The sequence below is a fragment of the Ilumatobacter sp. genome (assembly GCF_046290335.1).
In the GTDB taxonomy this organism is placed as follows: domain Bacteria; phylum Actinomycetota; class Acidimicrobiia; order Acidimicrobiales; family Ilumatobacteraceae; genus Ilumatobacter_A.
Genome location: NZ_JBKAGH010000004.1, coordinates 1 through 57,671, shown reverse-complemented (window position 1 = coordinate 57,671; position 57,671 = coordinate 1). Strand labels below are relative to the sequence as shown.

The 57,671-nt window shown below is 66.9% G+C and carries 50 protein-coding genes and 2 pseudogenes (1 of these 52 running past the window's edge); 30 read left to right on the top strand and 22 right to left on the bottom strand.

Translation table 11 applies throughout. The annotated features are described in order from the left end of the window. Window positions 1-690, bottom strand: the 5' portion of a protein-coding gene (locus ACE37B_RS16325; RefSeq protein ID WP_409924397.1) for a hypothetical protein. Its footprint begins 444 nt before the window's first position; 690 of the gene's 1,134 nt are visible here — the first part of the coding sequence; its start codon is at window positions 688-690; its stop codon lies off the left edge, out of view. A gap of 364 nt (window positions 691-1,054) precedes the next feature. Further along, window positions 1,055-1,822: an enoyl-CoA hydratase/isomerase family protein gene (locus tag ACE37B_RS16320; protein ID WP_409924690.1), complete on the bottom strand. Its 768-nt coding sequence runs from the start codon at window positions 1,820-1,822 to the stop codon at window positions 1,055-1,057. A 134-nt stretch (window positions 1,823-1,956) separates the two neighbouring features. On the opposite strand from ACE37B_RS16320, the gene ACE37B_RS16315 reads away from it, so the two are divergent. The 4 genes from ACE37B_RS16315 to ACE37B_RS16300 all read left to right on the top strand — a co-directional run bounded on the left by ACE37B_RS16315 (window position 1,957) and on the right by ACE37B_RS16300 (window position 6,075). After that, window positions 1,957-2,982, top strand: coding sequence for an alanine racemase (locus ACE37B_RS16315; RefSeq protein ID WP_409924396.1), 1,026 nt, complete (start codon window positions 1,957-1,959; stop codon window positions 2,980-2,982). A gap of 31 nt (window positions 2,983-3,013) precedes the next feature. After that, window positions 3,014-4,186, top strand: coding sequence for an acetyl-CoA C-acyltransferase (locus ACE37B_RS16310; RefSeq protein ID WP_409924395.1), 1,173 nt, complete (start codon window positions 3,014-3,016; stop codon window positions 4,184-4,186). 2 nt (window positions 4,187-4,188) lie between these two features. Beyond that, window positions 4,189-4,962, top strand: a complete 774-nt coding sequence (locus ACE37B_RS16305) for an SDR family NAD(P)-dependent oxidoreductase (protein WP_409924394.1) — start codon at window positions 4,189-4,191, stop codon at window positions 4,960-4,962. Window positions 4,963-5,055: 93 nt separating this feature from the next. After that, the gene (locus ACE37B_RS16300; RefSeq protein ID WP_409924393.1) at window positions 5,056-6,075 is read left to right on the top strand and encodes a calcium/sodium antiporter; all 1,020 of its coding nucleotides are present in this window, start codon (window positions 5,056-5,058) and stop codon (window positions 6,073-6,075) included. Here the strand turns inward: ACE37B_RS16300 and ACE37B_RS16295 are convergent. The 5 genes from ACE37B_RS16295 to ACE37B_RS16275 are packed head-to-tail and all read right to left on the bottom strand — an operon-like array spanning window position 6,053 to window position 9,747. Further along, window positions 6,053-6,715 carry a class I SAM-dependent methyltransferase gene (locus ACE37B_RS16295; protein WP_409924392.1) on the bottom strand — a complete coding sequence of 221 codons (663 nt, stop codon included), beginning with the start codon at window positions 6,713-6,715 and terminating at the stop codon, window positions 6,053-6,055. The genes ACE37B_RS16300 and ACE37B_RS16295 overlap by 23 nt on opposite strands. 51 nt (window positions 6,716-6,766) lie before the next feature. After that, window positions 6,767-7,267 carry a DoxX family protein gene (locus ACE37B_RS16290; protein WP_409924391.1) on the bottom strand — a complete coding sequence of 167 codons (501 nt, stop codon included), beginning with the start codon at window positions 7,265-7,267 and terminating at the stop codon, window positions 6,767-6,769. A gap of 6 nt (window positions 7,268-7,273) precedes the next feature. After that, window positions 7,274-7,756: an SRPBCC family protein gene (locus tag ACE37B_RS16285; protein WP_409924390.1), complete on the bottom strand. Its 483-nt coding sequence runs from the start codon at window positions 7,754-7,756 to the stop codon at window positions 7,274-7,276. A gap of 3 nt (window positions 7,757-7,759) precedes the next feature. Next, window positions 7,760-9,235 (bottom strand): aromatic ring-hydroxylating oxygenase subunit alpha, encoded by a 1,476-nt coding sequence (locus ACE37B_RS16280; protein WP_409924389.1) that lies wholly within the window; start codon window positions 9,233-9,235, stop codon window positions 7,760-7,762. Next, window positions 9,232-9,747: a VOC family protein gene (locus ACE37B_RS16275; RefSeq protein ID WP_409924388.1), complete on the bottom strand. Its 516-nt coding sequence runs from the start codon at window positions 9,745-9,747 to the stop codon at window positions 9,232-9,234. Before ACE37B_RS16275 ends, ACE37B_RS16280 begins: the two co-directional genes overlap by 4 nt. A gap of 72 nt (window positions 9,748-9,819) precedes the next feature. Here ACE37B_RS16275 and ACE37B_RS16270 point away from each other — a divergent pair, with 72 nt between their 5' ends. The 11 genes from ACE37B_RS16270 (at window position 9,820) to ACE37B_RS16220 (ending at window position 20,849) form a co-directional block, all read left to right on the top strand. Next, the gene (locus ACE37B_RS16270) at window positions 9,820-11,181 is read left to right on the top strand and encodes an aromatic ring-hydroxylating oxygenase subunit alpha (RefSeq protein WP_409924387.1); all 1,362 of its coding nucleotides are present in this window, start codon (window positions 9,820-9,822) and stop codon (window positions 11,179-11,181) included. Continuing rightward, window positions 11,181-11,570, top strand: coding sequence for a Rieske (2Fe-2S) protein (locus ACE37B_RS16265; protein WP_409924386.1), 390 nt, complete (start codon window positions 11,181-11,183; stop codon window positions 11,568-11,570). Before ACE37B_RS16270 ends, ACE37B_RS16265 begins: the two co-directional genes overlap by 1 nt. 55 nt (window positions 11,571-11,625) lie before the next feature. After that, window positions 11,626-12,744, top strand: a complete 1,119-nt coding sequence (locus ACE37B_RS16260) for an aminoglycoside phosphotransferase family protein (RefSeq protein WP_409924385.1) — start codon at window positions 11,626-11,628, stop codon at window positions 12,742-12,744. Beyond that, complete coding sequence (locus ACE37B_RS16255) at window positions 12,744-13,541, top strand: SDR family NAD(P)-dependent oxidoreductase (RefSeq protein ID WP_409924384.1); 798 nt, start codon at window positions 12,744-12,746, stop codon at window positions 13,539-13,541. The genes ACE37B_RS16260 and ACE37B_RS16255 overlap by 1 nt, the downstream gene beginning before the upstream one ends. Before the next feature lie 10 nt (window positions 13,542-13,551). Then, entirely contained in the window at window positions 13,552-14,343 is a 792-nt protein-coding gene (locus ACE37B_RS16250; protein WP_409924383.1) for a sugar phosphate isomerase/epimerase family protein, read from the top strand. Next, on the top strand, window positions 14,340-14,834 hold the full coding sequence (locus ACE37B_RS16245; protein WP_409924382.1) for a nuclear transport factor 2 family protein: 495 nt from the start codon (window positions 14,340-14,342) through the stop codon (window positions 14,832-14,834). The genes ACE37B_RS16250 and ACE37B_RS16245 overlap by 4 nt, the downstream gene beginning before the upstream one ends. Then, window positions 14,831-15,622: an SDR family NAD(P)-dependent oxidoreductase gene (locus tag ACE37B_RS16240; protein WP_409924381.1), complete on the top strand. Its 792-nt coding sequence runs from the start codon at window positions 14,831-14,833 to the stop codon at window positions 15,620-15,622. Before ACE37B_RS16245 ends, ACE37B_RS16240 begins: the two co-directional genes overlap by 4 nt. A gap of 183 nt (window positions 15,623-15,805) precedes the next feature. After that, window positions 15,806-16,315: an RNA polymerase sigma factor gene (locus ACE37B_RS16235; RefSeq protein WP_409924380.1), complete on the top strand. Its 510-nt coding sequence runs from the start codon at window positions 15,806-15,808 to the stop codon at window positions 16,313-16,315. Further along, window positions 16,315-17,694 carry a PASTA domain-containing protein gene (locus ACE37B_RS16230; protein ID WP_409924379.1) on the top strand — a complete coding sequence of 460 codons (1,380 nt, stop codon included), beginning with the start codon at window positions 16,315-16,317 and terminating at the stop codon, window positions 17,692-17,694. The genes ACE37B_RS16235 and ACE37B_RS16230 overlap by 1 nt, the downstream gene beginning before the upstream one ends. Before the next feature lie 291 nt (window positions 17,695-17,985). Next, complete coding sequence (locus ACE37B_RS16225; protein WP_409922866.1) at window positions 17,986-19,080, top strand: IS5 family transposase; 1,095 nt, start codon at window positions 17,986-17,988, stop codon at window positions 19,078-19,080. A 410-nt stretch (window positions 19,081-19,490) separates the two neighbouring features. After that, complete coding sequence (locus tag ACE37B_RS16220) at window positions 19,491-20,849, top strand: DUF222 domain-containing protein (protein ID WP_409924378.1); 1,359 nt, start codon at window positions 19,491-19,493, stop codon at window positions 20,847-20,849. Window positions 20,850-20,886: 37 nt separating this feature from the next. Here the strand turns inward: ACE37B_RS16220 and ACE37B_RS16215 are convergent, their stop codons facing one another. The 8 genes from ACE37B_RS16215 to pgsB all read right to left on the bottom strand — a co-directional run bounded on the left by ACE37B_RS16215 (window position 20,887) and on the right by pgsB (window position 32,347). Then, window positions 20,887-23,451: a xanthine dehydrogenase family protein molybdopterin-binding subunit gene (locus ACE37B_RS16215; RefSeq protein WP_409924377.1), complete on the bottom strand. Its 2,565-nt coding sequence runs from the start codon at window positions 23,449-23,451 to the stop codon at window positions 20,887-20,889. Further along, window positions 23,448-23,966, bottom strand: a complete 519-nt coding sequence (locus ACE37B_RS16210) for a (2Fe-2S)-binding protein (RefSeq protein ID WP_409924376.1) — start codon at window positions 23,964-23,966, stop codon at window positions 23,448-23,450. The genes ACE37B_RS16215 and ACE37B_RS16210 overlap by 4 nt, the downstream gene beginning before the upstream one ends. Further along, window positions 23,963-24,838, bottom strand: coding sequence for an FAD binding domain-containing protein (locus ACE37B_RS16205; protein WP_409924375.1), 876 nt, complete (start codon window positions 24,836-24,838; stop codon window positions 23,963-23,965). The genes ACE37B_RS16210 and ACE37B_RS16205 overlap by 4 nt, the downstream gene beginning before the upstream one ends. Window positions 24,839-24,842: 4 nt before the next feature. Beyond that, window positions 24,843-25,751, bottom strand: a complete 909-nt coding sequence (locus tag ACE37B_RS16200) for an SCO6745 family protein (protein WP_409924374.1) — start codon at window positions 25,749-25,751, stop codon at window positions 24,843-24,845. Window positions 25,752-25,775: 24 nt separating this feature from the next. Further along, window positions 25,776-26,969, bottom strand: a complete 1,194-nt coding sequence (locus ACE37B_RS16195; RefSeq protein ID WP_409924373.1) for a LysM peptidoglycan-binding domain-containing protein — start codon at window positions 26,967-26,969, stop codon at window positions 25,776-25,778. Between the two features lie 86 nt (window positions 26,970-27,055). Then, a complete protein-coding gene (locus ACE37B_RS16190; RefSeq protein WP_409924372.1) occupies window positions 27,056-29,509 on the bottom strand; it encodes a CapA family protein in 2,454 nt (817 codons plus the stop codon). A 52-nt stretch (window positions 29,510-29,561) separates the two neighbouring features. Continuing rightward, on the bottom strand, window positions 29,562-31,064 hold the full coding sequence (locus ACE37B_RS16185) for a poly-gamma-glutamate biosynthesis protein PgsC/CapC (RefSeq protein WP_409924371.1): 1,503 nt from the start codon (window positions 31,062-31,064) through the stop codon (window positions 29,562-29,564). Further along, window positions 31,064-32,347: a poly-gamma-glutamate synthase PgsB gene (gene pgsB, locus ACE37B_RS16180; protein ID WP_409924370.1), complete on the bottom strand. Its 1,284-nt coding sequence runs from the start codon at window positions 32,345-32,347 to the stop codon at window positions 31,064-31,066. The genes ACE37B_RS16185 and pgsB overlap by 1 nt, the downstream gene beginning before the upstream one ends. Window positions 32,348-32,504: 157 nt before the next feature. On the opposite strand from pgsB, the gene ACE37B_RS16175 reads away from it, so the two are divergent. The 3 genes from ACE37B_RS16175 to ACE37B_RS16165 are packed head-to-tail and all read left to right on the top strand — an operon-like array spanning window position 32,505 to window position 38,792. After that, complete coding sequence (locus ACE37B_RS16175) at window positions 32,505-36,083, top strand: lamin tail domain-containing protein (RefSeq protein WP_409924369.1); 3,579 nt, start codon at window positions 32,505-32,507, stop codon at window positions 36,081-36,083. 23 nt (window positions 36,084-36,106) lie between these two features. Continuing rightward, the gene (locus tag ACE37B_RS16170; protein ID WP_409924368.1) at window positions 36,107-37,813 is read left to right on the top strand and encodes a glutamine--tRNA ligase/YqeY domain fusion protein; all 1,707 of its coding nucleotides are present in this window, start codon (window positions 36,107-36,109) and stop codon (window positions 37,811-37,813) included. Window positions 37,814-37,817: 4 nt separating this feature from the next. Continuing rightward, window positions 37,818-38,792, top strand: a complete 975-nt coding sequence (locus ACE37B_RS16165; RefSeq protein WP_409924367.1) for a GDSL-type esterase/lipase family protein — start codon at window positions 37,818-37,820, stop codon at window positions 38,790-38,792. 141 nt (window positions 38,793-38,933) lie between these two features. Here the strand turns inward: ACE37B_RS16165 and ACE37B_RS16160 are convergent, their stop codons facing one another. The 4 genes from ACE37B_RS16160 to ACE37B_RS16145 form a co-directional block, all read right to left on the bottom strand. Next, the gene (locus ACE37B_RS16160; protein ID WP_409924366.1) at window positions 38,934-39,797 is read right to left on the bottom strand and encodes a thioesterase family protein; all 864 of its coding nucleotides are present in this window, start codon (window positions 39,795-39,797) and stop codon (window positions 38,934-38,936) included. Beyond that, window positions 39,794-40,696 (bottom strand): LLM class flavin-dependent oxidoreductase, encoded by a 903-nt coding sequence (locus tag ACE37B_RS16155; protein WP_409924365.1) that lies wholly within the window; start codon window positions 40,694-40,696, stop codon window positions 39,794-39,796. Before ACE37B_RS16155 ends, ACE37B_RS16160 begins: the two co-directional genes overlap by 4 nt. After that, complete coding sequence (locus tag ACE37B_RS16150) at window positions 40,693-41,472, bottom strand: alpha/beta fold hydrolase (RefSeq protein WP_409924364.1); 780 nt, start codon at window positions 41,470-41,472, stop codon at window positions 40,693-40,695. The genes ACE37B_RS16155 and ACE37B_RS16150 overlap by 4 nt, the downstream gene beginning before the upstream one ends. 80 nt (window positions 41,473-41,552) lie before the next feature. Beyond that, window positions 41,553-41,774 (bottom strand): hypothetical protein, encoded by a 222-nt coding sequence (locus tag ACE37B_RS16145; RefSeq protein WP_409924363.1) that lies wholly within the window; start codon window positions 41,772-41,774, stop codon window positions 41,553-41,555. Window positions 41,775-41,926: 152 nt separating this feature from the next. Between ACE37B_RS16145 and ACE37B_RS16140 the strand changes: the two genes are divergently transcribed. Further along, window positions 41,927-42,703, top strand: coding sequence for an SDR family NAD(P)-dependent oxidoreductase (locus ACE37B_RS16140; protein WP_409924362.1), 777 nt, complete (start codon window positions 41,927-41,929; stop codon window positions 42,701-42,703). 27 nt (window positions 42,704-42,730) lie between these two features. Here ACE37B_RS16140 and ppk2 read toward each other — a convergent pair whose 3' ends face one another. Continuing rightward, window positions 42,731-43,744 carry a polyphosphate kinase 2 gene (gene ppk2, locus ACE37B_RS16135; RefSeq protein ID WP_409924361.1) on the bottom strand — a complete coding sequence of 338 codons (1,014 nt, stop codon included), beginning with the start codon at window positions 43,742-43,744 and terminating at the stop codon, window positions 42,731-42,733. Between the two features lie 158 nt (window positions 43,745-43,902). Between ppk2 and mscL the strand changes: the two genes are divergently transcribed. The 6 genes from mscL (at window position 43,903) to ACE37B_RS16105 (ending at window position 51,062) form a co-directional block, all read left to right on the top strand. After that, window positions 43,903-44,301 (top strand): large conductance mechanosensitive channel protein MscL, encoded by a 399-nt coding sequence (gene mscL / locus ACE37B_RS16130; RefSeq protein WP_409924360.1) that lies wholly within the window; start codon window positions 43,903-43,905, stop codon window positions 44,299-44,301. A 79-nt stretch (window positions 44,302-44,380) separates the two neighbouring features. Further along, entirely contained in the window at window positions 44,381-45,874 is a 1,494-nt protein-coding gene (locus ACE37B_RS16125; protein ID WP_409924359.1) for an SGNH/GDSL hydrolase family protein, read from the top strand. A 59-nt stretch (window positions 45,875-45,933) separates the two neighbouring features. Beyond that, the gene (locus ACE37B_RS16120; protein WP_409924358.1) at window positions 45,934-47,550 is read left to right on the top strand and encodes an ABC-F family ATP-binding cassette domain-containing protein; all 1,617 of its coding nucleotides are present in this window, start codon (window positions 45,934-45,936) and stop codon (window positions 47,548-47,550) included. Window positions 47,551-47,611: 61 nt separating this feature from the next. After that, window positions 47,612-48,517, top strand: coding sequence for a TIGR03564 family F420-dependent LLM class oxidoreductase (locus ACE37B_RS16115; protein ID WP_409924357.1), 906 nt, complete (start codon window positions 47,612-47,614; stop codon window positions 48,515-48,517). Continuing rightward, on the top strand, window positions 48,514-49,356 hold the full coding sequence (locus tag ACE37B_RS16110) for an enoyl-CoA hydratase/isomerase family protein (RefSeq protein WP_409924356.1): 843 nt from the start codon (window positions 48,514-48,516) through the stop codon (window positions 49,354-49,356). Before ACE37B_RS16115 ends, ACE37B_RS16110 begins: the two co-directional genes overlap by 4 nt. Beyond that, on the top strand, window positions 49,353-51,062 hold the full coding sequence (locus ACE37B_RS16105) for an alpha/beta fold hydrolase (RefSeq protein WP_409924355.1): 1,710 nt from the start codon (window positions 49,353-49,355) through the stop codon (window positions 51,060-51,062). Before ACE37B_RS16110 ends, ACE37B_RS16105 begins: the two co-directional genes overlap by 4 nt. Here ACE37B_RS16105 and ACE37B_RS16100 read toward each other — a convergent pair whose 3' ends face one another. Further along, complete coding sequence (locus tag ACE37B_RS16100; protein WP_409924354.1) at window positions 51,063-52,739, bottom strand: fumarate hydratase; 1,677 nt, start codon at window positions 52,737-52,739, stop codon at window positions 51,063-51,065. Between the two features lie 45 nt (window positions 52,740-52,784). Here ACE37B_RS16100 and trhA point away from each other — a divergent pair, with 45 nt between their 5' ends. The 4 genes from trhA (at window position 52,785) to ACE37B_RS16080 (ending at window position 56,911) form a co-directional block, all read left to right on the top strand. Then, window positions 52,785-53,432, top strand: coding sequence for a PAQR family membrane homeostasis protein TrhA (gene trhA, locus ACE37B_RS16095; protein WP_409924353.1), 648 nt, complete (start codon window positions 52,785-52,787; stop codon window positions 53,430-53,432). After that, window positions 53,429-54,805: a TrkH family potassium uptake protein gene (locus tag ACE37B_RS16090; RefSeq protein WP_409924352.1), complete on the top strand. Its 1,377-nt coding sequence runs from the start codon at window positions 53,429-53,431 to the stop codon at window positions 54,803-54,805. Before trhA ends, ACE37B_RS16090 begins: the two co-directional genes overlap by 4 nt. Then, on the top strand, window positions 54,798-55,502 hold the full coding sequence (locus tag ACE37B_RS16085; protein WP_409924351.1) for a potassium channel family protein: 705 nt from the start codon (window positions 54,798-54,800) through the stop codon (window positions 55,500-55,502). The genes ACE37B_RS16090 and ACE37B_RS16085 overlap by 8 nt, the downstream gene beginning before the upstream one ends. 125 nt (window positions 55,503-55,627) lie before the next feature. Further along, window positions 55,628-56,911 carry a phosphotransferase gene (locus ACE37B_RS16080; RefSeq protein WP_409924350.1) on the top strand — a complete coding sequence of 428 codons (1,284 nt, stop codon included), beginning with the start codon at window positions 55,628-55,630 and terminating at the stop codon, window positions 56,909-56,911. Window positions 56,912-57,024: 113 nt separating this feature from the next. On the opposite strand, the pseudogene ACE37B_RS16075 reads toward ACE37B_RS16080, so the two are convergent. Next, window positions 57,025-57,339: pseudogene (locus tag ACE37B_RS16075) on the bottom strand (pentapeptide repeat-containing protein); the annotation flags it as partial. On the opposite strand from ACE37B_RS16075, the pseudogene ACE37B_RS16070 reads away from it, so the two are divergent. Further along, window positions 57,255-57,671 (top strand): annotated as a pseudogene (locus ACE37B_RS16070) (pentapeptide repeat-containing protein); the annotation flags it as partial. The pseudogenes ACE37B_RS16075 and ACE37B_RS16070 sit on opposite strands and share 85 nt — an antisense overlap.

Here is a 57,671-nt window from a genome sequence, read left to right as displayed (position 1 = left end):
TACGTGCCGCACTCCGTCTTGCGAACCTGGTCCGTAGAAGAAGTGATTCAAGCCGTTGTAGAAGATCCAGGCGGGGTCGGTCCCGGTCTCGAAGCCAGAGTCCGCCATCATCTGGCGGTTGCTCGGGTTGCCATGAAGCCAGTTGAGGTACGCAATATCGTCAAACGCGAGCGCCGCCGAGTTGTAGTTGAGCGAAGGTTCGGTGCAGGTCGACATTCGCGTCGGGGTCTGCCATTGCGCGCTCAAGCCGTACCACGAGTCGTAGCGGCCACCATGCTCTGCTCCGCCGAGATGGAACATTTCGTGTGCACCGGTCTTCCAGAGAAACTTGTTATCCCAGGCCCAGTTCTCGTTTACCCACATCCTGGCCTGCGCCAAAGGTGAGCAACTCGAACTACCATACGTACTCGAAGGCGTGTCCAGAAGGTGGACCTTGACGTCTGCGGACTTGTGCTTGCCCTTGTTCGTCAGCGAAAGGAGGAAAGTCCCGTCCTGAGCTTTGTGCTTTCCAAGCTCGCCGAACGTTTCGCACATGCGAGACGCTTCCCACGCGTCCCATGCTGTGGAGTATTCGATCCCGTAGTCCCACAGCGAATACGTCATACTGCTGTCGTTGCAGTTATTCGGATCTTGGGCGTACGCCTGTGCGGTGGGTTGATCCGGACCGATCATGAGCAGAGCAGTCGTCACTGACAAGACGAGAGCGGCAGTAGCGCAGAGTCCTGAACGGTGGGGGCACGAAAGAGGAATCTACTCCGGTGACGAGTGAGAGTCAATATGTTGTTGGATATTCATGGCGCTCTCATCTGGATGCAGAGCGATCTTCCTGCCCGCGTCGGTCCTGAATCCTATTGGAGAATGTGGACTGGTCGATATCGAAGAATAGGAATGCGAAGTCGCTCGTTGAAATTGGAGATGACGAACGTGGTCGTTTCGGCGAGAGGGCTCGGGTGCGTGGTCCGCGTGAGATCTGCTCTCGTCAGAGCTCTCGCAGCGCCGGCCCGCCGGGGATGATCTTGATTCGAGACGAGTCGCGCCACGAGTCGCAGTCTGCTCAGTCGTCTCGCCAGCTCGGGGGGCGCTTCTCGACGAAGGCTCGGCGGGCTTCGTCGAGTTCGCCGGTACCGCTACACATGATCTGGGTGCGGTTCTCGATGTCGAGCGCATGTCGCAGCGACGGTGCGTCGATCGTCTGCCACATCGTCTCCTTCGTCATCCACGTGGCGAACGGCGGATTCAACCGGATCAGTTCCGCCGTCACCAGCGCCCGGTCGATGACGGTGCCGTCGTCGACCAGGTCGGTGACGAGCCCGATCCGGTCCGCCTCCTCGGCGTCGAAGATGCGCGCGGTGAGCATCAGTTCGGCGGCGCGTGACGCGCCCACGAGGCGGGGTAGGAAGTAGCTGGTTCCCATGTCGCAGTTCGACACGCCGAGCTTGAGGAACACCGCGCCGAAGGTGGCCGAGGTCGCGGCGATTCGGATATCGCAGGCGAGTGCCATCGCGAACCCGCCACCGACGCACGGACCGTTCACCGCGGCGATCCACGGCTTGCGCGACCGGTGGATCTTCTCGTGCAGGGTCGCCAGATGGTCTTGCCACATGAACCCGGCGACGGTCGCCGGGACGCCCTCGGCGCCGGGCGCCGTGCCGCCGCCCGACAGATCGAGGCCGGCACAGAACCCTCGGCCTGCGCCGGTCAGGATCACCGCTCGCACGTCGGGGTCGCGGTCCACCGCGGCCACCACCGCCTCGAGTTCGGTGATCATCGTCGAGGTGATCGCGTTGAGCCGGTCGGGGCGATCGAGCGTGACCAGCACGATCTCGTCGGCGGGCTCGCTGAGTTGCAGGGTGGTGAAGTCGTTGGTCTCGGTCAGCTCGATGTGGCCGTGTCTAGTCGGATCGACCCCGACGCCACGTGTTGACGCGTCGCCCGCCGACCGGCTCAGATGACACGATGCCGACGAGCGACCCGTCCACCATCCACGACCTTCCGACTCCGGCGCTCGTCGTCGAGCGGTCGGTGTTCGAGGCCAACCTCGCGGCGATGGACGCCGTCTTGCCCGGCCCGCGGCTGCGGCCGCACGTCAAGGCGTTCAAATCGACGGCGCTCGCCGCTCGACTCGCCGCCGACGGACACACCTCGTTCTGCTGCGCGACGCCCAAGGAGGTCGAAGGCATGGTCGCCGCCGGACTCGGCGACGACCTGCTGTTGGCCAACGAGTCGCTCGACGTCGCCCGGCTCGGGGCGCTCGCCGATCGAGCGAACATCACGGTGGCGGTCGATTCCGACGTGACGCTCGACGCGGCGATCGCAGGCGGCATCCGGTCGGTGCTCATCGACGTCGAGGTCGGACTCCCGCGCTGCGGGTGCGATCCCGCCGACGCTGGCCGCCTCGCTGAGCGTGCCCGGGCTGCCGGCCTCGACGTTCGTGGCGTGATGGGCTACGAGGGACACCTGATGATGGTGCTCGACCGGGACGAGAAGGAGCGCAAGGTCGAACGGTCGATGAGCCTGCTCGTCGCTGCGGCGGCCGACGTCGGTGGCGACGTCATCTCGGGTGGTGGCACCGGCACGTTCGACCTCAACACGTGGTGCACCGAGATCCAGGCGGGGAGCTACACGCTCCTCGACACGGACTACGCCAAGCTCGGCCTCCCGTTCGAGATCGCGCTGAACGTGCTCTCGACCGTCGTCTCGGTCAGCCCGAAGGGCTGGATCGTCGCCGACGCCGGACTCAAGTCGATGGGCATGGACCACGGCAACCCGTCGTGGGAGGGCGGTGACGTGTTCATCATGTCCGACGAACACGTGACGCTCGTGCCCGGCGACGAGCGTCCGATCGGCTCGTGGTCGGTCGGTGATCGGGTTCGTCTGCAGTCGGCGCACGTCGATCCGACCGTCGCCAAACACGAGCAGATGTGGGTGGTCGACGGCGACGACGTGGTCGACCGTTGGCCGGTCGATCTGCGCCATTGGTGATTCGAGCGTCGCTGTTGACTACGTTTCGGTCATGCGCGAAGCAGTATTCGTTTCCTACGCCCGTACCGGACTCGCCAAGGCGGGACGTGGCGGGTTCAACATCACCCCCGCGATGTCGATGGCGGCCCATGCCATCAAGCACGCCGTCGCCAAGTCGGGCGTCGAGCCCGAGGCGGTCGAAGACGTCGCCCTCGGCAACGGTGCGCACGGCGCCGGCAACCTCGGCCGCCTGGCCGGGCTGCTCGCCGGGCTGCCGGTCACGACCGGCGGCAACACGATCCAACGGCACTGCTCGTCGGGTCTGAACTCGATCGCCGTCGCCGCGAACTACATCAAGGTCGACGGCGCCGATGTCGTGGTCGCCGGTGGCGTCGAGTCGATCTCGATCCCCAGCCCGGGCATGGGCGGGTCGGTCAACATGGACCCGGCCCTCGAAGAGCAGTACCCCGCCATATACATGGCGATGATCGAGACCGCCGACATCGTGGCGCAGCGCTACAACGTGTCGCGCGAGTATCAGGACGAGTACTCCTTCCAGTCGCAGATGCGGATGGCGGCCGCGCAGGAGAACGGGCTGTTCGAGGACGAGATCGTCCCGATGGAGACCAAGATGAAGCTCGTCGACCGCGAGACGAAGCAAGAGTCGATCGTGGACTACACCGTCGATCGCGACGAGTGCAATCGTCCGACCACGACCCTGGAGGGGCTGTCGCAGCTCCAGCCGGTCCGCGGTGAGGGCAACTTCATCACCGCCGGCAACGCCAGCCAGTTGTCCGACGGCGCTGCCGCCGTGGTGATGATGTCGGACGAGGAAGCGTCGCGTCGTGACATCGAGCCGTTGGGTGCGTTCAAGGGGTGGGCGGTCGCCGGCTGCGAACCCGACGAGATGGGCATCGGCCCGATCTACGCCGTGCCCAAGCTGCTGGCGCGTCACGGCCTCACCGTCGACGACATCGACATCTGGGAGCTGAACGAGGCGTTCGCCAGCCAGTGCTTGTACTCACGTGACAAGCTCGGCATCGACCCCGAGAAGTACAACGTCAACGGCGGCTCGATCGCGATCGGTCACCCCTTCGGCATGACGGGCACTCGCTGCGCTGGCCACCTGCTGCAGGAAGGCAAGCGTCGCGGCGCGAAGTGGGGCGTCGTCACGATGTGCATCGGCGGGGGCCAAGGCGCCGCTGGCCTCATCGAGATCTACTGATCGTGGGCATCCTCGATCGGTTCGCCCTCACCGACGGCGTGGCCGTGGTCACCGGTGCCGGTCGCGGCATCGGTGAAGGCATCGCGATCGGGCTGGCGGAAGCGGGCTGCGACGTCGTGCTGACCGCTCGCCGCGAGCACGAGATCGACGCGGTCGCCGATCGGATCCGCGAGCTCGGTCGTCGTGCCCTCGCGATCCCGGGTGATATCACCGACGGCGAGTTCGTCGACCGCCTGGCCGATCAGGCCAAGGCCGAGATGGGCAAGGTGACGCTGTGGGTGAGCAACGCCGGCGGCGCCGACGATCGCACGCCACGGCACCTCGCCGACATGCCTGACCGGCAGTGGGACTACCAGCTCGACCTCAACCTGCGAGCCGTGTTCACGGGTGCTCGCGCGGCGGCGCGCGTGCTCGACGACGGCGGATCGATCATCAACATCTCGTCGGGCGCTGCGCTCAAGCCGTCGCCGAACAACGGTCCGTACGCGGTGGCGAAGGCCGGCGTCGACAGCCTCACGCGCACGCTCTCGACGGAGTTGGCACCCCGCGGCATCCGCGTCAACGGTGTTGCCCCCGGCCCGGTGCCGACCGAGGTGTTCCTCGAGTTCTTCGGCGCCTCCGAAGACGACATCCCGACGCTGGGCAAGAAGCTCGGCATCCCGCTGGGACGCCTCGGCACCGCCGACGACGTCGCCAACGCCGTGGTGTACCTCGCCTCCGACGCCGCCTCGTGGGTCACTGGCCAGACCCTGCTCGTCAACGGCGGCAACCGTTAACGCCCGACCCGACGCGATGAGGACCGTCCGGTAGCGAGCGGATCATGCTCATCGTTTCGGGTTTGGGGGAGACCTCGGTAGCCTCGGGGCACTGTGCTGATCGACATCGTCTTGCTGGTCGTCGGCCTGGTCGTCCTCGTCTGGTCTGCCGACCAGTTCGTGCTGGGGTCGTCGAGGCTGGCCACGCTCTTCAAGCTGCCGCCGATCGTGATCGGCGCCGTCGTGATGGGATTCGGTACGTCGGCTCCCGAGCTGCTCGTCTCCACGTTGGCGGCCGTCGGCGGTGACCGAGACCTCGGCGTCGGCAACATCATCGGGTCGAATGTCGCCAACCTGAGCCTCGTGCTCGGTGTCGCGGCCCTGGTCACCGCCATGCCGATGCAGGGCAAGGTGCTGCGTCGGGAGGGGCCGCTGTGCATCGCGGCGACGCTGGTGTTCGGCGCAGTCGTGATCGACGGGGAGATCGCCCGCTGGGAAGGCGCGGTACTCGTCGGATTGCTCGTCGGCGTGCTGATCTACCTCATCCGTTCGGGTCGCCAGGAGACGCTCGAGGACGTGCTCGGCGATGTCGAGGTCGAAGCCATCACGACCGGACGCGAGGTCGGCCGGACGTTGATCGGCCTCGTCGGCACCGTGCTCGGCGCGCAGTTGGTGGTGTGGGGTGCCGTCGACATCGCCGACTCGCTCGGGGTCACCGGCGGATTCATCGGGTTCTCCCTGGTCGCGCTCGGCACCTCGCTGCCCGAACTCGTCACCACGGTGGCGTCGGCCCGCCGCAAGGAGACCGAGCTGATCATCGGCAACCTGTTCGGCTCGAACATCTTCAACGGGCTCGCCGTCGGCGGGTTCATGGGGCTGTTCGGTCCCGGTGCGATCGGTGATGATTCGCTCACCGGCTTCGGGCTCATCGCCGTCGTGGTCATCACGGTCCTGGCGTTCGGGATGGGCGTCGTGGGCCGCAAGGTCGGGCGCGTCGCAGCCGCCGTGCTGTTGACGCTGTACGTCGGGGTGATGGTGGTCCTCGGTTTCAGCGACGGGTCGGACGACGACGAGACGGCAGTCCACGCGGAACCCAGCGCATCGGTGCCGATCAGCGTCGAGTCGCGTCGCTGAGCACCGGCCACGGCAGGAAGCCGAGTCGCACGATACGACCCTGGTGGGTCACGTCGAAGCCTGCGTCCGTGAGCATCGCTCGCATCCGCTTCCTCGGCACGGCGCGAATCGGCCGCCCGGCGAGCGTGGAGGCCTGGCGCAGCGCGTTGTCGCCGACCCCGGTCACCGTCGCGATCGATGCGATGAGCAGCCGGCCGCCGGGTGCGAGCACCCGGTGCAGCTCAGTGAGCGCCGCTTCCTGGTCGGCGTACCAATGGAACGACTCCGTGCACACGACGACATCGACCGAACCCGACGGGAGCGGGAGCCGTTGTGCATCGGCCTGTGCATACGACACCCCTGATGCCTCGCCAGCATCCCCAGCGTCGTGGTCGCCATCGTCGCTCGCCGAGGCGGCACGTTCCAGCATCCCGGTCGACAGGTCGACGCCGAGCACGGTGGTGCTGGCAAACGTCGCTGCGAGGCGTCGGGTCAGTTGACCCGTTCCGCAACCGAGGTCGAGCACGACGCGAGGCGAGAGGTCGGCGATCCGATGCAGGATCGCGTCGTGCACGGGCCGGTAGACCGCTTGCTGCAGCCCGGCTCGGTCGTACGTCGTCGACCAGACGTCGAACAGGATCGAGTCGGCCGAGATCGACATCCCACCACTCTGTCAGATCGGCGACACCGACCGCGCCAGGTGGCGGAGCGGCTACTGATCCTTCGCCGGCGGCCGGTAGAACACGGCGAGCAGCGCCGCTGCGGCGACGAGTCCGCCGCCGGCCGAGATCGCCAGTCCGACGTAGCCGTCGAGGTCCTCGGCGAAGCCGAACGCATCGTCGAGCGAGTACTCGCCAGGGCCGAGCATCGCGATGGTCACGGCGATCACACCGAGCACCATCACGTACTCCCAGCCTTCTTTGATGATGAAGAACCCGGCCCGCAGATGCGAGGTGTACCAGGCGACCGTCATCAGACCGACGAAGCCGAGCGCCGCGAACGATGTGAGCAGCCCGGCCGCGAGGAACACGCCGGCGAGGATCTCACCTCCGGCGGCGAAGCGAGCATGCAGCTTGCCGGGCTTCATGCCGATGCTGTCGAACCAGCCAGCCGTTCCGCCGAGGTTCTTCGCCTTGTTCCAGCCGTGCGCGGCCATGGTCAGCCCGATCACGACGCGGATCAACAGCAGTGCGAGGTTGGTTTCGTCCGACACCGTCGCTCAGCCTTTCGAGGCCTCGACCTGGGCCTTGAGGTTCGACAGCGCGACCTCGAGCTGCTTGGCCGCTTGCTTCCAGGCCAGGCTCATCGCCCAGCCGAGGAAGCGGCGACCGCTGAGACCCTGTCGATAGACGATGCGGCAGCCGTCACCCTCCGGGACGAGACGAACCGACTCGGCGAGGGTTCGCAACATCGGGATCGGAGACGACGTGACGGCGAACGCGAAGTGTTCGTCGTCGTCCCACGCGGTGAACTCCTCGACGATCGAAATCCGTTTCACGGTCACGGTTCGACCGCCACCCACCCCGGTTGGTCGGCCGGTGACCTCCACCGTGTCGAGGCTGGTGAACCAGTCGGGCCAGTGCTCGTGGTCGGCGATGCGTGACCACACCTCGGCCGGGGTCGCGTCGATGACGATCTCGCGCTCGACGAGGATGGGCGCCGAGTCGATCCACTCGGGAGGCTGGACGACGTTTCGAGGCATGGGTCAGGTTACGTCTGCGGCCGCGCTCTCGTCGATGTAGCGCCGCACCGTGTCGTGGAGGTGGCGAGCGCGCACCTCCTGATAGTTCCCGAGGGTCTGACCGCGCTTCTTGCTCGACCGGAAGCCGCGGGTCTGCGCTGCGAGGTTCGCCGTGTCTTGGTCGAGCACGACGCCGAGCGAGCCGGGGATGCCGGGGACGGTCGTGTAGCTGTCGTCGACGTCGAGGTCGAATGGCTCGGCGGGCAGCGGAACCTTGCCGGACTTCGGCTTCGGCCGCAGGAACAGCACCTCGTAGATGGCGCGGTCGACCCCGCCGTCGCGCGCGTCGCCGTCGGGGCGGAACCGATAGGTCATCGGGATCTGCAGGCCGGGGAAGAAGAACGCGTTGGGGAACGCGTAGTACTCGATCGAGTCGATGGTCTCGGCGACCGACAGGTGGGAGAAATCGTTGTCGTACGCCTTGCCGAGGACCTGCTGCATGTGGCGTGCGTAGACGTCGCGGGCACGCTCACCTTCGGGGATCTCGGGCACGGGATCGTCGGGGTTCTTGCGGCTCATCAACATGGTGAGCAACGCCTGCTCGTCGGGACGCTTCTCGGCGGGCACGTGCGGGCTGGTCGTGGCGATGCTGTGCTCGAAGCGGCTGATGTGTTCGCCGAACACGTCGTACTGCGCGTTCGCGTCGCCAGCGGTCATCACCGACTGACTGTGTGTCTCGAGGATGTGGTACGCCTCGAGGAACGCCTCCGCCGCTGCTTTCCAGTTGGCCGGAAGCTTCTTGCGGATGTGGACCTCGACGTAGCGATCGGACAGATCCCATCCGGCCTCGTCGAAGTGGCGGGGCAGATCGCCGAGGTACTCCTCGAGGGTGCCGGCCATGAGCTCGGGTGCGCAGTCATCGAAGTTGACGAAGACGAAGCCGCCCCACAGGCCGGTGCGGATCTGGGGGAGCGCGAACTCCTCGGCGTTCACGTGCGGGAAATCCCACTCGCACGGCAGATCGACGAGGTCGCCATCGGTCGACCAGGTCCAGCCGTGGAACGGGCAGCGCAGCTTGGGGCTGAAGCCCGACGACGCCGGCGGCTTGAGTTGCGTTCCCCGGTGCAGGCACGCGTTGTGGAACGCCTTGATGTCGCCCTCCGGGCCGCGCACGATCAACGCCGAGTAATCGCCGACGTCGTAGACGTAGTAGTCGCCCGGTTCGGGGATGTGTTCCTCGCGGCATGCCCACTGCCACGTGCGCGACCACATGTGGTCGAACTCGGCTTGCAGGTAGTCGGGCGAGGTGAACTCGTCGTACGGGATGTCGTCGTCGCCGCGGAACGCGTACGACTGTTCGAGGATCGGCGCGGGCGGCGGCACCGAGTCGTCGACCACGATGTCGGCGTAGTTCGGCCCCGGGCACCGGGCGTCGCCGGGGCGAAGCCTGACAGGCACCGCATCGATGGCGGGGTCGGTGCTGACGTCGTCGATGGTCATGTGGTGGCTGCTTTCAGGGTGGGGCCGGCGAGCGAGGTCTGCTCGAGGGAGAACGGGATGCGGGGTTCGAGCACTTCTTGGAGTTCGATGATGTTGCCGTCGGGATCGCGGCCGTAGATCGCTCGCAACGCGCCGCTCCCGCCGATCTCCTCGGTCGTCGGCGGCGGCCGATGAAAGGTCATGCCCGCTTGGGACAGCCGTTCGTACTCCTCGTCGATGTCGACGACGTCGAGGCAGAAGTGGGTGTAGCCGTGGTTGCTCGCCGGATGGTTCGGATCTTTCGCGACGGGCGTCGGCGACGTGTACTCGAACACCTCGACGTAGCAGTTGCCGGCTTTCAGCATCGCCTGACGGAACTCGATGCCGTCGAGTCCGATCATCTCATCGACGATCGGTCGGTTGGCGATCTCCGATTCCATCACCACCTCGAAACCGAGTCCGTCGACGTAGAACGCGACGAGGCGATCGAGGTCAGGTGTCGATAGCGCGACGTGATGGATACCTCTGATCATGCTGCTTCGATCATTCGGGAGTGCTCCGTCTCCGGCCCGATCCGATCAGGGCCTCACGGGTACGTTAGGTCCATGTCCATCATCGAGACGACCCGAGTGGGAGTCCGCGGGACGCCCCGCGACAAGGCCCCCGAGCCGACCCTGTCCGACGCGACGATCACCAGTGAGCGCTACTGGTCGCCCGAGTTCGCCCAACAGGAATGGGATGCGTTGTGGCCGCGCGTCTGGCAGGTCGCGGGGCGTGTCGACCAGATTCCCGAGCCCGGCGACTACATCACCTACGAGATCGGGCGCGATTCGATCATCGCCGTGCGCGGCGAGGACGGCAAGGTCCGCACGTTCTACAACGTGTGCCAGCACCGCGGGAACCGTCTGGTCACCGCGGAGGTGGGTTCGCTCTCGGGCGGCGAGTTCGCGTGTGCGTATCACGGGTGGCGTTTCGGTGACGACGGCCGTCTCAACTGGGTGCCCGACGAAGACGACTTCCGCGACGACTTCCAGGGCGGGTCGCCTTGCGGCAAGCGCAACCTGGTCGAGATCCAGAGCGACACATGGGCCGGGTTCATCTGGTTCAACATGGACGACGGTGCGGCCCCGCTGCGCGAGTGGCTGTCGCCGGTCGCCGATCATCTCGACGTGTACCGCATGGAGGACATGAAGCGGACGCATTGGGTCACGATCGTCGGTGACTGGAACTGGAAGTGCGTGCAGGACAACTTCAACGAGAGCTACCACCTGCCGTTCGTGCATCCGCAGACACTGGCGTCGATGAACGAGCACCACAGCGGCTGTCAGTTCGACCTGTACGAGTCGGGTCATGCGCGCATGCTGATGCCGGGCGGGGGCCCCGGGCCGCAGTACCGAGGCAACCCGGAGCGCACGCTCAAGTCACTCAAGGCCGATCTCGACTTCTGGGGCGTCGACCCGGAGCCGTACCTCGACGACCTGCCGTCGATCCGTCTCGCCTTGCAGCGCGCCAAGCGCGAACAGGGCGAAGCGAAGGGCTACGACTTCTCGCAGTACTCCGACGAGCAACTGACCGACAACTACCACTACACGGTGTTCCCGAGCATCTCGTTCTCGATGAAGCCCGACGGGTGCATCTGGCTGCGCGGTACGCCGCATCCGACCGATCCGCAGAAGTGCATCTTCGACATGTGGTACCTCACGCTGTTCCCGAAGGACACCAACGAGTACTTCTCGAACTCGATGAAGGACTGGGTGTCGATCGATCACCAGGCCGAGCACCAGACCGGCCTCGCCGGTGAGGTGTCGTGTGGTCCCGGCATCGACCAGGACGTCGCGATCTGGTCGACGCAGCAGCAGGGTCTTCGCTCGCGCGGGTTCCGTGGCGAATACATGCCGTGGCAGGAGCGGCGGATCAAGTTCTTCCACGACGAGATCGACCGCTACTTGACGATGGGGCCTGCCTGATGGCAGGCGACAGCGTCGACACCGTCGAACTCGGTGATCTCAGCGATCTCGCCGACGGCGAGATGCGCTGCTTCGAAGACGTCGGCAAGTACGGCATCGTGGTCTGCCGCGTCGCGGGCACGCTGCACGCGCTCGAAGACAACTGCAGCCACGCCGACACTCCGCTCAGCGAAGGCCGTTTTCGCGGCAAGATGATCACTTGCCCGCTCCACGGAGCGCAGTTCGACGTCACCGATGGCTCGCACTCCGGCCCGCCCGCGTGGGAAGGCGTGCCGTGTCACACGGTCGTCGAGACCGAGACGGGAGTGTCGGTTCGTCTCGACGGGAGCGTGCGCGACGACCGGTCCGAAGGGTTCGGCGGCGCGGGCGGCATCATCCAGACGCGCTGACGGCGCGACGGTCCGACTCGTGGCGGATGTCACCGCGTCCGTACGGTTCTCGGTCATGAATGGCGCACTCCCCACCACGACCTCGCAGATCACGACCGACTGGCTCACGGCGGTCTTGCAGGAGTCGGGAACCATCCCGGCGAGTGTCTCGGTGGCGACGGCGACCGTCGATCCCCAAGCTGGTGGTATCGGCTTCATGGGCGAAGTCGGCAAGCTGACGCTGACCTACGACGGTGACGCCGGCGCTGCGCCGACCTCGATGATCGCGAAGTTCGCCACCCAGTCGCCCGAGGTGGCTGCGTTGATGCACCCGACGCGCGTGTTCGAGCGCGAGCACCGTTTCTACGAGCGCATCGCAGCGACGTCGCCGGTGCGCACGCCCGAGGTGTACCACGTCACCTGCGACGTCGCCGACACCGCCGCCGACGAGCAGTATCTGCTGCTGCTCGAAGACCTCGGCGGGTTGACGCTGGGCGACCAGTTGGCGGGCGTCTCGCCCGAGCAGGCCGAAGCCGCACTCGTCGGCTTGGCCAAGCACCATGCCCGTTTCTGGAACGGTGCCGGGCTCGAGGACGCGCCGTTCATCCCGGTGATCAACGGTCCGCTGAACAAGGCCGGCCAGGGGATCTACGAGGCGTCGCTGCCCGGCTTCACGGCCGTGTTCGGTGATGTGCTGCGGCCCGAGATGGTGCCGATCGCGGAGGCGTACGGGAACAACCATCCCAAGATGCTCGATCGCTTCGCGGCGATGCCGCACACGCTCGTGCACTTCGACTACCGAGCGGACAACTTGTTCTTCGAGGGTGGTGCCGGTGAGCCGACCGGCGACGTCGTGGTCATCGACTGGCAGTCGATCTCGGTGGGCGGTGGCGCGGCCGACGTCGGCTACTTCATGGGACAGAACCTCTCGACCGCCGACCGTCGCGAGCACGAAGATCGGCTGCTGCACCGCTATCACGACACGCTCGTCGACAACGGTGTGACCGACTATCCGTTCGAGCAGTTCTTCGACGACTACCGACTCGCCGTGGTGTACGGCTGGGTGATCCCGGTGTTCGCAGTCGGTTCCCTCGATTCGTCGAGCGAGCGGGCGGTCGCGCTCTGGACCGCCGTGATCGAACGGGTGCAGGACGCGATCTTCGACCACGGCGCACAGGAGTTCATCGAGCGGTGATGAGTGCCACGGCCGAACTGTTGAACCTGTCAGGCAAGCACGCGGTCGTCACCGGCGCGGCGACTGGCATCGGCGAGGCGATCGCTCGTGTGCTCGCCGCGGCGGGCGCCTCGGTCACCGTGGCCGACGTCGACGTCGAGGGCGCGCAGCGGGTCGCCGACGACATCGGTGGTTCGGCGGTTCACCTCGACGTCACCGACCCGGCGCTGTGCCGCGACGTGGTGTCGAGCGTGGGGGAGCGACTCGACATCCTCGTCAACAACGCCGGGTCGTACCACGACGCGGGCAGCATCCTCGATCAGTCGGTGGCCTCGTGGCAGCGCTCGCTCGACATCAACCTGGCGAGCGTGTTCAACTGTTCCAAGCCCGCCGCGACGCGCATGGTGGAGCAGGGCGATGGGGGAGCGATGGTCAACATCGCGTCGGTCGACGGCATCGTGCCGTGCCTGGGGACCGGCTACGACACGGCCAAGGCCGGGGTCATCCACTTCAGCAAGAGCCTGGCGCTCGACCTGGCGCCGCACGGGATCCGCGTCAACTCGGTGAGCCCCGGAGTGATCCCGGTGCCGACGTTGGCGAAGATGCGCACCGGAGAGATCGAGCACTTCTGGCCCAAGGACGCGTCGACGAGCGGGCTGATGGGTCCGATCACCACCCAACGATCAGCCAACGTCCCGCTGGGTCGCACGGGTCGCCCGGACGAGATCGGCAACGTGGTGCTGTTCCTCGCGAGCGCAGCATCGAGCTACGTCACGGGTCAGAACATCGCGGTCGACGGCGGCTGGACGATCGTCTGAATCGGTCGTCGTGAGTCGCCTGATCTCGATCGCCGCCGGGGTGTGCCCGGAGACCGATCCGGCGTCGTTCGTGTCCGCCGCGGCAGCGGCGGGATGGCCCGCGTGTGGCGTGTGGTTCGATCCCGAGACCTGGTCCGATGTCGTCGCGGCCGAGGTGCGGCGTCGACTCGACGACACGGGCGTGGTGGCGCTCGACATGGAGCCGATCTTCGTGCTGCCCGACGGGAACGGCGGCATCACCGATGTGGGCGACCGACTGGTCGACGCCGCTGCGGCCGTGGGGGCGCGCAACGTGCTGGTCGTGAACCGGGGTGCCGGCGACGAGCAGTTCGTCGAGCGGTTCGCCGAGTTGTGTGACCGGGCCGCGCCCGCGGGCATCACGTGTGCGCTCGAGTTCCTCGCGTTCATGACGGTGCGGTCGTTGAGCGGGGCGGTCGCCGTCGTCGACGCGGTGGCCCGTCCGAACGCGGGTGTGTTGGTCGACGGCTTGCACCTGGCCCGGACCGGCTCGACGCCCGCCGATGTCGCAGCGTTGCCATCGTCGATCTTGCCGTACGTGCAGATCTGCGACGGACCCGCCGAGATGGGACCCGATCCGATCGCGGACGCGCTCGACCTGCGTTCGATCCCGGGCGAGGGCGGCCTGCCGGTGCGGGAGTTGATCGCCGTGGTCGATCCGGCGACCCCGCTGTCGCTCGAGGTGCGCTCGGCGCGCCTGCGCACCGACTTCCCCGATCCGACCGACCGAGCCCGCCACCTCCTGGACGGGACTCGCCGATTCCTGGAGACCAGCACGACATGACCAGCACGACCCCAGCGAGCACGACCGTCGAGGATCTGCTCGACGAACGCGACATCGTCGCTGCGGCGATCCGCTACACGTGGGCGCTTGACACGCACGATTGGGCCATGCTCGACACCGTGTTCGCCAGCGATGCGACGGCCTATCTGACGCGACCCAAGCTGCTCGAAGGACGTCCGGCGATCGTGGAGCGTGTGACCACCGCGCTCTCGCCGCTGGATGACAGCCAGCACCTCGTCGGCAACCACGAGGTCGCGATCACGCGGGGGAGCGACGGTGCGCCGGACACGGCGACGCACCGGTGCTATCTGCACGCGCAGCACATCCGGCGCGCCGCGGCCATCGACGGTCGCTCGCCGCACTATGTCGTGGCCGGTCGCTACGAGGATCGCTTCGAACGTCGCGCCGAGGGGTGGCGGATCGTGCATCGCGAGTTGGTCACGATGTGGACCGACGGCAACAGTGAGGTCGTGACAGGAGGACCGCGATGACCGAAATGCAGCCCAACACCTATCCCTTGCCGAACGTGTCGAACGACCTGGCCGGCCAGGTCGCGCTGGTGACCGGCGCGACGTCCGGACTCGGATGGCGTTTCGCCCAGGTGCTCGCCGCAGCCGGCGCGTCCGTCGTGGCCGCCGGTCGGCGCCAGGAGCGCCTCGACGAACTCGTCGCCGAGATCACCGCGGCGGGCGGTACCGCCGCGGGTGTGGTGATGGACATGACCGACACCGACAGCATCCTGGCCGGCGCGGCCGAGGCAGCCGCGGCGTTCGGCACGATCACCATCCTCGTGAACAACGCCGGCATCCCCGACGCACAGCGGGCGCACAAGATGTCGATCGACCTGATCGATCGCGTCTTCGACACGAACCTGCGCGGCCCGTTCGTCCTGTCGTGCGAGATCGCGCGGCATCTGATCGAACAGAAGCTGCCGGGGCGCCAGATCAACATCGCCAGCATCTCGGCGACGAACTACGACGGCCACGGCGCTGCGCTGTACTCGGTGACCAAGGCCGGGATCGCACGCATGAGCGAGGTGCTCGCCGTCGAGTGGGCGCGCAATCACATCAACGTGAACTGCATCGCTCCCGGAGCCTTCCATTCCGAGATGATGGACGGGATGCTCGAGCGGATGGGCGACTTCAGTGGCGCCACGCCGCGCAAGCGTCTCGGCGATCCGGCCCAGCTGGACTCGACGCTGCTCTACCTGTGCTCACCCGCCTCCGACGCGGTCACCGGCGCCATCATCAAGGTCGACGACGGCCAGAGCTCCCGCTAGCGATCTCTCGGTCAACTCGTTACCGCAGGCTGACGAGTTCTGATCTGGCGAGGTGCGCTGGGTGCTCGTCCTGCGTCAAGTGCCTTTGCGGTCGGACAGCTCCGAGCGTGGGCATGGCGTTCCGGTGGTCGAGACTTCCAGCGCAGCTGTAACGCATGACCGGGGTAGCGGCGTCATCTTGGGGTGGATGTGTGGGAGCCGAACGTGAGCGGTGACGCGCGTGCTGCTCGCGTCGATGCGTTCTCTACCGAGTACCGGCCCCGGGCGGTTGCGTGGGCGACGGCGTTGACTGGCCGGGTCGACGTCGGCGAAGAGCTCGCCCAGGATTCGTTGATCAGCACGGTCCAGCGCCTCGACGATACACGCAATCCCGGCGGGTACTTGCGGGTGACGGTGGTGAATGCGTGCCGGTCCTGGCATCGTGCGACGACACGGGAACAACAGCGACTCGCCGCAACGCGTCGGGAGACATCGGATCACTCCATTTCCGAGAGTTCGATGGAGATGCTCGATCTTCTGACCGAGCTTCCGTATCGACATCGTGCTGCATTGTTGTTGCGGTTCTGGGCGGGGTGGTCCGATGGCGAGATCGCCGAGGCGTTGGGGTGTCGACAAGCAAGTGTGCGGGTGTTCGTTCATCGCGGCCTGAAGGCGCTGCGGTCCGTGATCGATAGCAATGAGGAGGCGTGGTGATGTCGGATCAGATCATCGAGAGAATCCGGATGGCCGCCGAGGAACTGACCGGCGTGCCATCGGCTGCAGATCCCGTCGAGGAGGAGCGCTGGCGGCCCGGTCGGGCGATCGTGGTCGCCAGTGCCGCTTGCCTTGCGATGCTCCTGATCGGATTGGCGGCGGTCACGAACGTGCGCCGCGAAGATGCAACCACGTCATCGGGGCCGGCGTGGTCGTCGATGACGGTTCAAGCCGATGCCGGCGAATGGCTCGATCTTCCGGCGCCACCCGACGGGCTTCGCCAGGAAACGAACCTGTCGCTCGCGTCGACGGTCGTGTGTACCAGCGCAACGATCGTCGAGGACTCGCTGACCTGCACGGAGCTCGAAGGACAGATCGAATCGCACTACCTGCCAACCGCCGCTCCGCCCGGCGCCGACCAGTCTGAGAACGAGATCTCGGTCCGCTTTCTCTACATCGATGCCAAACCTGCTGACATCGTCCAGTCCATGGACGGTCGGTCTCCAACTCAGCTCTCGGTGAGGGGGACCGACGGGTTCATGGTCAGTGACGATCGAGAGACCACGGTCGTGTGGAGCGAACGGCCCGGCACGATTTCGAGGCTCACTACGAAGACCGGAACGGGACATGACCCTGTTGCGCTGGTTGAGAGCCTCGTTCCAAGGTCGTGGCCGGAATCGGTGCGCCCGCCGATGATTGCCGTCGAACTGGGCGCCAAGTGGAGTGCGGTCGACGACAACCACCCGTATGCCCTCGCCACGACCCGTCCCGACGGCGACTGCATCAGCATCGGCTACGTCCCCTCCGAAGCGACGGGAACGACGTCGGTTGCTGGGGAGAACCTCGCCTGCACAGCATCGGATCAGCAGGCGTGGACGGTGGGCACCATCTCGGGTCAGGCCGGTGCCGACGATCCTGCCGGAGCCGAACAGGACGTGTTCGCCGGCCTCGTCCCCAACTCGGTCACCCGGGTCTCAGTCGCTCTTGATGATGGACGAGAACTGAGCGTTGACACCGTTGCCGTCCCCGGGCTCGAGACTCGGGCGTGGGCGACGCTGACGGGCGCACCCCAGGGAACGATCGCGGTCGGCACGATCACTGGCATCGGCAACGACGGCGATGAAGCGTTCACCGAACCGTTCGTCGCTCTGATGCCAACGGTCGTTGTCGACAACGTCTGCTTCCAACCCGGAACGACCGGCATCGTTCCCGATCTTGTCGGCCAGGATCTTCGAGCAGCTGACACCGCACTCCGCGCTGCCGGCTTGATCATCGCCCTTCCCGTCAGCAGCGATCGACTCCCGATCATCATCGAACAAGACCCAGCCAGCGGGACCAACGTCTCATGCGGCGACGTCGTCCTCACGTACGAGGAATAGGACTGCACGCGGCGACGTGCTGCCGTACTAACCGCGAGCTTTGGAGCATCGTGTGGACGCTTCCTGATGAGTTGATCGTGTCGGGCGGCAAGTGCGGCGCAATCGTGGAGAGGTCTCGTTTCTGATCTCTGGTGGCTCGACTCGACGCTGCTCTACTGGTGCTCACCCGTGTCTGACGCGGTCATCGGCGCCATCATCAGAGTCGACGACGGCCGGAGCTGCCGCTAGCAGGGTGCTGAAAAACCCGGATTGGTGCTCGCGTTCTGTGTCTGGATGGAAAAGAATGGGGTCATGCGTGGAACGCCTGATCGTCAGCTTGCTCTGTTGTCGTCGTTGAGCACCGAGGACCTGATCCCGGCCGAGCACCCGATCCGGAGGATCCGTGTGGTGGTCGACACCGTGCTTGCCTCGATGGACACTTCGTTCGAGGCGATGTATGCGACGTCGGGACGTCCGTCGGTGCCGCCGGAGCAGTTGTTGAAGGCGTCGGTGTTGATGGCGATGTACTCGATGCGTTCCGAGCGGGCGTTCTGCGAACGCCTCAACTACGACATGTTGTTCAAGTGGTTCCTCGACCTCCCGATCGATGCAGCTTCGTTCGACGCTTCGACGTTCTCCAAGAACCGCCAACGCCTCCTCGACGCTGACATCGCCGACGAGTTCTTCGCCGCCGTGGTCCGCCAGGCGAAGCTGCGCCGGTACATGTCGTCGGATCATTTCTCCGTCGACGGCACCTTGTTGCAGGCGTGGGCGTCGCACAAGTCGTTCAAGCCCAAAGACGACTCGGGCAGCGACAACAACGAGGGCCCAAAGGGCCGCAACTCCGAGGTGCAGTGGCACGGCCAGAAACGCTCGAACGACACGCACGCGTCGACGACCGATCCGGACGCACGCTTGTATCGCAAGTCGAACAACACCGCCGCCCAGCTCTGCTACGCCGGTCACCTCTTGATCGAGCACCGCTCGGCGTTGATCGCCGATGCCGAGGTGACAGCGGCGACCGGGTTCGCAGAACGTGACTGCGCGATCGACATGTTGAAACGACTGCCGAAGAGTGGTCGGCGAAGAACGGTGGCGGGCGACAAGAACTACGACACGAAGAACTTCGTGAAAGACGTTCGCGCCGCCGGGTTCACGCCGCACGTCGCGCAGAACAACACCAACCGAAGATCGGCGATCGACGCCAGAACGACCCGCCACGCCGGCTACACCGTGTCGCAGCGGATCCGAAAGCGGGTGGAGGAACCGTTCGGCTGGATCAAGACAGTCGGCCAGGGCCGCAAGGTCCGCTACATCGGCAACGACCGGAACCGGGCCTGGTTCAAGATGGAAGCCGCCGTCTACAACCTGATCCGGATCACGGCCCTCGACGCCGCAACCGGATGAAGATCACCTCGGCAAGGTCGCCACCGGCCGCCTCCGGAGTCGGGGATCAGTGAGCGATCACCCGAAACCGACAACGGAGATCCCCGAAAACTGACATCGAAGACCAAGCCAGCGCAATGACAACGAGGCGGGCCGCCCTCGATCCGGGCGTCCCGCCCTCAGACCCCGAATTTCAGCACCCTGCTAGCGCCGCCCTCGGCCAACTCGTTCCCGCATGTGCGCCGCAGGCTCAGCCCGCAAGAGCGAAGAACTCGAGGGCGAGGTTGTCGGGATTGCGGAACGACGCGGCCGAGCCGTAGCTCGCGTCGAAGCCGAACTCATGCCGAATTGGCGCCCGACGGCACCGTATCTCCTGAGAAATCTTGCATGCTGTGGTTGCAAGCGAACAAGTGTTCGATATAGTTCAACACATGGGGTTCGCTCAGGTGGTCGAACAGGCGATGGGGTTGACGCCCGACCAGGTCACCGCACGCCTGCGCGAGATCGAACTGGCGGAACGTGCGCTGGCGGTGGAGAAGGCTGCGCTGGTCGCAGTGGCGGACGCGGCCGGTGTTCCGGCGATGGACGGCCACGCGTCCACGATGGGGTGGCTGGTGGCCAACACGAACTGCTCCAAGGCGACGGCGGTTCGGATGCGGCAGGTCTCGCGACTGCTGAACCACGTCGAGGAGATCGCTGATGCGTTCGCCGCTGGCTCGTTCGGTGTGTCGCAGGTCGAGCTGTTGGCGCGGGCGTTCGCGAAGCGTCGCGGTGGCACCCGGCTCGGTGAGGTGGCCGACACGTTGGTCTCGGTCGCCGAGCACATGGACTTCGACGCATTGTCGGTCTGCGTGCGCCGATGGGAACTCAACGTCGACCCCGACGGCATCGCGGACGACATCGCCGCGGCCGCCGCCGGTCGGCGAGCCCACGTCGTCGAGCTCGACGGAGCGGTCGACGTCTCGGCGCGGGGCGGCGATCCGATCGCCACCGCCGAGATGGTCACGGTGTTCCAGCGTTATGTCGACGCCGAGTGGCGGATCGACGCGGAGCGGGCTCGCCGCGAGCACGGAGCGTCGTGCCCGACCTCGCTCTTCGCCCGGACCGCCGACCAACGACGCTTCGATGCGCTCTTGGCGATCTTCCGTGATGCCGTCACCCTTCGCGTCGATGGCAAACGACCGGAGGTGATGGTCAACGTCGTCATGTCGCAGGATCACTTCGTGTCCGCCCTGGCCCGACACGGCCTCTTCGACTCCGACCGGGTCGTGGATGCGATGCCGCTCACGCAGCAGCGTTGCGAGACCTCGACCGGAACCGTGATCACGCCCGACCTGGCCATCACGGCGGCGCTCACCGGCCACGTTCGCAACGTGTTGCTCGATCGCAACGCACGAGTCACCGACCTCGGCCGCACGCAACGACTGTTCAACCGGGCGGCACGCGAGGCGGCTGCGCTGCTCCCGACGAGTTGTTCGTGGCCGGGATGCTTCGTGCCCGCCGAACTCTGCGAGGCCGATCACATGGACGAGTGGGAACGAGACCACGGTCTCACCGATCTGGCAAACGCCGATCCAGCGTGCCGGCGCCACAACCTGTTCAAGACCAACAACGACGTCACCGTCACGCCCACCACATTCGGCGCGACCCTGCACACCAGATCCGACGGCACCCACCTGCTGCCGACCGGCGCGTCGCCGCCACCAGTCGACACACCGCTCGACACCGTCGAGTGGCACGGCTGGACCGTCGAACGACTCGACTACCGCGACCTTGCCGACTCGGCGTGAACGCCGGCGGCGGAACGTCCCGCGAGTGCGCCGAGACCTACCCGGCGGGGATGATGCGGGCGAGCTCGAGGATCTTGCTGGGTGGGAGGTACTGCGTGGTGACCGTCGCTCCGAACGGGGCGAGGGCATCGGCGATCGCGTTCGTGATGGCCGCCGGCGCACCGATCATGCCGCCTTCGCCGACGCCCCGGAAGTCGTTCTCGCCACCCGCCGACAACGTTTCCAGGTGATGCACCTCGATCTCGGGGATCTCCATCGCGGTCGGCACCAGGTAGTCCATGTACGTCGCGGACTGCAGGTTGGCGTCCTCGTCGTAGGTGGCCCGCTCGTACAGCACCGCGCCGATCCCTTGGGCCACACCACCGCGGACCTGCCCGTCGACGATCGCCGGGTTGATGATCGGACCGCAGTCCTCCACGACCAGGTAGCGGGGGAACGTGACCATGCCGGTGTCGAGGTCGACGTCGACGATGCACGCATGGGTGGCCACCGACCAACCGCCGTCGCCCTTGCCGGCGTAGCTCTGCGTGTAGTCGAACGCCGCCGCCGACGACCCGGTCGCCCGTTCGTCGGCGACGGCCTTCGCGATCTCGGCGAACGTTGTGCCGCGGGCCGGGACGCCCGCCACGTGCACGTTGCCGTCGACGATCTCGATGTCGTCCACCGACGCTTCGAGCAGGTCGGCCGCCTTCTCGACGAGTTGACGGCGGACCTCACGAGAGGCGTACTTCAGCGCGCCGCCACCGATCGGGCCGCCCCGACTCCCGCCGGTGCCGAGCAGGCCGAACGGTGTCCGTCGCGTGTCGCCGTACACCACCCGCACGTCGCTCATCGCCACGCCGAGCTCGTCGGCGACGACCTGCGCGTAGGTCGTCTCGTGGCTCTGACCGTGCGGCATCTGCGACGTGTAGACCACGACGGATCCGTCCGCCTCCACGGTGGCGCGGGCCTGCTCGGCGAGCAGCGTCTCGGTGCCGGGGCTGATGCAGTCCCAGTAGCCGGGCGGGCCGGGCGCTGCCTCGTGATAGGTACAGAAACCGAGTCCGAGCGCGTGGTTGCGTGCCCGTGCCGCGTCCCGGTCCCGTTCGAACTGGTCGAGGTCGAGGAGTGCGACGGCGCGGTCGAGCGTCTTTCGTGTCGACATCGTCTCGTCGATCATCGGACCCGTGATCATGGCGGTCGGCACGTGCTCCTCGCCGATCATGTTCTTGCGTCGAAGCTCCACCGGCGAGATCGCGAGTCGGTGGGCGACGATGTCGAGCATCCGCTCGCGCGCCCACGTCTCGTTCGCCCACGGACCGCGGTAGGCGACGTACTTCCCCTTGTTCGTCGCGGCCACCCTCGACCGGATCCGGAAGGCGTCCCAGCGGTACGAGCCGGGGAACATCACCTTCATCATCCGGGTGATCATCGGCGCGCCGACGGGGAACCCGGGGTAGGCGCCCTGATCGAGGACCAGGTCGACCGACATCGCCCGCAGCGTCCCGTCCGCGTCGACCGCGATCGACACGGTCAGGTCCTCTTCGCGAGCTTGTCCACCGTCCATCAGGTTCTCGACGCGGTCCTCGATCCACTTGACCGACCGGCCGGTCTCGATGGCGGCAGCGATGACGGCGACGTCCTCGCGTGCGACCGATCCCTTCGAGCCGAACCCGCCGCCGATGTCCTGGGCGAGCACCGTCGGATAGTCGTCCTTGCCGAGCAGCCCGATCCCGATCGCGTTGGCGTGCTTGAGGAACGACGTGTCGGCCTTCAGTTGCGACACCATCCCGGCGTTGTCCTGGGCCTTGAGGCCCTCTGCGTTGCTCGACACGAACTCCTTGGCTCCTGCGAAGAACCCCGAACGACGGTCCTTGTTGGTGACGAAGCCCTTGAGCGCGGATCGCATCGTGCGTTTCTCGGTGAGCGCGGCACCGGTCCAGCGCAGCATGTGGCTGGACTGCGTCGCGTTGTGGATCGTGAGATGGCCGGTGTCGGCATCGACCTCGACCACGCTGCCTCGGGTCTCCATCGGTTGGTTCGACTGGCGAGGGCACGTGAGCCGCTCGGTGATGACGTGATCGGCCGCGGCGAACGCCGCGTCGACGTCGCCGAAGACGTCGGTGTGGTCGTACAGCACGTTGCCCTTGGCCTTCTCCCACAGCTGGGGTTTCGACGGGGAAAGGGCGTCGGCGATCGAGGCGACCGAGTCGAGCGGCTCGTAGTCGACGTCGATCAACTCGAGCGCGTCCTCGGCAAGATGGCGTGACTCCGCGAGCACCAGTGCGACCGGGTCGCCGACCATCCGAACCTTGTCGGCGCTCAGGCAGTGGTACAGCGGCGTGTAGAGGTCGGGCAGCATCGAGAACGGCGGGAACGGGTGCGTGAGTCGTTCCATGTCGGCACCGGTGAACACCGCGACGACGCCGGGAGCGCGGCGAGCAGCGCTCACGTCGATCGACGTGATCGTCGCGTGCGCGAGTGGGCTGCGCAGGAAGACGGCGTGGGTGACGCCGGGCGGCGACACGTCGGCGACGTAGCGTCCGGTGCCGGTGAGGAGCCGGTCGTCTTCGACCCGCCTGACGCTCTGGCCGACGAGGCCGCTGCGGTTCGACTCGCTCACTGGTCGCCTCCGTTCATCACGCGCACGGCGGTCTCGACACCGGCGACGATCGACTGATACCCGGTGCAACGGCACAGGTTGCCGCTCAGCTCCTCGCGGATCTCCGCGTTGGTCGGGTTCGGGTTGTCCTCCAGGAGTGCGACGGCGCTCATCAGGAAGCCCGGCGCGCAGAACGCGCACTGGAAGCCGTGCGCGTCCATCATCGCCTGCTGGATCGGATGGAGTTCCCCGTCGGGCCCGGCGAGTCCTTCGATGGTGGTGACATGTCGACCGGCGATCTGACCGGCGAGCAGCAAACACGATCGGGCCGGCTGGCCGTCGATCAACACCGTGCAGGCACCGCACACGCCGTGTTCGCAGCCGAGGTGCGTGCCGGTGAGGCCGCAGTCGTCGCGGATGACGTCGGCGAGGGTGCGTCGCGCCTCGACGGTGACGGTGTGCTCGGTGCCGTTGACGACGAGCGACACGTCGATGACACTCCCGCCGGCTGCGACTTCCGCATCGAGTCGGTTCATGCGAGCACTCCGATCTTCGAGGTGGCGGTGCGGAGCCCCCGCCGGGTGAGTACCCCAGCGAGGTGCTTGCGATAGGCGGTCGTACCGTGGATGTCGGCGGGTGGTTCGAGCTGGGCCGCCACGATCTGCGCGGCGGAGTCGAACGCGTCGGGACCGGCGATCGAGCCGACGAGCGTCGCCTCGGCGTCGGGCACCCGGATCGCCGTCGACGCGGCACCGAAGTAGGCGAGCGCGGCGTCGACGATCGTGTCGCCGTCGAGATCGAGGCGCAGCGCCAGGCCGACGAGGGCATAGTCGCCGTGGCGTCGGGCGACCTCGGTCACCGAGCCGACCGAGTTCGGCGCCCAGGTCGGGAACGTGACGGCGGTCAGGATCTCGTCGGAGCGAAGTGCAGTGTCGAGGTACCCCTCGAAGAACTCGTCGGCGGCGATGATGCGCTCACCACCGATCGAGGTCGCGGTGAGCGTGGCACCCGTCGCCAGCACGACGGCGGGCATCTCGGCGGCCAGGTCGCCGTGCGCGATCGAGCCGAGCACCGTGCCCTGTGTGCGGATCGCTCGGTGAGCGATCCACGGCATCGTCTCGTGGACGAGCGGCGCCTTCTCGGCCAGCACCGTCGATCGTTCCGCGGTCGCGTGCCGCACGAGCGGGCCCAGGGTGACCGAGTCGTCGTCGCCGACGGTGATCGCGTCGAGTCCGGCGATGCCGCCGATGTCGACGACGTGCGCGGGGCGCCCCATGCGCAACGCCATGAGCGGGACGAGGCTCTGCCCGCCCGCGAGGATCTTGGCCTCGTCGCCGTGTTCGGCGAGCAACGCCAGCGCGTCGTCGAGCGAATCGGGACGGTGGTAGATGAACGGTGGAGCCTTCACTCGTTCAGTGTCGCGCAGACGCCCGGTCGGCGAGGTCGTGCGGACCCGACGACAGGTACCCCTTCGCCTCGCGCACCGCGGCTCCCCACGGTGTGAGCAGGTCGACGAGTTCTTCCACGTCGTCGCCGAGCCGGTCGAGCACCGGTCGCATCATCGCGTCGGTGGTCACCTCGATCTGTTCGCGCAGTTCGCGTCCTGCGTCGGTGAACGTCGACGCCGCCGTCAGCAGGCCGCGCGAGCGCAACCGTTCTTCGGCCGCGTCGAACTGCTCGTCGGACCATGCTCGGGTTCGGCTGTAGCTGCGCGCCGGAAGACCCCAGTACAGCTCGGTGAGGATGCCGATCTCGGTGGCATCGAGGTCGGCGCCGATCCACGCGGCCGTGTGGTTGTCCCCGCGGTACTCGCGGAGCAGGTCGCCTCGGCGCCAGATCACACCGAGCGGGTGATCGGGGTCGGGGAGTCCGCTCACGCCGGCGGCGAGCGGCCGCCCTTCGACCTTGAGTCCGTCGGTCGCCCGGACCAGCAGCTCCGCCACCCGGTCACGCCCTTCCGGTTCGTTGCCGAGTATCCGCTCGAGCTGCCCGATCGCACCCCGATCGCGGGCGTCGCAGATCGTGGCCGCGTCGGTCAGTTGCCATCCGTAGGTCACCGACGGCACCACCGCCTCGGGGTTGAACACCGCGAACGCCGAGGCGACGACGTGACCGCTGACCTGGCCCATGACCGAGCCGCGGCTCGTGAAGTACGCGGGCCCGTCCGGCAGCGCGACGCCGTCGGCTTCGTGCTGCGACGGCGAGAAGCCCAACTCGGCGTACGCCGCGTGGCATTCGGGAGAGAAGTACACCTGTCCGATCACGGGCTCGAGCGCGCCGCCGAGCCGTCGTTCGATCGTGGGTCCGTCGTGTCGATCCATCGGCTCGGTGTAGCCGATGTCAGCTCAGTCGTACGAACCCTGGACGTTGACCGTGACGTTGATGCGGCGTGAGTCGCCCGTCGGGCCAGCGGCATCGGCGAGTCCGAGCCAGGCGACGAGACGATCCTGATCCTCGACGCGCAGTCGGGCGCAGCCCTTGCTCTGCGGTGTGGTCGGCACGTTGTTCGAGCCGTGGATCGCCTGGCCGCCGTCGAAGTACAGCGGTTTGTACATGTTGCCGTTGAGCGGATTGTCGATGGCGACCGGATACGTGGTGCTGTTGTGCCAGCCGCCGTTGCCGAGCGCCGGGTCGAAGCGGAACGCCCGCGAGCGGTCCTGGTCGCGGGTCTCGAAGCCGGCTTCACCGGTCGACGTCGGGAAGATGAACGTGATGCCATTGTCGCCCTCACCGGCGAACATGATCTGGCAGGTGCGATCGATCAGGATCCACCGCTCTGAGTTGAGCGCCGAGGTGAACGGCTGGCGGATCGCCTCGGTCGACATCAGCAACTGTTCTTCTTCGCTCCCGGCCTCCATGTCGGCCCGCGTCACCGGCAGATTGAGCGCGAGTCGGGCGGCGCAGAGCCGCTGCTGTGTGACCGGGCCGGACACCCCGTCGACGAGCAGCTCTCGAATGCCGTACCCGGCGAACAGCTCGTTGAGTTTGGTCTGTTGCGCCTTGACCGCCTCGGTCCGGGCCGCGTCGACGATCGCCTGATTCGGTGCCGTCTCGGCGCCCGTGCGGTCGTCGAGGCCGTTGTCGACGCAGACGTCGAGCAGCTGTCCGGGGTAGATGACGTCGTCGGTGAGGCCGTTCTCGGCCTGGATCGTCGGGATGTTGACCGTGGGATCGTCGAACTCGTCGGCGATCCCGCCCAGCGAGTCGCCCGGCTGCACTTCGACGACACAGCGCGGTTCGAACACGTCGAGTTCCGGCACCGTGCTGGTCGTGGTGCTGGTCGTGGTGGTGGTCGTGCTGTCGGGCGTCGTCGTGCTGCTCGGGGCGATCGTACTGTCGGGCGTCGTCGTGACCGCGGTGGTCTCAGGTGTCGTACCAGACGGCGTGTCAGGTGTCGCATCGGACACTTCGGGCTCGCTCTGGGATGCAGCGGCGCCGGGAATCGGGACCGATTCGGCGCGACTGTCGGTTGCCGACGCGCATGCGGATCCGACCAGGCAGAGCCCCATCAGCATCACTCCGGCTCGCTGTCCACGCATATCGGTACGGTACCGACGCTGTTGGTGCGAGGGTCGTCGCGCAGCGTGGTCGACGAGAATGTTTCGTTCTCCAGCCTCAGCCAGCATCAGCAACCCGACGTGACGAGGTCGAACGGGACCGCGGTGCTCGACCTGACGAAGTCGCCTTCGACCCAGACGGGAGAATCGGTGGCGGTGCGGCCGCGCCACTCGATGACGCGGACGTTGTCGATCGCCATCGACGCCCGCAGAGCGGGCGGCATGTCGACGAGCAACGTGGCGGTGTTCGGTCGACTTCCTGTCGGCCCCGGTGCCAGCAACGAGTCGGGAATCGGGATGTGGACGCGGTGCCATTCGCCATCGTCGGGCGCGTCGATGTCGAGCACGACCTCGTTGAGCCGTTCGCTCTCCGGGTCGGCAGTCGGATCGGTGTCGTCGAAGTCGAACGCGACCATCCGGATCTGAGGCGACTCGCCGCGTTGGCGCTTGACGTCGAGCACCACCTCGTAGCTGGCGGGTGGGTCGAGCGGAGTGCCGTCGGCGTCGAAGTGCCGATGCGCACTGAGGTCGACACGAGCAGCGATCTGCGATGTCGTGCCGCTGTTGGGATCGGAGAACATCTCGAGTGAACGGTCGAAAGGCTCGTCGCTCGCGCCGCGGCCGAGCTGCCACCGTTCGGTCAGCGCTGACACTCTCCAATGCATCGGCCAGCGTTGCCGGTCGTCGGCGAGATCGTCGTCGAAGTGTCCCCAGTCGAACAGGTCGGTTCCGACGTCGATACCGTCGGGGAGGAGATCGCTGCGCACCAGCGCGCACGCCGCGAGTTCGGTCGGCTCGGAGTTCGCCGGTATGCGCAGCGGTGCGGTGAGACGTCGCGTCGTGATGAGCCCGGAGTTGCGGTCGAACATGAATGCGGCCTCGTTGCCCGATGAGGCCGCAGTGTCTGTGTTTGTGTTTGTGTTTGTGTCGGTGTCGGTCTCGGTCTCGTCCGAGCGGATCACGGCACCGACGTGGAGGCCGCTCACTCGTTCGCTGTGCGCCTGGATCGCCGATCGGGCGTCGAGGGTCCTGATGATCGTTCGTGCGGATCGACCGGTGACCGGAATCGGACGGTAGCGATCGAGCATCACCGGGAGCATGCGGGCTTCGAGCACGTCGTCCCCGTCCGTGATCACCCGAAGGATCGCACTCGGGAACGTTGCGAGGAAGTCCTGATCGAACACCAGGTTGCCGAGGCTGTACGCGATCAGCTTGTCCCGATACCACTCGACGCCTTGGAGCACGTGCGGGTGATGGCCGATGACGAGATCGGCGCCGGCGTCGATCGCACGGTGGGCGATGCTGCGAACGAAGCTGCTCGGCACCGCTGCGAACTGAAAGCCGCCGTGGATCTGGACGATCACGGTGTCGGCCCCGGCCGAGCGCAGCCGCTCGATCTCGGCTTCCATCTCCGATCGTCGGTACGGAGCGGCCCCACCGTGCCCTCGACGGGCAACCCAGTCCTGGAGTTCGGGGTACGTCTCGACGAGCGCGCTCCAGAGGTCGCCGGTCGCATCGTCGTCGCTCGCGGGTCTGAGTTCGTCCTCGATCTCGCTGAAGAGCCGCCAGGCCTCACCGATTCGTCGCGCCTCGACGGGCACCACGACGGTGCCGTCGTCGAAGCCGAACTCGCGGAGTTCGTACTGCCATCGCTCCGACTCCTCGAGATCGGGGGGTAACGGGTCGTCGGCTGCCGGAAGTTGATCGTTGACGAAGCTGCCGTTGACCGTGGTGAACGAGATCGTTCCGATCGACAGCGACCCCACGTTGCTCAGCACGCCGCGCACGGCGTCGGCGCGGGTCGCTGCGGCCCCGACGTGTTGCAGCCCCACGTCGTCGAGCAGATCGATCGTCGCATCGAGCCCGACCTCACCCCAGTCGTACGCGTGGTTGTTGCCGAGTGTGATCAGGTCGGCGCCCATCTCGTCGAGCGCGTCGATGGTGTGTGGAGTGGACTGCAACAAGAACCGCTTGCCGGCGAGCGCGAGTTCGTCGCCGAACTCGCCGATCACGCTTTCGAGGTTGACCACGGTCCAGTCGGCGGCCGACGACAGCGGTGCGAGGTCGCGCACGACCCGGCGGGCCGATTCGGCGTCGTCGACGAACGACACCGGACGTTCCGGGTCGAGGTAGCGACGTCCGAGCATCACGTCACCGCCGAAATGCATCGAGACGCGTTCGCGTCCATCTGCGCCGGTCCGATCCCACAGGTGGACGGTGGTGACGGCGTCGGTGGTGTCGATCACCACCGGCTCGACGAGCGATCCCTGAGCCGACACGTTCGCAACGACCGGATCGGTCAACGACAGCTGGACCGACCCACCGCCGTTCGTCACGGAGGTGACGTCGCCGATCGTGACGTTCGCACCGGCCACGGGCGCGCCCCGCTCGTCGCGGACGATCAACGTGACGGGCGCCGGTGCTTCGACGACTTCGTCGGACTGGGGGCCGAATGCGCACGCACTGACCACCGTCGACGCGGCTACGGCGGCAGCGAAGAGGCGCGTCGATCGGCGATGCATACGTTGACGTATCGGTCGGTCTTGCCGGTTTCTTGAGAATTCGCCCGATCGGTCAGAAGCCCAACAGCGGCCGCTCCATTTCTCGCGTCTCGCTGGTGTGGTCCGAGACATCCGACGCGGCGAGTTGTGCCTCTCGTGCCGCATCGGATGTCTCGGAGATCGGGGTCGACGGTGCCGGCGATCGAGGGACGCGGCGTTGGCCGCGTTGTTCGTCGAGCGCGGTGAGCAACACCGTCGCAGTGAGATCGTGAGCGATCGCCGGGCTCGGTCGAAGCGGAGCGGACGCGAACTTGGCGAGCTGCGCCGAGAGCCAGATCTCGGCCTCGTGAGCGGCCCGAGGATGCTGTTTGGCCCAGGCCGTCCACGGGGCGAACCAATCGGTCGCCGGGGGTTCGACGTATTCTGCGCCGGCCTCGGCAGCGGGTACGAGTTCGGTCTGACGTCGACGAAGGCGTCGCGCGAGCGCCGTCGGGAGGGCCACGAGTTGTTTGGCGAAGAGCGAGCCGAAACTCGCGAGCGAGAGCAGTTTCCAGCCGAGATGCAGCGTTTCGTCGGTGATCGTCGTCTGGATCCACCAGGTCGTGGTGACGGCGAAGGTGCTTGCCATCGTGACGCCGAGCAGCACTCGCGCCGGCGACGTGCGCTGCGCGTCGTTGGCGAGTAGACCGGGCAGGAGCAGGGGGGTCAACGCGAGCGAGCCCACGGCGAAGTGTGATTCCCACCCGTCTTCGAAGATCCGCCCGCCGATCCAGAGCCCGCCCCAGGTCAAGACCGACGACACCAGGAGCATCGCGGAGAACTTGCGTCGCCCGAACAGGATCATGTGGTGCATCAGCACCTTCGAGACGAACGCCCACGTGGCCGCGGCGATCGCCAGCGCGGCGACGACCTGCCAAGGGTCGGCCATGAACATGCCGACGAAGGCCGCACCGACGAAACCTCCGCTGCGCAATCCATAGTTGATGGCGACAGCCCACGATGCAGCCACCGACAGAGCGACAGCGACCGGCAACCACTTGACGTCGATCGCCGTCGTGCCGAAGCCGTCGATCGGCGCGAGTTCGTTGACGCCGGGAAGGTCGAGGATGAGCGCCAACGCGATCGGCGTCGCGACGATGACGCCCGCCATCACGACCGACTTGGTGGTCTTCCACACACCCTGGCGGGCCATGTCGTGCGCGATGAGCGCCGGGACGATGTAGCCGACGCCGATGAACAGTGGGATGTCGTGCTCCCACAGCCATTGTCCGGATGGCGTGATCCGGAGCATCGCCGTCTGGATCATCGTGGAGATCACCGCGAGCAGCGCGAACTTGGTGCGCCCGTACAGCAGAAAGTATCGACGCAGCACCTTGTTGACGATCGCGTAGGTCAAGAACGCGTTGAGGAACGTCGCGACGATCACGGCCGGATGGATGATGAACACGGCGATGTAGCCGGGCACCACGATCGAGCCGGTGGTCAGGTGACGTTTCTCGTACATGACCATCGACACCACGACGCCGAACACGAAGGCGAAACGGATCCACTCCGAGGAGAGGAGATAGTCGTGCATCAGCCGGTGTCCGCTCCCACGACCTGTGCGAACTCGATGTCGTCGCTCGGTGTCCACGGCGCAGCTTCGTGCTCGAAGTACTCGAGCATCTCCTCGGCTTGATGGGTGTGGATGTTGACGAAGCCGACGACCAGGACGTGCGACGACGGTTGCTGCACGATCATGCGCTCGATGATCTCGTCCTGGTCGACCTCGTGCTCGTCGCCGAGATTCAAGATGTGCTCCGGCGGATAGCCGTTTTGCTTCAAGCGCTCCGTCACGAGACCTTCGTAGGCGCCGAAGGTGACGAGACGATCGAAGTCCAAGTCGTTGACACCGACGTCGGCGAACTGGATGGCCCGTCGTTCCCGGTCGGCTCGATTGTTGAGGATGCCGACCAGCAACGTCTCGTCGGTGGTGAACGGATCGAGCTTCAGCATCGCAGCGACCATCGACTCGCGGTCGTTGACGGCGAACAGGTTCGCCCAGGTGACCTTCTTCGCCTGGCCCGGTTCGGGCCCGATCGGGCCGGTGCCGATGCGCAGTTCGTTCATCCGCAAGACACCCGGGTCGGGTGCGGCGTCGACCATCCCCTTCATCGCCACGTCGCGGGGAATTCCGATGATGTCGGCGATCGTCAAGGCGATGGTGATGTTTTCCTTGAACGCGATGTAGTCGAAGGCGTTCACCTCGTCGTCGGTGACGCGTTCGGGGTCGCCGACGATCAGTCGAGAACCCTTGGACCGCGCGACGTCGCTCATGATGGCGAGGATTTCGGGGTTCTGCTCGGACGTGACGAGGATGCCGTTGGTCGGACACGTCGAGAGCAGCGAACGAGCGATCTCGGGCAAGGTCTCGCCCATCACGTCTTGGTGGTCTTCGCGGACGTTGGTGAGCACGCCGATGTTGGAACGAACGATCATCCGCTCCGAGACCTCCTGGTACTCGGGTTTGAGTGCCATGCACTCGATGACGAGCGCGTCGACGTCGGGCGTCACGTACCGCTTCGCGGTCTCGATCTGCTCGAGAATGGTCGGCGGACCTTTACGTTGGATGGGTTCGTCGATTCCGTCGCGGTTGATCACCGCAGCGAAGGTTCCCGTCGACTTGGCGACGGTGACGAGTCCGTGTTCACGCAACATGCCCGCGATGATGCGAGCGACCGTCGACTTGCCACGGATTCCGTTGACGTGGATACGCCAAGCGAGCCCGTCGACACGACGACGATGAGCGAGAGTTTCGAGTCTCCAGCGGAGGATCAACGCGACGCTGACGAGAACGCCAGCGATCACTATGAGAGGCACGCTCGTCTTTCGTCCGTTTCTCAAGAGACCTTGAGAAACCATCACCGAAAGAACGTCAAGATCTCGTCAAGTTGGTGGCCGGGGGTTGAACTCTTCGGAGTGAGCAGCCGAAACGAGAGGGTCTATGTTTCGCGCTCGCTCCCGATCCTCGTCGTCCATGGTGTCGCTCGTCATCGCCATGGCGGCCGCGGCTGGAGCCGTCGGCGCCTCTCCGACCGCGCTCGCGCAGTCCGAGGGCGACGATCCCGAGCCCGTCGAGATCGAGACCGTCGACGACGAAGCGCCAGACAGCGAGCCAGACAGCGAGCCAGACAGCGAGCCAGACAGCGATCCGATGCCGTCCGAACCACTTGCGGCCGACCCGGCCTCTGAGAGTCCGACAGCGGAGCGCGACGGTGGCTCCGACGATCCAGCGGCCCCGAGCGGGCCGCGGCCGGCAACGATCAGCGGACCCGCGACGATCTCGGCGGTCGACCCGACGCCCGACGGTCTGGTCCAGGCCTCACGAGTTGCCGTGGAGGGTGCCCCTGACTTCGATCAACTGGCTCCGACGTCGACCCAGCTCGCGGTCATCACCGAGGTGATGTACAACCCGTCGGCGGTCTACGACTCGCGCGGCGAGTGGTTCGAGGTGTTCAACCCGAGCAGCGCTCCACTCGATCTGACCGGCTGGACGCTCGGAGACGAGATCTACGACCTGCATACGATCACGTCGTTGACGATTCCGCCGGGAGAACACGCGGTGCTGACCCGATTCGGCGAGACGGCGCGCAACGGTGGCGTGGTCGGCGACTACTCCTACGGCGACTCCGTGCTGTTGTTCAACGTCGGTGATCGCATCGTGCTGCGAGACGCCGACGGTCTCGTGGTCGACGTGGTCGACTACAGCCAGCCCGGTTTTCCCGATGCGGTCGGGCGATCGATCTCCCTCGCCGACGGATCGTGGTGCCTGGCGACGACGCCGATGCCGCAGGGCGACCTGGGCTCACCAGGGCGCCCCAACCAGTGCGAGGAGCCCACGGCACGACTCGTCATCACCGAGATCCTTCAGAACCCTGCTCGCACGTCTGACTTCATCGGCGAGTGGTTCGAGGTCACGAACGTCGGATCGGCGTCGGTCGACATGCAGGAATTCGGCGTGCAGGACGACGACGGCGAGTCGTTCGTCATCGACCGCTCGATCGTGGTCGACATCGGCGAGTCCGTGTTGATCGGTATCAGCGACGACCGGACGGTGAACGGCGATGTCGAGGTCGCGTTCGCGTACGGGGACCGGATGCGGCTGCACAACTCCTTCGACGAGCTCGTGCTCACCGACGAGCGCGGGATCCTCGTCGACGCAGTGCGCTGGGACGACGGTCGTTCGTTCCCCGATCCGAACGGCGCGTCGATGACGCTGCTCGACCCGGAACTCGACAACTCGCTCGGCGCTCACTGGTGCACGTCGGCGCGCCGATGGGCGGCCGGCGACTTCGCTTCGCCACAGGCTCCCGGGGACTGCACGCCGCCGTCATACCCCGATGTCGTCATCACCGAAGTGATGTTCGACCCGGAACGTGCGTCATCGGAGCGGCAAGGTGAGTGGTTCGAGATCGCCAACGTCGGGACCGAGACGGCCGACCTCGCCGGCTTCACGATGCGGACGTACTCGACGCAGCACACGGTCGGAGAACTCTCGATTCTCGCCGGTGAGCGCGCCGTCGTCGCCGTGGAATCCGACCCGGCGCGCAACGGTGGCGTCGACGTCGACTACGTCTACGGCGAGTCGCTGCCGCTCTACAACACCATCTCGACGCTCGAGATCGTCGCCCCGGACGGGACGCTGATCGACCGGGTGAAGTGGAGTGCGCCGCTGGGGTTTCCGAACGAGAAGGGCAGTTCGATCGAGCTGCGCGCGACGACGGCCGACAACTCGCTCGGAGCGAACTGGTGTGTGTCGACGCAGCGATATGGCGACGGCGATTTCGGAACGCCCGGAGCCGCTGGAACCTGTAGCGATCCGCTTCCGCCGCTGCCGCTGGTGATCAGCGAAGTGATGCGCAACCCAGCGGTCGTTGTCGACTCGCGTGGCGAATGGTTCGAGGTCTTCAATCCCACGCCCGACGCGGTCGACCTGCGGAACTGGAGTGTGAGCGACGACGGCTCGGAACATCACGTCATCGCCGGATCGGTGGTCGTCGAGCCGGGCGGATACGCCGTCGTCGCCCGCTCCGGCGACACGTCGGCCAACGGTGGAGTGGTGGCGGACTATGTGATCGGCAACGGCATGGTGCTCATCAACACCGTCGATGAATTGGTTCTCAGCGACCCGTACGGCCGAGAAGTCGACCGGTTGGAATGGAACACGACGAACTTGATGCCGCGCCCGAACGGCGCGACGATTGCCCGGATGGAGTCGGCCATGCGGTCGTTCGCGCCGAACTCCGACGTGAGCAACTGGTGTGTCCCGACCGGCCAGTTCGGCTCGGGCGACCGCGGGACGCCAGGCGCACTGAACGACTGCACCGATTCGCGGGCACGCGCCATCGTGATCAACGAGATCCATCGCGATCCCGACGCCGTGCCCGACGCGCAAGGTGAATGGCTCGAGTTGCACAACGCGTCCGACCTCGACGTCGACATCAGCGGCTGGACCCTGCGCGACGACGACGTCGACAGTTTCGTGTTCGACCCGACCCAGCCGGTCGTGATCGAAGCCGGTGGCTACCTCGTCGCCGGTCGCAACACCGAAGCGCTCAACGGCGGGGTCGACATCGACGTCCAGTACGGCGTCGAGTTCATCCACTTCAACACCGCCGACGAGGTCGTGCTGCTCGACCGTGACCTCGCCGTCGTCGACCGCGTCGCCTGGACCGCGAACAACGGCTTCCCGAAGGTGCCGGGTGCGACGATGAGCCTGCGTTCGCCCGAGCTCGACAACTCGATCGGTGCCAACTGGTGTGCTGCGGTCACCGACCAGGGCAACGGCGACCTCGGAACCCCGGGTGGCGCCAATGTGTGCGTGGTGCCCGAACCGGCACCGGCGAATGAGTTGACGCACTCGCTGTTCGCGATCGCGGATGCGTCGTGCAGCGGCGAGATCAGGATGAGCGGATCGGAGCTCGTGATCCACGGCGACGTTCGCTCGAACGACGACATCCGGCTTTCCGGCGCAGTCATCGGACTGAGCGGGTCGATCTCCTACGGCGGCGAGTTCCGTGCCAACGGCTCGAGCGTGACCACCGATCAGTCGCCGGTTCGAGATCCACTCGCCCAGCCGTCGCCGTTCGACTGGCAGCTCGCCGACTTCGCACCAGGTGGTGTCCACGCGCTCGCAGCGTCTGCGTACACGTATCACCCCGACGGGTGGACGGTGACCGGCTCGGGGAGCGCCATCACCCCCGGGCTGCACTACGTGAACGGCGACGTGAGGATGAACCCGGAGTTCGCTCACCTCAACGGCGTCACGGTCGTGGCGACCGGAACGATCAGGATCGGGTCCGGGGCGATCAGCCTGTCGCCGTCGGCGCCGGGTCTGCCGGCGCTCATGGCGGGCGAGGACGCGTGCTCCAAGGCCGGCATCGAACTCAACTCGTCGAACATCTCGATTCGCGGTGCGGTGTACGCACCCGGCTCGCAGATCAAGGTGGCGGGTTCGATGCTGCGCGGAACCGACGCCGCGATTGTCGGCACGTCGATCAAGATGTCGGGGGCGAGCACGATCATCAACGCCGAGGCGTCCGGCCCGACACCGTGACCTGACCGCCATACTTGACGGAGATGAGCACCAACGACGACCATCCCGCCGCTGCGAACTTCGTTCGCGACCTGGTGATCGCTGACGGTGAGCGCCAGACGTTCGGCGGTCGCGTCCAGACCCGCTTCCCGCCCGAACCCAACGGGTATCTGCACATCGGCCACGGCAAGGCGATCACGATCGACTTCGAACTGGCACGCGAGTTCGGCGGCATCTGCAATCTGCGCTTCGACGACACCAACCCCGACACCGAAGACACGTCGTACGTCGACGCGATCATCGACGACCTCGCCTGGCTCGGGTACCCGATCGAGACAGCGCTCTACGCGAGCGACTACTTCGAACAGCTGTACCGCTGGGCACAGGTGCTCGTCGAGCACGGCCTGGCCTACGTCGACGAACAGGACGGCGAGACGATCTCGGCGCAGCGCGGCGGCTACGGCAAGCCCGGCATCGAGAGCCCGCACCGCGATCGCCCGCCCGCAGAGAGCTTGGAACTGTTCGCTCGCATGCGAGACGGGGAGTTCTCAGATGGCGGCCCGGTGCTGCGCGCCAAGATCGACATGCAACACGAGAACATGCAGTTGCGCGACCCGATCATGTACCGGATTCGCAACGCCGAGCACCACCGGACCGGGTCGGACTGGAAGATCTATCCCACCTACGACTGGGCGCACGGGCAGAGCGATGCCATCGAGGGCGTCACCCACTCGTTGTGCACGCTCGAGTTCGACAGCCATCGTCCGCTGTACGACTGGTACCTCGACCGGATCCGAGAGCTCGACGGCCTGCCGTTCGATCAGCCACGCCAGACCGAGTTCGCCCGTCTCGAACTCACCCACACGGTCACGTCCAAGCGCAAGCTCCTGCAGTTGATCGACGACGGCATCGTCGATGGCTGGGATGACCCGCGCCTGCCCACGCTGCGCGGACTGCGGCGACGGGGCTATCCGCCCGAAGCGATTCGTGAGTTCTTCGAGTTCATCGGCGTGTCGCGCACCAACAGCCGCAACGAGATCGAATTGCTGGAGTCGTTCGTGCGGCGGCGCCTCAACGCGATCACGCAGCGCCGCATGGCCGTGCTGCGACCCCTCAAGGTCGTGATCACCAACTGGCCGACCGACGAATCCGGCGCACCGGTCGTCGAGCAGATGGAACTGACCAACAATCCCGAGAACGACGCCGACGGCACGCGACTCGTGCCGTTCACGGGCGAACTGTGGATCGAGCAGGAGGACTTCGCCGCCGACCCGCCGCCGAAGTACTACCGGCTCTCGCCGGGTCGCGAAGTACGCCTTCGCGGGGCGTACTTCGTCACGTGTACCGGGTTCGAGATCGGCGACGACGGCAACGTGGTCGAAGTGCACGTCACCTACGACCCGGCGACCACGGGCGGCAACGCGCCCGACGGCCGCAAGGTGAAGTCGACGATGCACTGGGTGTCGACTGCGCATGCCGTCGACGCAACGGTGGCCCTCTACGAACGGCTCTTCACGGCGGAGGTGCCCGGAGAGGCGACCGGCGACGCGATGGACGATCTCGACCCTGCATCTCGCGAGGTGCTGTCCGGCTGCAAGCTCGAACCGGCGCTCGCTGACACGCCACTCGGTGAGGTCGTCCAGTTCGAACGCCTCGGCTACTTCGCGCACGACCCGGCGATGCCACTGCTGTTCCATCGCACGGTCGGCCTGCGCGACGAATGGGCCAACATCCAGAAACGCAAGGGCTGAGCTCGTGAGGCGGCGTCGTCTCGCCGCGATGGTGGTCGCCGCGTCGATCGCCGTCGCAGGATGCGGCACCGGGAGCGACGACGCCGACACCCGCTCAGCTGGCGACGACCTCGCTCCGCGTGTCACCTTGGGTGCGCCGATCGACACCGGCCCGGCGACGATCACCGTGGTCGCGCCCACGACGGCTCCACCGTCGACTGCGATCCCCACCACCACGAGTCCCGCCAACGCGGCCGCCACGACCACCACGACCGCAGCGTCCACCACGACCGCAGCGACCACCACGACCACGACGACCACCACGACCACCACGACGACGATCACCACGACGACCACGACGACGACCGTGCCGGAGCCGCTCGTCGTCACGACACCGACGAGTGCGGCGGTGTCGACGTCGTGTCGATCGGTCGGGTTGGTGGGCGACTCGACCGCCGTGGGACTCGATGGTGCCAACGGCGTCCTCACCGCTGCGGAATCCGTGGTCTCGACCCTCGGTGCCATCGGAGTGGAGACGGTCCGCCTCGACGTCAGCGGCGGTCGATCCGTCGTCGAGACGTTGCCGGACCAGACCAACGGGCCCGCAGCGATGACATCGATGGTGGCCGCGGGTTTCGATGGATGCTGGGTGATCCTGCTCGGCACCAACGACGCTGCCAACATCGCCGCTGGCTCGAATGCCGGTGTCGCCGATCGGGTCCAGCGGGTGCTCGACGCGGCGGCCGGACTCCCGGTGCTGTGGGTGACGGCGTCGACGGTCCGAGGCGACGGATTCTGGGCGCGACCGAACACGATCGCCTGGAACAACGAACTGATCGGGTTGCTGTCGGGACGCCCCGCCGTCGCCGTGGCCGACTGGGACGCACTCGCGAGTCAGAACCCGTGGTTCGTCACCGACGGCATCCATCCGAACACGGCCGGCCTACGCGCCCGAGCAACGTTCATCGCCGACGCCCTCCGAGCGAACTACCCGGCCTGAGGGTCTCCCGCCCGGAAGTGTGAGTTCAGCGCGCCGATATCGAAGCGGAGAACTCACACTTCTTCGGATCAGTCGGTCGAGGGGATCGCGGTCGGTCATGGTCGTCTGCACTCGAAGGGGTGGCGATGACCGTTGACGACGTCAGCGGGGTTGGATGATGAGTGACTGGACGCTGCGTCCGAGGCGTCCGTCGGCGTCGTAGAGCGCCGACTCGGCGTATCCCGCGCCGGTCGACTCGATCGGGGTGCCGTACAGAGAGTGCGTCACCATCCCGACCCAGTCGCCGACCGGTGGTCGCGCGAGGTGGACGGTGAGATCGGGATTGATGTAGGTGAAGTCCTCGGCCGGGATCGAGCCGCTCACCCCGTTGCCGAAGTCGGCAGCGGCTGCGACGCGCTGGACACCGGACGGCGTCTCGCCGGGGACCACGTCGACGAGCAGGCGAATCCAGACCGAGCACGGACCGAACTCGTCCCACGATCCGGTGACGAAGCGGTGCTCGCAACTGTCGCGGTGGAACGCCGTCACGTCGTCGCCGCCGTCGAAGTCCCACTCGGAGGTCACGAGTCGGCCGTCACCCGGCAGCCCGAGCTCGTCGTCGGCGATGCGAGGATGAGGCGGCAGGGGCATGGCCTCGCATCGGACCCGCAGCGATCGCATCCGCGCGACTTCGGTGTCGCCGTCGAGAAGTCGCGCCGCGACCAGCGACACCTTGCGCCCGGGCCGTTCGACCTCGGTGATCAGATCGAGCGGCCGGCCGACCGGCACACCACGAACCAACTCGACGGTCAGCCGGGCGATCTGCCAATCGACGGGATCGTCGGCCTCACCGGCTCGCTCGGCAGCGCGCGCGAGCAACGCCGACGTCGGGCCGCCGTGACAATGCGTCGGGTCCCACGGACCGCGCGCGAGCTCCGTCGGCACCCAGCGCTCCGCGCCGGCCGGTGCTCCGTCGGCGGGGACGAACAGGGTGTCGCGCCCGCCGACGTCGCCGGTCGAGCTCACCCCACCTCCAGAGGACGCAGCGCGTCGGCCGCTTCGTCGAGGTGCGCGACCCAGCCGTCGGCGCCGCCGGGCTCGTCGAGCGGGAGCACCACGAACTTGGTCGTACCGACATCGATGAAGCGCTGGATCATCCGCTGCAGTGCTTCCCACGAATCGGGGACCAGCTGTGCGACGTCGTCGAGATCGGGGCGACGCTTGGCGAGCACCGCACGCAGGACATCAGGAATCGGACCGAACGAATACGGGATGAGGACGCCGTAGTGGTCGTCTTCGATCTCGCGGTCGTGCTCGGCTGCCACCGACTCGATCACCACGCGACCCGCCTCGGCGTCGGTGGGCAACACGAACGACGGCAGCCAGCCATCCGCGAGTCGACCGACGCGCTTGAGTTCGCTGGGCGCGATTCCACCCAACCAGACGTCCATGCGCTTGGGTGCCGGCTTCACGATGACTCCGTCGTAGCGGAACCGGGGTCCGTCGTGGCTGAACACCTCACCCGACCAGCACTTGCGCATCACCGCGAGCGTCTCGTCGAAGATCGCGGCGCGCTCGGAACGCTCGACGCCGAAGGCCTGCTGCTCGATGGGGTCGACGGCGCCGAGTCCGAACGCAGGGAGCAGGCGACCCCCCGACATCGTGGCCAGGGTGGCGAGCTCCTTGGCGAGCACGACCGGGTTCCGGCCCGGCAGCACCATGACCGACATGCCGAACTTCAAGTTGGTGGTACGGCCCGCGCCGTACGCCATCGCCACGACCGGGTCCGGCGCCTCGCCACTGATCTTCTCCGACAGCCACAGCGAGTCGAAACCATGTCGTTCGAGCGTGTCGACGACCACGCCGTAGCTCTCGTCGTGGAGGCGGGTGCGCGTGCCGAGGCCGTAGCCGATGCGAACCTTCATCGTGCCGCTCCGGCGCTGACGTCGGCGCTGACACCGTCGATGACGTCGTCGATGACGGTGGCGAGATCGTCGATGGCACTGACGAACGGGGAGTGGTCGGTGTCGAGGTCGATCCGGTTCGTGCAGCGGGCTGCCATCGTTGCCTGATGGGCGGGATGCACCGCACGATCCTGCTCGCACAGGACGTATGTCGATGGGATCGTCGCCCTCGGCGAGCCGCTGACCGTCTCGGTCATCGTCGAGATCGGCTGCGGACCGAGGCGGGGGAGCGCCGCGTCGACCACCGGCTGTGGACAGCTTCCGTAGAGCGCTGGCACCGCGGCGCCGGGGTCGAGTGTGGTCGCCGTGCCGTCGTCGCTCGGCACCATGGCGGCGCCGAGCGCGACCTCGTGTCGATCGAACGAGCCGAGCGCGCTCATCACCGACTCGCCGTCGTCGAGCGCGAACGCGGCGACGTAGACGAGATGGCCGACATCGTCGCGGCCCGCAGCGGCCTGCGTGATGACCGCGCCGCCATAGCTGTGGCCGACCAGCACGATGGGTCCGGTGCCACGCGAGGCCAGGAGGTCGAGGACGCCGACGACGGCGGCGGCGTCACCGTGCAGCCCGGTCAGTGGTGCGGTCGACGCACCGTGCCCAGGCAGGTCGACCGCCAGCGACGGGATACCGCGGCGATCGAGTTCGGCCTGGAAGCCGGCCCAACACCACGCGCCGTGCCAGGCGCCATGCACCAAGACGACGGTCGACGGGGGAGCATCGGGGGAAGGGATGGTCATGGCGCGATCGTGTCACAGCGGCAGCCACCGGCCCGAAGCGTTCGATGCCCCGGCGTGATCGCGGGCTGGATGCGGCGCTGTCAGCGGCTGCCGACGAGCACGCGGTCGTCGACGACGGCTTGGCGAACCCGCCCCGTTTGGATCCAGCTGGCGACGAACGCCACGACGATGACCGGCAGCACGATGGCGGCCTGGGGCATCTCGGTGAAACGGCTGGCGAGGACCGCGATGACGACGCTCACCACCGACACGACGGCAGCGAGCTTGACCGCGGCGGTCCAGGTGCGGCGGGTGACTTCCATGTGATCGATCATGCCCGTCCTGAGTTCCGCGCGTCGGGGGAATTGCACTTTGGGCGCGAACTGTCACGGTTTCGCGACAATTGTCAAGCAACCGCGCGCTCCACACGCCGCCGATCAGGTCTGCCCGGGGCGCGCGTCATAGTTTGCGCTGCATGAACACATCTCCTCTCGACCCGCTCGCCCTCTTCCGCCTCGACGACCGCGTCGCGATCGTGACGGGCGCGTCGGCGGGGCTCGGTGAGCGGTTTGCCCGTGTGTTGCATTCGGTCGGCGCCCGCGTCGTGCTCGTCGCTCGCCGACGGGAGCGACTCGAGGCGTTGAGCGACGAGCTTCCCGGTTCGCTGGTCGTCGCCGCCGATCTCTCGTCGGAGTCGGATCGCGAAGCGGTCGTCGCGACGACGCTGGAGCACTTCGGTCGGGTCGACATCTTGGTCAACAACGCTGGCGTCGGTCAGAAAACCGCGGTGGAGGATGAGACACTCGATCAGTTCCGGTTTGCGATGGAGGTCAACGTGACCGCGATCTGGCATCTCTCCAAGCTGTGCGCTCCCTCGATGATCGAGATCGGTCGTGGATCCATCGTGAACGTGGCGTCGATGCTCGGCCACGTCGGCTCGACGCCGGTGAAGCAGGCGCACTACTGCGCGACCAAGGGAGCCGTCGTCAACATGACCCGCGAGCTCGCCTTGCAGTGGGCACGCAAAGGGATCCGGGTCAACGCGCTCAGCCCCGGATGGTTCAAGTCGGAGATGACCGGCGACATGGACACCGACGACTCCAGCCAAGCATTCGTCCGGTCGAACACGCCACTGCAGCGAATGGGCCACGAAGACGAACTCGACGGGGCGTTGCTGCTGTTGGCGAGCGATGCGGGTGGGTTCGTCACCGGGCACTCGCTCCTCGTCGACGGCGGCTGGACCGCTCGCTAGTGCGTCGCCCCTCGCCGGCGCGGCTGGTCACCCGTTCGACCAGGAGGCCCACTCGTTGCTGGCTGGCTGACGCTGTTCGCCTTCGTCCATGCCGGTGACGTCGGGAGGGCCGACGATCGCCGAGTTCGGCGAGCCGACGACCGACTCGTCCTTCTCCGGGTAGTCGAGTTGGTCGAGCACGAAACGCATCGCCTCGACACGACCTCGCTTCTTGTCGTTCGAACGCACCACGGTCCATGGCGCGGCGCCGGTGTGGGTGCGCGCGAACATCTCGTTCTTCGCTGCCGTGTAGCTGTCCCACTTGTCGAGCGAGGCGAGATCGACCGGGCTCAGCTTCCACTGTCGCACCGGGTCGATGTGGCGGATCGTGAACCGGTTGAGTTGTTCGCGTCGAGACACCGAGAACCACAACTTGACGAGCTTCGTGCCCGATTCGACCAGGAGCCGTTCGACTTCGGGTACCTGCAGCATGAACTGTTCGTGCTGGTCGGGCGTGCAGAAGCCCATCACCCGCTCGACCACGGCTCGGTTGTACCAGGAGCGATCGAACAGCGTGATCTCTCCGGCGGTCGGCATCAGCGAGACGTAGCGCTGGAAGTACCACTGGCCTCGCTCGCGTTCGGAAGGAACCCCCAGTGCGACGACGGTCGTCCCGCGAGGGTTCAGGTGTTCGGTGAAGCGCTTGATCGTGCCGCCCTTGCCGGCTGCGTCGCGCCCTTCGAACACGACGACGAGGCGCTGACCGGTTTCTGAGATCCACGCCTGGGCCTTGAGCAGCTCGATCTGCAGCAGCCGCTTGGTGCGGTCGTACTCCGCTCGCGACAGGCGCTCGTCGAACGGATATCCCTCGCGCCATGATTCGATGGGCAGCCCGTTCGGGCCGATCAGGACCGGGTCGTCGACTTCGTCGAAGGTGCCGTGCACGGAGAATCCGCGCTCGACGAACTCCTCGGGCGACAGTTCGCGCAGCCATCTGATCAGCTCCGGTGCGTCGACGGTGCCGTACTGCACTTCTTGGGCGTGTGGCGGTTGCTCAGACATCGTTCCCTATCGAACACGAACCTGCGCTGTTGCGCCACCGGTCCGTCGTTGTTCCGCTCGCGGATGGTCCGGTGTTCAACCGACCCCGACGAGTGTGCTTGACTCTGCGCCGGGGAGGGGAACCACCTTCAAGCGAGCGAGTTCAGGAGAACACCATCATGCTCAAGGAATTCAAGGATTTCATCACCCGAGGCAACCTCATCGACCTCGCGATCGCCGTGGTCCTCGCGACGTTCTTCGCTCCGGTCGTCACAGCGATCGTCGATGGCGTCATCCTCAACCTGATCGCTGCGATCTTCGGTAAGCCGAACTTCGACAGCGTCGCACGTCTCAAGATCAACGACGGCGACCCGATCGCCGGAGATCCGCCGACCTACCTCGAGTTCGGCACGGTCATCACCGCGTTGGTCACGTTCGTGATCGTGGGCTTCGTCTGCTTCCTGATCGTCAAGGCGTACAACAAGCTGCTTGCCGAGAAGGAAGAGGAAGCTACGGGTCCGAGCGAGGTCGACTTGCTCACCGAGATCCGCGACCAGCTCAAGTCCAACAACGGCTGACCGGCCAGCGCCAGCGAGGTACTCGCGCGTTCTGGCGTCGTGACGTCACGAGGGCCCCCAAAGGCGCTTCAATGTCGGGATGCGTTTTCGTCTGCCGCTCGCGCTCGCTCTCGTGCTGGGCGCGTGCGGCGGTGGAGCCGGCGCTGACGACGAAGTGACGGTCTCGCCGACGCCGGTGCCGACCGTCGCCGGTGTCGGTCGGCTTCCCGACACCGTGCCGGAGGACGAGCGATCGGTCACCACCACCGAGCCGCTCGTCGTGGTGACTCGCCCCGTCGACGAAGACACCGGCGCGCTGCTCGCTCCGATCGCCGAGCAGGTCGCGGGCAACCGGCTGCTGGTCATCGGTGATTCGATCATGGCGTCGACGGCGTCGCGGTTCGGTGGTGAGATGTGCGAGGAACTCGCGCCGCTCGGCTGGGCGACCGCCGTCGAAGCCGAGCCGGGTCGGTTCGTCGGGTTCGGCTTACGCGTCCTCGATCGGCTGCTCCCCGACGAACCGAACCCCGATCCGAGCGAAGACTGGGATGCAGCGGCGGTGCATCTCGGCAGCAACTACGACGGGGACCAGGAGATGTTCTTCTCCGACCTCGCCCGGGTGCTCGACCGCCTCGCCCCTCGACCCACCCTGCTGTTCACCGTCACCGAGTTTCGCCCATCGTGGAGCGAGGCCAATGCCGTCATCCGAGCGCTCGCCGACGCGTTCGACCATGTCACGCTGATCGACTGGGAGAAGGCCGCTCGCACGCCCGGGGTCTTGAGCGGCGACGGCTTGCATCCGGGCGACGCTGGCGAACAGGTGCTGGTCGAGTTGACCTCGGCGGCGCTCGGGTCGTTCACGGGTGTGGACGGCGACTGCCTGCGTGCGCAGTTCACCGACGACTCGGCGATCGGTCGAGGCGGCGGCACGCCGAATGGCTCGTCATCGTCGACCGGAGGCGGCTCGTCGTCGTCGACCAGCGGTGGCTCGAGTTCGTCGTCGACCGGCGGCTCCACGACGACTACTGGCGGTTCCACGACGGGGTCCGACTCGACGGGTGGGTCCGACACGACCGGGACCGATACGACGGGTGGGTCCGACACGACGGGGTCCGACTCGACGGGTGGGTCCGACACGGCCGGGACCGACACCACGAGTGGGTCCGACACGGCCGGGACCGACACCACGGGTGGGTCCGACACGACCGGGACCGACACCACGGGTGGGTCCGACACGACCGGGACCGACACGACCGGTGGGTCCGACACGACCGGGACCGACACGACCGGTGGGTCCGACACGACGGGGACGACCGGGACGACGGGTGGGTCCGACACGACGGGGACGACCGGGACGACGGGTGGGTCCGACACGACCGGCACCACCGGTGGATCGACGACGGGGACCACGGGCGGCACGACGTCGGGCACGACCGGGACGACCGGGACGACGGGAACCACGGGCGCCACGACGTCGGGCACCTCCGGCACGACCGGTGGATCGACGACGGGGACCACGGGCGCCACGACGACCGGCTCGACCGGCGGGACCACCGGCGGTGATGCTGCGACGTCCACCACCGGCGACCCCTGAGTGGAGCGGTCGGTGCGGTGTGGCGCGGCTTTCGGGGTCGTGCTTCGTAGCCTGATCGGATGCTCCAAGCGCAGGCGGTGTCGGTAGAGGTCGGAGGTCGACTCGTCGTCGACCGCGCCTCGTTCACCGTCATGGCGCGCGACAAGGTCGGGATCGTCGGGCGCAACGGTGCCGGCAAGACCAGTCTGTTCAAGGTGCTCGGCGGCGCCGTCGAGCCTGCCGCCGGCAAGGTGATGCGTAAAGGCGGGTTCGGGTATCTGCCACAAGATCCCAAGATCGACACCGCGCTCGACGGCCGCACCTGCGTCACCCACATCCTGTCCGGCAAGGGGATCGACGACGAGATCGTCCGCATGGAGAAGCTCCGCATCGCGATGGAGGAAAATCCCGACGAGCGCAACGTCAGCCGCTACATCAAGGCCGAGGAGATGTTCCGCACAACCGGTGGGTACGCCGCGGAGAGCGAAGCGCGGGCGATGGCGGTCGGCCTGGGGTTGCCTCAGGACCGACTCGACCTGCCGCTGAGCGTGCTCTCGGGCGGTGAGCGCCGTCGCGTGGAGCTGTCGCGCATCTTGTTCGCCGGCACCGACGTGCTCTGCCTCGACGAGCCGACCAACCACCTCGACATCGACGCCAAGACCTGGTTGCTGCAGTACATGCGCCAGTACAAGGGCGCGTTGCTGGTGATCAGCCACGACCTCGACCTGCTCGACGAGGCCATCACCCGCGTGCTGCACCTCGATCGTCCGGCCGAAGACGCCGTGGGGACCGTCATCGAGTACCGCGGCACCTACTCGCAGTACCTCCGCGGGCGAGCCGAAGACGAAGCGCGTCAGGCGAAGAAGGCGGCGCAGCAATCCAAGGAGATCGCCCGCATGCAGGGAGTCGTCGACCGCTTCGGCGCCAAGGCGACCAAAGCGGCGATGGCGCACTCGATGGAGAAGAAGATCGCCCGACTCGAATCGAACCGGGTCGACGCACCGCAATCGAAGAAGACCGCCAACGTGCGCTTCCCGCCGCCACCACCGTGTGGCGAGACGGTGATCACCGCCGAGATGCTCTGCAAGGGGTATGGCGGCCCGCCCGTGTTCGAAGACATCGCGTTCGATCTCGGCCGTGCCGAGCGTCTGCTGGTGCTGGGCCTCAACGGTGCGGGCAAGACCAGCCTGCTGCGCATCCTGGCCGGCGAGACGCTCGCCGACCTCGGACACTTCGAGTTCGGCTACCGCGTCCAGGCCGGCTACTACGCCCAGGAGCACGACAACCTGCGTGTGCACGAGAACCTGCTGACCAACCTGCGTGACTCCGTGCCGCCGGGTGTCGAGATGGGCGACTCCCACCTGCGCGGTCTGCTCGGCATGTTCGGGCTCTCCGGCGACAAGGTGTTCCAGGAATCCGGCACGCTGTCGGGCGGCGAGAAGACGAAGCTCGCTCTGGCGATGCTGATGACCGGCAAGAACAACATGCTGTTGCTCGACGAACCGACGAACAACCTCGATCCGCCGTCACGCGAAGCGATCGCCAACGCCCTCATCGACTGGCCCGGTGCGATCATCTTCGTCAGCCACGACACCGACTTCGTCAAGCAACTCGCGCCGACGAAGGTGTTGCTCATGCCCGACGGCGACGTCGACTACTTCTCCGAAGAGTGGCTCGACCTCGTCGAGATGGCCTGAACCGACCCGACCTGACCGGATGGTCGGGCCCGTGTGCACATGGCGAACTACGCTCGACGTCATGCGTATCGGATACTTCGGTGGAACCATCAACGACGGAACGGTCGACGACGTCGTCGCCGAGGCCAAGCAGGCCGAAGCGGACGGGTTCGCCACCTATTGGGCGCCGCAGATCTTCGGACACGACGCACTGACCGCGCTGGCGGTGACCGCCCGCGAGGTGCCGCGCATCGAGCTCGGAACCTCGGTGGTGCCGACCTATCCGCGCCATCCGATGGCGTTGGCGCAGCAGTGCCTCACCGTCAACGCAGTTGCCGAAGGGCGCCTGACGCTCGGCATCGGCCTCAGCCACAAGATCGTGATCGAGAACATGATGGGCATGAGCTACGACAAGCCGATCGGGCACATCCGCGACTACATGAGCATCCTCGGGCCACTGTCACGCAACGAACCGGTGTCGTACTCGGGCGAGCACTACTCGACGCACGCGGCGGTCAACGCGGTCGGCTCCCAGCCCTTCGGTACGGTCATCGCCGCGCTCGGCCCCCAGATGCTGAAAGTCGCCGCCGAACTCGCCGACGGCACGCTCACCTGGTGCACGGGTCCGATCACGCTCGCCGAGCACACCATTCCGACGATCAACGCGGCCGCCGACGCCGCCGATCGCCCGACACCGCGGGTGATCGCTGCGCTCCCGGTTTGTGTGACCGACGATTTCGAGGGGGCCAAGGCACGAGCGGCCAAGGTGTTCGAGATCTACGGTTCGCTGCCGAGCTACCGGGCGATGCTCGACCGCGAAGGCGCGGCTGGGCCGGAAGACATCGCGATCACGGGATCGGCTGATGAAGTGGTCGAACGGATCGGACGTCTGGCCGAGATCGGCGTGACCGACTTCGCGACGGTCGAGTTTCCTGGCAATCCCGACGAGGCCGCTGCGACTCGGGCCGCGGTCAAGCAGTTGCTGTGACCGCTCCCGACCATTCTCGGCCCGCCGACTCCCCGGCCGTCACTGTGTCGGTCGACGAGCGCGGCGTCGCCGTCGTGCTCGTCGATCATGCGCCGATCAACCTGATGACCTTGGAGGTGTTCGCCGAGATCGCGAACGTCACCGCGCTGCTCGCCGATGACGAGTCGGTCCGGGCGGTCGTCCTTCGCTCGGCGAACCCGGAATGGTTCATCGCTCACTTCGACGTGGAGGCGATCCGCGGGTTCCCGCCCGATCAGCCACCGCCCGTCGACCTCAACGGGTTCCATCGGATGTGCGAGACCCTCCGCACGATGCCGAAGCCGACGATCGCACAGATCGAGGGCCGCGTCGGCGGTGGCGGGTCCGAGTTGGCGTTGAGCTGCGACATGCGATTCGCGACGCCCACCGCCGTGTTCAACCAGCCCGAGGTGGCCTTGGGGATCCTCCCTGGCGGCAGTGGAACCGTACGGTTGCCTCGTCTGATCGGCCGAGGCCGGGCGCTCGAGGCGATCCTCGGCTGTGACGACATCGACGCCCGGACGGCGTGCGACTGGGGTTGGATCAATCGCGTGCTGCCCGCCGACGAGATCACCGCATTCGTCGATCGTCTGGCTGAGCGCATCGCGTCGTTCCCGGCGCATGCCGTCGCCGAGGCGAAGGCGTCGGTGTTGCGCGCCGAGCGCGGCGTCACCGGCGACCTGTTGGCGGAAGGCGCTGCGTTCAACCGCACTCTCGGTTCCGACGAGACACAGCGGGCGATGGCGACGTTCATGCACTCCGGTGGGCAGACCCCTGATGGCGAGCGTCGCCTCGGAGCGCTGGCGGGCGAACTCGGGTGAAGCACCGTGCCCTGCTCGTCGCCGTCGCGGCGACGGTCGCGGCCTGCTCGCCGTCGCCGGACGTCGATGTCGAGTCCGCCGACCTGATCGCCGGTCCGCTGCGACCGGATGGCCAGGCCGGCCTCCCCGATGCGACCGACGGTCCGTCGGACGACGACCAGGCACCGACCGGCGCGATCGCCTGGGGCCCGTGTGACGACTTCGGGATCCCCGAGCGCACCACGCAGCAGACCCCGAACTGGGAATGTGGCCGCCTCACCGTCGACATGGATCCGTTCGGCGTCGACGCGTCGCTGGGCTCCGTCGAACTCGCACTGACCCGTCATCGCGCGACCGGCGACCGCCTCGGATCGTTGTTGATCAACCCAGGCGGCCCGGGTGCTGCGGGTCTGCCGACGGCGTGGGGACTCCGGTCGGCGATGCCCACCGAATTGCTGCGAGGGTTCGACATCGTGAGCTGGGACCCGCGTGGTGTCGGGCGCTCGATGCCGGTGATCGACTGCGGCGGCGCGGACTCGTTCGACGTCGGCTACATGGCGACGTGCGTCGCGCTGACGGGAGAACTCAGTGCGTACCTGGCCGCGCCGTACTCCGCCGCCGACATGGAGGCGATTCGCGTGGCGCTGGGAGAGCAACGCCTGGACTACCTCGGCTTCAGCTACGGCTCGATCTTGGGCTCGGAGTTCGCTCGGGCGCACCCCGACCGCGTCGGGGCGTTCGTGCTCGACGGGGTCACCGATCCGCTGGTCGGTTCGACCGACGGGCCGTTCGAGGGAGCGTTCGCCGTGTTCGCCGACGACGGCCGAGACGAGGCGTTCGACCGGTTGATCGAACTCTGCGACCTGACCGATCGCTGTCTGCCCGGGCGCAGCGCAGCGGTCGTCGTCGACCTCTTGTACCTGTCGGTCGGCGATCTCGCGACCGACGACTTCGATGCCGATCCTGCACGGGTGACCGTCGAGGACTTCCAGAGACTTCTGGATCAGTCGCTCGGGTTCGCCGGGGACTGGGAGCTGCTCGCGACCGCGCTCGACGACGCCGACGGCGGCGACGCGTCGGCGCTGGCCTCGATGATCGCCGGCCCCGACGGCGACGGTCCGGGCGGCGAATCGGTCAGCAACTTCGCCGATGCCAACTTCATGATCTACTGCGCCGACCTCGGGCGGTGGTCGGTCGACTCGACGTTCTGCGACGGGCTTCCCGCGAACGAGCGCGCCGTCCAGCAGGTGAGCGCCGTCGACATCGACGTGCCGATGCTGGTCATCGGAACCGAGTACGACCCGCTCACGCCCGGCAAGCACGCACCGGATTTCGCCGCGGCGATCGGCGATGCCTCACATCTGATCTGGGAGGGAGTGGGCCACACCGCGTTCCCGGGATGGACCGACTGCATCGACGACGCCGTGGCGGCGCAGTTCGTGTCGAACGTGCGTCCCCCCGACGGCACGCGCTGCTCGATGATCGAGGACGCGGTCGACGACACCGAACTGGCCGACGACCTCTTCGGCTACGGCGAGAGCGAGGCGATCGACTGGCTCACCGACGCCATCGAAGTACACGAGCGTGTCGATGGAGACGCTGCATGTATCGCCAGCGGGATGATCGTCGACGGTGTCGTCGACGATCGGATCGTGAGCCACATGGTCCTCGACGTCACCTCCGACGCGTCGACGGTGGCCGCGACGGCTGCCGCCGCACGCTGCTGATCAGCGGATCGAGACCGGCATCGAGGCTGGCATCGAGGCGTCGGCACGCACCTGTGCGTAGAAGTCGTTGCCCTTGTCGTCGACGACGATGAACGCCGGGAAGTTCTCGACCTCGATCTTCCAGATCGCCTCCATACCGAGTTCGGGGTACTCCAGCACCTCGACCTTACGGATGTTGTCGAGTGCCAGCCGCGCGGCCGGCCCGCCGATCGAGCCCAGGTAGAACCCGCCGTTGCGTTCGCACGAGTCGGTCACCTGCTGGGACCGGTTGCCCTTCGCCAACATCACCATCGACCCGCCAGCGGCCTGGAACTCGGCGACGTAGGAGTCCATACGGCCCGCCGTGGTCGGCCCGAACGAACCGGATGCGTAGCCCTCCGGGGTCTTCGCTGGGCCCGCGTAGTAGACGGCGTGATCCTTCCACGACTGCGGCATCTCCTCGCCGGCGTCGAGGCGTTCCTTGATCTTGGCGTGAGCGATGTCGCGAGCGACGATCATCGGCCCGCTCAGCATCACCTGGGTCGTGACCGCCAGCTCGGACAGCGTTGCTCGGATCTCGTCCATCGGCCGGTTGAGGTCGATGTGCACGGGCTCGCTCCCGAGCAGCGCAGAGGCGTCGACGGCGGGGAGAAAGCGCGCCGGGTCGGTTTCGAGCTGTTCCAGGAAGAGGCCCTCGGCGGTGATCTTGCCGAGCGCCTGGCGGTCGGCCGAGCAACTCACGGCCATGCCGACCGGGCACGACGCGCCGTGACGCGGGAGGCGGATGATTCGCACGTCGTGGCAGAGGTACTTGCCGCCGAACTGCGCGCCGACTCCGGTGCTCTGTGCCAACTGCAAGACCTTGGCCTCGAGTTCGAGGTCACGGAAGGCGTGGCCCGACGGCGAACCCGACGTCGGCAGCGTGTCGAGGTAGCGCGCGGAGGCCAGCTTCGCGGTCTCGACGGCGATCTCGGCCGAGGTGCCGCCGATGACGATCGCCAAGTGGTACGGCGGGCACGCCGAGGTGCCGATCGCCTGGATCTTGTCGAAGATCCACGGCAGGAGCGTCGCCTCGTTGAGCAGCGCCTTGGTTTCCTGGAACAGGTAGCTCTTGTTCGCGGACCCGCCGCCCTTGGCCATGAACAAGAACTTGTAGGCGTCACCGTCGATGGCCTGGATCTTGATCTCGGCCGGCAGGTTGGTGCCGGTGTTCTTCTCGGTGTACATGTCGAGCGGTGCCATCTGCGAGTAGCGCAGGTTCGAGGTGAGGTACGTGTCGGCGATACCGAGCGCGATCTGACGCTCGTCGCCGCCGCCCGTGAACACGTACTGACCCTTCTTCGCCTTGACGATCGCCGTGCCCGTGTCCTGGCACATCGGCAGGACCCCGCCGGCGGCGATCGACGCGTTTTTCAGCAGGTCGAGCGCGACGAAGCGGTCGTTGTCGGATGCTTCGGGATCGTCGAGGATGTTGCGGAGCTGCTGCAGGTGGCTCGTTCGCAAGAAATGGGCGATGTCGTGCATCGCTGCCGCGGTGAGCGCTCGGATGGCTTCGGGCTCCACATTGAGAAACGTGCCCTCGGGTGTCTCGAACGTCGACACACCTTCGGTCGAGACCAGCCGATACTCGGTGTCGTCGGGCCCGAGCGGGAACATCTCGGTGTAGTCGATCTCGGGGATTTGTTCGTCGGACGCCATGCGCAGAGCCTACGCAGCGGCGGTCGCCCGCTACATTTTCTGGTGATGACGTCCAGTGCCGACTCCGCCGAACGCCCCTCGTGGCGAGGGCGGATGCACGCGGCAGCGTTCTTGCTCGCGATTCCCGCTGGCGTGTTGCTGATCGTCGCTGCTGATCGAAGCGCCGCTCGTGCCGCAGCGTCGGTGTATGCAGCGTCGCTGCTGGTCATGTTCGGGATGTCGGCCGCGTACCACACGCTCGCCAAGTCGGACGCGGCTCGACGCCGCATGCAGCGTCTCGATCACGCCGGCATCTACGTCCTGATCGCTGGAACGTACGTGCCGATGACGATCGTCGCGATGCCCCGGAGCTGGGGCATCCCGCTGCTGTCGGTCGTGGGCGGGGCGGCGTTGCTCGGGGTGCTGATGAAGGTCGTCGCATTCGATCGCCTGCAGTGGCTGTCGTACATGCTCTACCCGGCGATGGGGTGGGCGGTGGTCGCCGCCGGCCCGGTGCTGTTCGACAACTTGACAGGGTTGCAGTTCTCCCTCGTCGTCGCCGGTGGGCTGATCTACACGCTCGGCATCCCGGTGCTCTTCCTCAAGCGGCCCGACCCGTGGCCGCGTACCTTCGGGTACCACGAGGTGTGGCACAGCTTCGTCGTGGTGGCAGCAGCGCTGCATTTCGCCGCCGTTGCATCGTTGGTCGCTTGAACCTCTCGCTGATCCGTTCGCCGGCCCAGTTGATCCTCGCGTCGTTCTCGGCGCTGATCGTGCTCGGCATGTTGCTGCTGACGCTTCCCCTTTCGAGCGACACGTCGGCCGGTCTGGCGTTCGAGGACGCCCTGTTCCTGTCGACGTCGGCGACGACGGTGACCGGGCTGTCGACGATCGACATCGCGGAACTTTCCGTGTTCGGCGAGTTGGTCGTGCTCGGGCTGATCCAGGTCGGTGGGTTCGGGATCATGACGATCGGTTCGGTCATCGCGCTGGTCGCGTTCCGCCACGTCGGACTCCGCCAGCGCAAGTTGGCGCAAGCCGAGATCGGTGCCGTCGACTTCGGCGAACTCAGTCGCTTGCTCTGGGCGATCGCCCGGATCACGTTGGTGGTGGAGGGCACGCTCGCTGCTGTGCTGTTCGTGCGGTTCTGGCAGAACGATGTCGAAGACGGCGTCGGGGCATCGCTGTACTCGGCGGTGTTCCACTCGATCGCCACGTTCAACAACGCCGGGATCTCGCTCTACTCCGACAGCATGGCTCGCTTCGTCGGCGACCCGTTCGTGACGTTGCCGGTCACGTTCGGCTTCATCATCGGCGGACTCGGCTTTCCCGTGATGGTGGAAGCGGCCCGCCGGCTGCGTCAGGAGCGGCGACGGAGAAACCATCGAGACGAGTACCTCGCTCGGGCGGCGCCCTGGAGCCTGCACCTGCGCCTGACCATCGCCGCCACGCTCGTGCTGCTCGTCATCGGGCCGGTGATGGTGCTCACGTTCGAGTGGACCAACCCCGAGACGCTCGGTGCGCTGAGTCTCGGCGACAAGCTCAACGCGAGTTGGTTCCACGGGGTCACCCCGAGAACGGCAGGCTTCAACACGATCGACGTCGGGTCGATGAACGAGCCGACGCTGTTCGGGACGTCGGTGTTGATGTTCATCGGTTCCGGTCCGGCGTCGACCAGCGGTGGGATCAAGGTGACGACCGTGGCCGTGCTGATCGCCGTGCTGTGGGCCGAGGTGCGCAGTACGCCCGACGTCAACGTGTTCCGGCGGCGCATCCCCGAATCGATGATTCGCCAGGCGCTCACCATCACGGTGCTGTCGTTGGCGTTCGTCGTGGTCACCTCGCTCGCGCTGACGGCGACCGACGGGTTGACGCTGTCGTCGGCGCTGTTCGAGGCGACGTCGGCGTTCGGAACCGTGGGACTCTCGACGGGGGTCACCGGGGGCATCGGTACGTTCGGGCACCTGCTGCTCGTCCTCGTGATGCTGGTCGGTCGAGTCGGACCGACCACCTTCGTGGCTGCGATCGCGCTGCGGAGCCGCGAACGGCTCTATCGTCACCCGGAGGAGCGTCCGATCATTGGCTGAGAAATTCGTCCATCACATGCTGCGAGGCCTCGGCCAGCGCATCGAGCACCGCGGCGAAGTCGTCGTCATCGGTCTGGGTCGATTCGGGTCGTCGCTGTCGAGCACGCTCATCGACATGGGCCACGAGGTACTCGGGCTCGACGAATCTGCCAAGCGCGTGCAGGAACACACCGAGCTCCTGACGCACGTCGCGCAGGTCGACACGACCAACATCGACGCGCTCCGCCAGGTCGGGGTGGCCGACGCGACGAGCGTGGTCGTGTGCATCGGCGCAGACGTCGAGGCCAGCGTGCTGACCACAGCGGCGCTTGCCGACCTCGAGATCCCCAACATCTGGGCCAAGGCGCAGACCGAAGCGCACGGCCGGATCCTGGCCCGTGTCGGCGCCCACAACGTCGTGTTCCCAGAAGCCGAGATGGGCAGCCGGGTCGCGCACCTGGTCACAGGCGGATTGCTCGAGTACGTGGCGCTCGACGCCGATTTCGCGCTGGTCGAGATGGCCGCCCCTCCCGAGTTGGTCGGGGTACCGCTCGGCGACAGCGACCTGCGCCGCCAGTACAAGGTCACCGTGGTGTGCCACAAGCCCGTCGGCGGCGCCTTCACCTACGCCGACCGCGAGACCGTGCTGAGTGCGAACGATCTTGTCGTCGTCGCCGGTCACCGCCGAGATCTCGATCGCTTCGCCGCGTCGACCTGAACCCCGTCTGACTGCGCCTGACCGGCGGGATCGCTCGGTTCCGGGACCGTTTGGTCGACGTTTCTAAGAGATCTTTCATCTGGTTCTCAGCGTGGCTTCATCGGGGCGTGCGCAGATGCAGGGCCATGAGCAGCGCCACGCGCCCCCGCCCCTCGTCGGCCGTCTCGGGTTCGTCCGGCGCCGTCATGTCCAGCGCCGTTGCGATCGAGCCGACGTGGCCGGCTGCGCTGAAGACGCTCCTCGGGCGCGATGCCGCCGAGATGTCGACCGAGTACTTCCGGATGCTCGACGCCGACGCGCTCGCTGTTCGGCCCCGCCAGGTCGCCTATCGCTCGGGAAGTTCGACCACGGTTCGCTACGACGTCGACGTGCGCTGGCCGAGCGGGACGACGACCACCGAACCGCTCGTCGCGCTGCTCGGTCGGAAACTCCCCGAGCACGCCATCCGCATGGGCCGCGGCGACGACACGGTCGCACTGTGGCATTGGCCGAACGATCCGATGCTCCCGGGGCTCGCCGCAGCGATCGATCCGGGCCACGTCGGTCGGCTGTTCGCCGACCTCGGCCTCGGCGACGACCCAGTCGTGCTGCGAGTTCGCGCCTACCGCCCCGGGCGACGAGCGGTCGTCGAGGCCGACAACGGCACGGTCCGCGTGTTCCTCAAGGTCGTCCGACCCCACCGAGCCGAAGCGCTCCACGAAACGCACCGCTCGCTCGCCGGTCGGCTGCCGGTCCCCGACAGCATCGGGTGGACGAACGAAGGCATCGTCGTGTTGCCCGGAATCGGTGGCGCCACGTTGCGCGAGGTGCTGCACTCCGACGGGGACGTTCCCGACCCTGCCGAGATCGACAGCCTGCTCGATCACCTGCCGGCGGAACTGGCCGAACGAGCGCTTCGCACGAACTGGCTCGACCTCGCCCGCCTCCACGCCGACTCGATCGCGACGACCGTGCCGGGTGCAGCCCGGCGGGTCGGCGAGGTGATCGGTCGGCTCGACGCGGCGTCCGACGCGGCGGTCGAGCACCCGGTCGTGCCGATTCACGGCGACATGTACGAGGCGCAGTTGATGGTCGAGGGTGGTCGCGTCGTCGGCCTGCTCGATGTCGACACGGCGGGCGCTGGTCACCGGGTCGACGACATCGCCAACTTCTGTGCGCACCTGTCGGTGCTGGCCCTGGTGTCGCGGCCCTCGGCGCCGATCCGTCGCTTCGGCGCCCGGCTTCTGGCGCACGCCGAGCAACGGCACGACCGGGCCGATCTGCGGTTGCGGATCGCCGGTGCCGTGGTCGGCCTCGCGACGGGCTCGTTCCGGGTGCTCGAACCGGACTGGGAGCGCCACACCCTCACCCGCCTCGATCTGGCGGGCGACTGGATCGCGAGCGCACGACGCGACCGCCCGCCCGACTGAGACGGGGCAGGGGCCACGGTGAGAGAAGTCTCATCGTCGTCTCCTCAGGGTCTCATCGACGACCCGCACCATGGATCTCATCACCACGACAACCGGACACCCGTCCGATCACCTCAGGAGGAACACGACATGCGACCCACACGTTGGAAGATGATCATCGGCACCACCGCAGCCGCCAGCCTCTCGGTGGGAGCCGCCGCTGCCGCCGGCAACACCTCGGGGATCTCGCTCAACGATCTCCGCCAGCCGACCGAACTGCTCGAGTCCGGCGACGACAGCTCGTCGACCACGGTTCCGGAGAACTCGGTTCCGGGCAACTCGGTTCCGGGCAACTCGGTTCCGGAGAACTCGGTTCCGGAGAACTCGGTTCCGGAGAACTCGGTTCCGGAGAACTCGGTTCCGGAGAACTCGGTTCCGGAGAACTCGGTTCCGGAGAACTCGGTTCCGGAGAACTCGGTTCCGGAGAACTCGGTTCCGGATTTCGATCCGTCGCCGGAGTCGTTGGATTCCCCGTTCGAGAGCGTTCAGGATTCCTTGGACTCGCCGTTCGACAGCCCCGACGACCCGTCCCCGATGTCGGTGCAGACGCCGGTCACGCTGGACTCACTCGACACGCCGGCCCCCGCACCGGCGCCGGCACCCGCTCCGGCTCCCGCTGCGGACACCCCCGACGAGCCGGTGTCGGTCAACACCCCGGCCGATCCCGTGTCGATCGATACTCCGGCCGATCCGGTGTCGATCGATACTCCGGCCGATCCGG

What these genes read in the sequence shown, in the direction of transcription:
- ACE37B_RS16315 (WP_409924396.1), top strand. Translation starts at nt 1,957, where the DNA reads ATGCCGACGAGCGACCCGTCCACCATCCACGACCTTCCGACTCCGGCG.
- ACE37B_RS16310 (WP_409924395.1), top strand. Translation starts at nt 3,014, where the DNA reads ATGCGCGAAGCAGTATTCGTTTCCTACGCCCGTACCGGACTCGCCAAG.
- ACE37B_RS16295 (WP_409924392.1), bottom strand. Translation starts at nt 6,715, where the DNA reads ATGTCGATCTCGGCCGACTCGATCCTGTTCGACGTCTGGTCGACGACG.
- ACE37B_RS16285 (WP_409924390.1), bottom strand. Translation starts at nt 7,756, where the DNA reads ATGCCTCGAAACGTCGTCCAGCCTCCCGAGTGGATCGACTCGGCGCCC.
- ACE37B_RS16280 (WP_409924389.1), bottom strand. Translation starts at nt 9,235, where the DNA reads ATGACCATCGACGACGTCAGCACCGACCCCGCCATCGATGCGGTGCCT.
- ACE37B_RS16275 (WP_409924388.1), bottom strand. Translation starts at nt 9,747, where the DNA reads ATGATCAGAGGTATCCATCACGTCGCGCTATCGACACCTGACCTCGAT.
- ACE37B_RS16270 (WP_409924387.1), top strand. Translation starts at nt 9,820, where the DNA reads ATGTCCATCATCGAGACGACCCGAGTGGGAGTCCGCGGGACGCCCCGC.
- ACE37B_RS16265 (WP_409924386.1), top strand. Translation starts at nt 11,181, where the DNA reads ATGGCAGGCGACAGCGTCGACACCGTCGAACTCGGTGATCTCAGCGAT.
- ACE37B_RS16260 (WP_409924385.1), top strand. Translation starts at nt 11,626, where the DNA reads ATGAATGGCGCACTCCCCACCACGACCTCGCAGATCACGACCGACTGG.
- ACE37B_RS16255 (WP_409924384.1), top strand. Translation starts at nt 12,744, where the DNA reads ATGAGTGCCACGGCCGAACTGTTGAACCTGTCAGGCAAGCACGCGGTC.
- ACE37B_RS16245 (WP_409924382.1), top strand. Translation starts at nt 14,340, where the DNA reads ATGACCAGCACGACCCCAGCGAGCACGACCGTCGAGGATCTGCTCGAC.
- ACE37B_RS16240 (WP_409924381.1), top strand. Translation starts at nt 14,831, where the DNA reads ATGACCGAAATGCAGCCCAACACCTATCCCTTGCCGAACGTGTCGAAC.
- ACE37B_RS16230 (WP_409924379.1), top strand. Translation starts at nt 16,315, where the DNA reads ATGTCGGATCAGATCATCGAGAGAATCCGGATGGCCGCCGAGGAACTG.
- ACE37B_RS16225 (WP_409922866.1), top strand. Translation starts at nt 17,986, where the DNA reads ATGCGTGGAACGCCTGATCGTCAGCTTGCTCTGTTGTCGTCGTTGAGC.
- ACE37B_RS16220 (WP_409924378.1), top strand. Translation starts at nt 19,491, where the DNA reads ATGGGGTTCGCTCAGGTGGTCGAACAGGCGATGGGGTTGACGCCCGAC.
- ACE37B_RS16210 (WP_409924376.1), bottom strand. Translation starts at nt 23,966, where the DNA reads ATGAACCGACTCGATGCGGAAGTCGCAGCCGGCGGGAGTGTCATCGAC.
- ACE37B_RS16200 (WP_409924374.1), bottom strand. Translation starts at nt 25,751, where the DNA reads ATGGATCGACACGACGGACCCACGATCGAACGACGGCTCGGCGGCGCG.
- ACE37B_RS16195 (WP_409924373.1), bottom strand. Translation starts at nt 26,969, where the DNA reads ATGCGTGGACAGCGAGCCGGAGTGATGCTGATGGGGCTCTGCCTGGTC.
- ACE37B_RS16190 (WP_409924372.1), bottom strand. Translation starts at nt 29,509, where the DNA reads ATGCATCGCCGATCGACGCGCCTCTTCGCTGCCGCCGTAGCCGCGTCG.
- ACE37B_RS16185 (WP_409924371.1), bottom strand. Translation starts at nt 31,064, where the DNA reads ATGCACGACTATCTCCTCTCCTCGGAGTGGATCCGTTTCGCCTTCGTG.
- ACE37B_RS16175 (WP_409924369.1), top strand. Translation starts at nt 32,505, where the DNA reads ATGGTGTCGCTCGTCATCGCCATGGCGGCCGCGGCTGGAGCCGTCGGC.
- ACE37B_RS16170 (WP_409924368.1), top strand. Translation starts at nt 36,107, where the DNA reads ATGAGCACCAACGACGACCATCCCGCCGCTGCGAACTTCGTTCGCGAC.
- ACE37B_RS16155 (WP_409924365.1), bottom strand. Translation starts at nt 40,696, where the DNA reads ATGAAGGTTCGCATCGGCTACGGCCTCGGCACGCGCACCCGCCTCCAC.
- ACE37B_RS16150 (WP_409924364.1), bottom strand. Translation starts at nt 41,472, where the DNA reads ATGACCATCCCTTCCCCCGATGCTCCCCCGTCGACCGTCGTCTTGGTG.
- ACE37B_RS16145 (WP_409924363.1), bottom strand. Translation starts at nt 41,774, where the DNA reads ATGGAAGTCACCCGCCGCACCTGGACCGCCGCGGTCAAGCTCGCTGCC.
- ACE37B_RS16140 (WP_409924362.1), top strand. Translation starts at nt 41,927, where the DNA reads ATGAACACATCTCCTCTCGACCCGCTCGCCCTCTTCCGCCTCGACGAC.
- ppk2 (WP_409924361.1), bottom strand. Translation starts at nt 43,744, where the DNA reads ATGTCTGAGCAACCGCCACACGCCCAAGAAGTGCAGTACGGCACCGTC.
- mscL (WP_409924360.1), top strand. Translation starts at nt 43,903, where the DNA reads ATGCTCAAGGAATTCAAGGATTTCATCACCCGAGGCAACCTCATCGAC.
- ACE37B_RS16125 (WP_409924359.1), top strand. Translation starts at nt 44,381, where the DNA reads ATGCGTTTTCGTCTGCCGCTCGCGCTCGCTCTCGTGCTGGGCGCGTGC.
- ACE37B_RS16120 (WP_409924358.1), top strand. Translation starts at nt 45,934, where the DNA reads ATGCTCCAAGCGCAGGCGGTGTCGGTAGAGGTCGGAGGTCGACTCGTC.
- ACE37B_RS16115 (WP_409924357.1), top strand. Translation starts at nt 47,612, where the DNA reads ATGCGTATCGGATACTTCGGTGGAACCATCAACGACGGAACGGTCGAC.
- ACE37B_RS16100 (WP_409924354.1), bottom strand. Translation starts at nt 52,739, where the DNA reads ATGGCGTCCGACGAACAAATCCCCGAGATCGACTACACCGAGATGTTC.
- trhA (WP_409924353.1), top strand. Translation starts at nt 52,785, where the DNA reads ATGACGTCCAGTGCCGACTCCGCCGAACGCCCCTCGTGGCGAGGGCGG.
- ACE37B_RS16080 (WP_409924350.1), top strand. Translation starts at nt 55,628, where the DNA reads ATGAGCAGCGCCACGCGCCCCCGCCCCTCGTCGGCCGTCTCGGGTTCG.